The sequence below is a fragment of the Roseibium alexandrii DFL-11 genome, assembly GCF_000158095.2.
GTDB classification, from domain to species: domain Bacteria; phylum Pseudomonadota; class Alphaproteobacteria; order Rhizobiales; family Stappiaceae; genus Roseibium; species Roseibium alexandrii.
This window is the reverse complement of the sequence record NZ_CM011002.1, coordinates 3,551,616-3,608,581: the sequence shown is the minus strand read 5'-3', so window position 1 is coordinate 3,608,581 and position 56,966 is coordinate 3,551,616. Positions and strand designations below refer to the sequence as shown.

The 56,966-nt window shown below is 57.2% G+C and carries 53 protein-coding genes (2 of these 53 cut by a window edge); 29 read left to right on the top strand and 24 right to left on the bottom strand.

Features of this window, described 5'->3' with window-relative positions; translation table 11 throughout:
- The 4 genes from SADFL11_RS16565 to SADFL11_RS16550 form a co-directional block, all read left to right on the top strand.
- Positions 1–123: the 3' portion of a hypothetical protein gene (locus tag SADFL11_RS16565; RefSeq protein ID WP_008189908.1), read on the top strand. It extends 117 nt beyond the left edge of the window; only the last 123 of its 240 coding nucleotides appear in the window; its start codon lies beyond the left edge, outside the window; it ends in the stop codon at positions 121–123.
- Positions 124–144: 21 nt separating this feature from the next.
- On the top strand, positions 145–525 hold the full coding sequence (locus SADFL11_RS16560) for a DUF6481 family protein (RefSeq protein ID WP_008190247.1): 381 nt from the start codon (positions 145–147) through the stop codon (positions 523–525).
- A gap of 642 nt (positions 526–1,167) precedes the next feature.
- On the top strand, positions 1,168–1,929 hold the full coding sequence (locus SADFL11_RS16555) for a S1 family peptidase (RefSeq protein WP_008192559.1): 762 nt from the start codon (positions 1,168–1,170) through the stop codon (positions 1,927–1,929).
- Positions 1,913–2,221, top strand: coding sequence for a GNAT family N-acetyltransferase (locus SADFL11_RS16550; protein ID WP_081450535.1), 309 nt, complete (start codon positions 1,913–1,915; stop codon positions 2,219–2,221). The genes SADFL11_RS16555 and SADFL11_RS16550 overlap by 17 nt, the downstream gene beginning before the upstream one ends.
- A gap of 9 nt (positions 2,222–2,230) precedes the next feature.
- Here the strand turns inward: SADFL11_RS16550 and SADFL11_RS16545 are convergent, their stop codons facing one another.
- From SADFL11_RS16545 to SADFL11_RS16530, 4 genes are read right to left on the bottom strand one after another with little or no spacing between them, the layout of a single operon-like run.
- Entirely contained in the window at positions 2,231–2,692 is a 462-nt protein-coding gene (locus SADFL11_RS16545) for a cupin domain-containing protein (RefSeq protein WP_008193386.1), read from the bottom strand.
- Positions 2,693–2,733: 41 nt separating this feature from the next.
- On the bottom strand, positions 2,734–4,395 hold the full coding sequence (locus SADFL11_RS16540) for a CRTAC1 family protein (protein ID WP_040451256.1): 1,662 nt from the start codon (positions 4,393–4,395) through the stop codon (positions 2,734–2,736).
- A complete protein-coding gene (locus SADFL11_RS16535; RefSeq protein WP_008196604.1) occupies positions 4,392–5,816 on the bottom strand; it encodes a di-heme oxidoredictase family protein in 1,425 nt (474 codons plus the stop codon). Before SADFL11_RS16535 ends, SADFL11_RS16540 begins: the two co-directional genes overlap by 4 nt.
- Positions 5,813–7,054 (bottom strand): ROK family protein, encoded by a 1,242-nt coding sequence (locus SADFL11_RS16530; RefSeq protein ID WP_040451258.1) that lies wholly within the window; start codon positions 7,052–7,054, stop codon positions 5,813–5,815. The genes SADFL11_RS16535 and SADFL11_RS16530 overlap by 4 nt, the downstream gene beginning before the upstream one ends.
- A gap of 268 nt (positions 7,055–7,322) precedes the next feature.
- Here SADFL11_RS16530 and xylF point away from each other — a divergent pair, with 268 nt between their 5' ends.
- The 5 genes from xylF to xylA all read left to right on the top strand — a co-directional run bounded on the left by xylF (position 7,323) and on the right by xylA (position 13,491).
- A complete protein-coding gene (gene xylF, locus SADFL11_RS16525; protein ID WP_008192572.1) occupies positions 7,323–8,354 on the top strand; it encodes a D-xylose ABC transporter substrate-binding protein in 1,032 nt (343 codons plus the stop codon).
- A gap of 129 nt (positions 8,355–8,483) precedes the next feature.
- Positions 8,484–9,773 (top strand): sugar ABC transporter permease, encoded by a 1,290-nt coding sequence (locus tag SADFL11_RS16520; protein WP_040452711.1) that lies wholly within the window; start codon positions 8,484–8,486, stop codon positions 9,771–9,773.
- A gap of 23 nt (positions 9,774–9,796) precedes the next feature.
- The gene (locus SADFL11_RS16515) at positions 9,797–10,564 is read left to right on the top strand and encodes an ATP-binding cassette domain-containing protein (RefSeq protein ID WP_008197073.1); all 768 of its coding nucleotides are present in this window, start codon (positions 9,797–9,799) and stop codon (positions 10,562–10,564) included.
- 143 nt (positions 10,565–10,707) lie between these two features.
- Positions 10,708–12,159 carry a xylulokinase gene (xylB, locus tag SADFL11_RS16510; protein ID WP_008195461.1) on the top strand — a complete coding sequence of 484 codons (1,452 nt, stop codon included), beginning with the start codon at positions 10,708–10,710 and terminating at the stop codon, positions 12,157–12,159.
- 12 nt (positions 12,160–12,171) lie between these two features.
- The gene (gene xylA, locus SADFL11_RS16505) at positions 12,172–13,491 is read left to right on the top strand and encodes a xylose isomerase (protein WP_040452712.1); all 1,320 of its coding nucleotides are present in this window, start codon (positions 12,172–12,174) and stop codon (positions 13,489–13,491) included.
- A gap of 94 nt (positions 13,492–13,585) precedes the next feature.
- On the opposite strand, the gene SADFL11_RS16500 is transcribed toward xylA, so the two are convergent.
- The 3 genes from SADFL11_RS16500 to SADFL11_RS16490 form a co-directional block, all read right to left on the bottom strand.
- The gene (locus SADFL11_RS16500) at positions 13,586–13,732 is read right to left on the bottom strand and encodes a DUF2256 domain-containing protein (protein WP_008193559.1); all 147 of its coding nucleotides are present in this window, start codon (positions 13,730–13,732) and stop codon (positions 13,586–13,588) included.
- Positions 13,729–15,288, bottom strand: a complete 1,560-nt coding sequence (locus SADFL11_RS16495) for an FAD-binding domain-containing protein (RefSeq protein ID WP_008191002.1) — start codon at positions 15,286–15,288, stop codon at positions 13,729–13,731. The genes SADFL11_RS16500 and SADFL11_RS16495 overlap by 4 nt, the downstream gene beginning before the upstream one ends.
- A gap of 66 nt (positions 15,289–15,354) precedes the next feature.
- Positions 15,355–15,864: an MmcB family DNA repair protein gene (locus SADFL11_RS16490; RefSeq protein ID WP_008195810.1), complete on the bottom strand. Its 510-nt coding sequence runs from the start codon at positions 15,862–15,864 to the stop codon at positions 15,355–15,357.
- A 141-nt stretch (positions 15,865–16,005) separates the two neighbouring features.
- On the opposite strand from SADFL11_RS16490, the gene SADFL11_RS16485 reads away from it, so the two are divergent.
- Positions 16,006–16,494, top strand: a complete 489-nt coding sequence (locus SADFL11_RS16485; RefSeq protein ID WP_040451260.1) for a hypothetical protein — start codon at positions 16,006–16,008, stop codon at positions 16,492–16,494.
- A gap of 25 nt (positions 16,495–16,519) precedes the next feature.
- On the opposite strand, the gene SADFL11_RS16480 is transcribed toward SADFL11_RS16485, so the two are convergent.
- From SADFL11_RS16480 to SADFL11_RS16460, 5 genes are all read right to left on the bottom strand, one after another.
- Positions 16,520–18,304, bottom strand: coding sequence for a SulP family inorganic anion transporter (locus SADFL11_RS16480; protein ID WP_008190753.1), 1,785 nt, complete (start codon positions 18,302–18,304; stop codon positions 16,520–16,522).
- A gap of 131 nt (positions 18,305–18,435) precedes the next feature.
- A complete protein-coding gene (locus SADFL11_RS16475; RefSeq protein WP_040451262.1) occupies positions 18,436–20,112 on the bottom strand; it encodes a bifunctional protein tyrosine phosphatase family protein/NAD(P)/FAD-dependent oxidoreductase in 1,677 nt (558 codons plus the stop codon).
- Positions 20,113–20,138: 26 nt separating this feature from the next.
- A complete protein-coding gene (locus SADFL11_RS16470; protein ID WP_050776021.1) occupies positions 20,139–21,032 on the bottom strand; it encodes an MBL fold metallo-hydrolase in 894 nt (297 codons plus the stop codon).
- A 38-nt stretch (positions 21,033–21,070) separates the two neighbouring features.
- Positions 21,071–21,511 (bottom strand): DUF6691 family protein, encoded by a 441-nt coding sequence (locus SADFL11_RS16465; protein ID WP_008195179.1) that lies wholly within the window; start codon positions 21,509–21,511, stop codon positions 21,071–21,073.
- Between the two features lie 2 nt (positions 21,512–21,513).
- On the bottom strand, positions 21,514–21,942 hold the full coding sequence (locus SADFL11_RS16460) for a YeeE/YedE family protein (protein ID WP_134853062.1): 429 nt from the start codon (positions 21,940–21,942) through the stop codon (positions 21,514–21,516).
- A 159-nt stretch (positions 21,943–22,101) separates the two neighbouring features.
- Between SADFL11_RS16460 and SADFL11_RS16455 the strand changes: the two genes are divergently transcribed.
- Positions 22,102–23,151, top strand: a complete 1,050-nt coding sequence (locus SADFL11_RS16455; RefSeq protein WP_040451264.1) for a DUF1176 domain-containing protein — start codon at positions 22,102–22,104, stop codon at positions 23,149–23,151.
- 1 nt (position 23,152) lies between these two features.
- On the opposite strand, the gene SADFL11_RS16450 is transcribed toward SADFL11_RS16455, so the two are convergent.
- Positions 23,153–25,192: a bifunctional DedA family/phosphatase PAP2 family protein gene (locus tag SADFL11_RS16450; protein ID WP_008191102.1), complete on the bottom strand. Its 2,040-nt coding sequence runs from the start codon at positions 25,190–25,192 to the stop codon at positions 23,153–23,155.
- A gap of 216 nt (positions 25,193–25,408) precedes the next feature.
- On the opposite strand from SADFL11_RS16450, the gene pap reads away from it, so the two are divergent.
- Positions 25,409–26,875, top strand: a complete 1,467-nt coding sequence (gene pap / locus SADFL11_RS16445) for a polyphosphate:AMP phosphotransferase (protein WP_040451266.1) — start codon at positions 25,409–25,411, stop codon at positions 26,873–26,875.
- Positions 26,876–26,925: 50 nt separating this feature from the next.
- On the opposite strand, the gene SADFL11_RS16440 is transcribed toward pap, so the two are convergent.
- Positions 26,926–28,104: a pyridoxal-phosphate-dependent aminotransferase family protein gene (locus SADFL11_RS16440; protein ID WP_008193403.1), complete on the bottom strand. Its 1,179-nt coding sequence runs from the start codon at positions 28,102–28,104 to the stop codon at positions 26,926–26,928.
- Positions 28,105–28,475: 371 nt separating this feature from the next.
- Here SADFL11_RS16440 and SADFL11_RS16435 point away from each other — a divergent pair, with 371 nt between their 5' ends.
- Positions 28,476–29,417: an N-formylglutamate amidohydrolase gene (locus SADFL11_RS16435; protein ID WP_008196238.1), complete on the top strand. Its 942-nt coding sequence runs from the start codon at positions 28,476–28,478 to the stop codon at positions 29,415–29,417.
- Positions 29,418–29,444: 27 nt separating this feature from the next.
- Here SADFL11_RS16435 and SADFL11_RS16430 read toward each other — a convergent pair whose 3' ends face one another.
- On the bottom strand, positions 29,445–30,626 hold the full coding sequence (locus SADFL11_RS16430; RefSeq protein ID WP_008196471.1) for an NAD(P)/FAD-dependent oxidoreductase: 1,182 nt from the start codon (positions 30,624–30,626) through the stop codon (positions 29,445–29,447).
- Between the two features lie 53 nt (positions 30,627–30,679).
- Complete coding sequence (locus tag SADFL11_RS16425; RefSeq protein ID WP_081450536.1) at positions 30,680–31,897, bottom strand: acyl-CoA dehydrogenase; 1,218 nt, start codon at positions 31,895–31,897, stop codon at positions 30,680–30,682.
- A 167-nt stretch (positions 31,898–32,064) separates the two neighbouring features.
- On the opposite strand from SADFL11_RS16425, the gene SADFL11_RS16420 reads away from it, so the two are divergent.
- From SADFL11_RS16420 to SADFL11_RS16380, 9 genes are all read left to right on the top strand, one after another.
- Positions 32,065–32,988: a LysR substrate-binding domain-containing protein gene (locus SADFL11_RS16420; protein ID WP_008191628.1), complete on the top strand. Its 924-nt coding sequence runs from the start codon at positions 32,065–32,067 to the stop codon at positions 32,986–32,988.
- Between the two features lie 28 nt (positions 32,989–33,016).
- Complete coding sequence (gene yegS, locus SADFL11_RS16415; RefSeq protein WP_008195784.1) at positions 33,017–33,925, top strand: lipid kinase YegS; 909 nt, start codon at positions 33,017–33,019, stop codon at positions 33,923–33,925.
- A gap of 307 nt (positions 33,926–34,232) precedes the next feature.
- Positions 34,233–35,858, top strand: a complete 1,626-nt coding sequence (locus SADFL11_RS16410; protein ID WP_008191391.1) for a long-chain fatty acid--CoA ligase — start codon at positions 34,233–34,235, stop codon at positions 35,856–35,858.
- Positions 35,855–36,676, top strand: a complete 822-nt coding sequence (locus tag SADFL11_RS16405; RefSeq protein ID WP_008193168.1) for an SDR family oxidoreductase — start codon at positions 35,855–35,857, stop codon at positions 36,674–36,676. Before SADFL11_RS16410 ends, SADFL11_RS16405 begins: the two co-directional genes overlap by 4 nt.
- Positions 36,673–37,161, top strand: a complete 489-nt coding sequence (locus SADFL11_RS16400) for a MaoC family dehydratase (protein WP_008196061.1) — start codon at positions 36,673–36,675, stop codon at positions 37,159–37,161. The genes SADFL11_RS16405 and SADFL11_RS16400 overlap by 4 nt, the downstream gene beginning before the upstream one ends.
- 37 nt (positions 37,162–37,198) lie before the next feature.
- A complete protein-coding gene (locus SADFL11_RS16395; protein WP_008195757.1) occupies positions 37,199–38,185 on the top strand; it encodes an NAD(P)H-dependent flavin oxidoreductase in 987 nt (328 codons plus the stop codon).
- A gap of 10 nt (positions 38,186–38,195) precedes the next feature.
- On the top strand, positions 38,196–39,428 hold the full coding sequence (locus SADFL11_RS16390) for an acyl-CoA dehydrogenase family protein (protein ID WP_008195739.1): 1,233 nt from the start codon (positions 38,196–38,198) through the stop codon (positions 39,426–39,428).
- A gap of 10 nt (positions 39,429–39,438) precedes the next feature.
- On the top strand, positions 39,439–40,464 hold the full coding sequence (locus SADFL11_RS16385) for a phosphotransferase family protein (RefSeq protein WP_008190998.1): 1,026 nt from the start codon (positions 39,439–39,441) through the stop codon (positions 40,462–40,464).
- Positions 40,457–41,245, top strand: coding sequence for an SDR family NAD(P)-dependent oxidoreductase (locus tag SADFL11_RS16380; RefSeq protein ID WP_008192829.1), 789 nt, complete (start codon positions 40,457–40,459; stop codon positions 41,243–41,245). The genes SADFL11_RS16385 and SADFL11_RS16380 overlap by 8 nt, the downstream gene beginning before the upstream one ends.
- 49 nt (positions 41,246–41,294) lie before the next feature.
- On the opposite strand, the gene SADFL11_RS16375 is transcribed toward SADFL11_RS16380, so the two are convergent.
- From SADFL11_RS16375 to SADFL11_RS16355, 5 genes are all read right to left on the bottom strand, one after another.
- A complete protein-coding gene (locus SADFL11_RS16375) occupies positions 41,295–41,699 on the bottom strand; it encodes a DUF805 domain-containing protein (protein WP_040451269.1) in 405 nt (134 codons plus the stop codon).
- Positions 41,700–42,063: 364 nt separating this feature from the next.
- Positions 42,064–44,175, bottom strand: a complete 2,112-nt coding sequence (locus SADFL11_RS16370; protein WP_040451271.1) for a 3-hydroxyacyl-CoA dehydrogenase NAD-binding domain-containing protein — start codon at positions 44,173–44,175, stop codon at positions 42,064–42,066.
- 87 nt (positions 44,176–44,262) lie between these two features.
- On the bottom strand, positions 44,263–44,721 hold the full coding sequence (gene tsaA, locus SADFL11_RS16365) for a tRNA (N6-threonylcarbamoyladenosine(37)-N6)-methyltransferase TrmO (protein WP_008196158.1): 459 nt from the start codon (positions 44,719–44,721) through the stop codon (positions 44,263–44,265).
- A gap of 28 nt (positions 44,722–44,749) precedes the next feature.
- Complete coding sequence (locus SADFL11_RS16360; protein WP_228198211.1) at positions 44,750–45,628, bottom strand: helix-turn-helix transcriptional regulator; 879 nt, start codon at positions 45,626–45,628, stop codon at positions 44,750–44,752.
- Between the two features lie 59 nt (positions 45,629–45,687).
- Entirely contained in the window at positions 45,688–45,987 is a 300-nt protein-coding gene (locus tag SADFL11_RS16355; protein WP_040451275.1) for a hypothetical protein, read from the bottom strand.
- A gap of 169 nt (positions 45,988–46,156) precedes the next feature.
- Between SADFL11_RS16355 and SADFL11_RS16350 the strand changes: the two genes are divergently transcribed.
- The 7 genes from SADFL11_RS16350 to SADFL11_RS16320 all read left to right on the top strand — a co-directional run bounded on the left by SADFL11_RS16350 (position 46,157) and on the right by SADFL11_RS16320 (position 53,915).
- A complete protein-coding gene (locus SADFL11_RS16350) occupies positions 46,157–47,251 on the top strand; it encodes an ABC transporter ATP-binding protein (protein WP_040452714.1) in 1,095 nt (364 codons plus the stop codon).
- A gap of 82 nt (positions 47,252–47,333) precedes the next feature.
- Positions 47,334–48,434, top strand: a complete 1,101-nt coding sequence (locus SADFL11_RS16345) for an extracellular solute-binding protein (protein WP_008193479.1) — start codon at positions 47,334–47,336, stop codon at positions 48,432–48,434.
- A gap of 70 nt (positions 48,435–48,504) precedes the next feature.
- Complete coding sequence (locus tag SADFL11_RS25620) at positions 48,505–49,770, top strand: ABC transporter permease (protein WP_008190554.1); 1,266 nt, start codon at positions 48,505–48,507, stop codon at positions 49,768–49,770.
- Positions 49,771–49,779: 9 nt separating this feature from the next.
- A complete protein-coding gene (locus SADFL11_RS25615; RefSeq protein WP_040451277.1) occupies positions 49,780–50,634 on the top strand; it encodes an ABC transporter permease in 855 nt (284 codons plus the stop codon).
- A gap of 256 nt (positions 50,635–50,890) precedes the next feature.
- On the top strand, positions 50,891–52,120 hold the full coding sequence (locus tag SADFL11_RS16330) for a M24 family metallopeptidase (RefSeq protein ID WP_008191567.1): 1,230 nt from the start codon (positions 50,891–50,893) through the stop codon (positions 52,118–52,120).
- Positions 52,121–52,275: 155 nt separating this feature from the next.
- Positions 52,276–52,908, top strand: a complete 633-nt coding sequence (locus SADFL11_RS16325; protein WP_040452715.1) for a glutathione S-transferase family protein — start codon at positions 52,276–52,278, stop codon at positions 52,906–52,908.
- Positions 52,909–53,072: 164 nt separating this feature from the next.
- Positions 53,073–53,915, top strand: a complete 843-nt coding sequence (locus SADFL11_RS16320) for a fumarylacetoacetate hydrolase family protein (protein ID WP_008196010.1) — start codon at positions 53,073–53,075, stop codon at positions 53,913–53,915.
- Positions 53,916–53,941: 26 nt separating this feature from the next.
- Here SADFL11_RS16320 and SADFL11_RS16315 read toward each other — a convergent pair whose 3' ends face one another.
- The 3 genes in view from SADFL11_RS16315 to SADFL11_RS16305 are tightly spaced (each overlapping or abutting the next) and all read right to left on the bottom strand, a layout consistent with a single transcriptional unit that may run on beyond the window.
- Entirely contained in the window at positions 53,942–55,066 is a 1,125-nt protein-coding gene (locus tag SADFL11_RS16315) for a hypothetical protein (RefSeq protein WP_050776022.1), read from the bottom strand.
- Positions 55,066–56,310: a glycosyltransferase gene (locus SADFL11_RS16310; RefSeq protein WP_008192807.1), complete on the bottom strand. Its 1,245-nt coding sequence runs from the start codon at positions 56,308–56,310 to the stop codon at positions 55,066–55,068. The genes SADFL11_RS16315 and SADFL11_RS16310 overlap by 1 nt, the downstream gene beginning before the upstream one ends.
- Positions 56,307–56,966, bottom strand: the 3' portion of a protein-coding gene (locus SADFL11_RS16305; protein ID WP_008194234.1) for a 4'-phosphopantetheinyl transferase family protein. It continues 12 nt past the right edge of the window; only the last 660 of its 672 coding nucleotides appear in the window; the start codon falls outside the window, past its right edge; the stop codon is at positions 56,307–56,309. Before SADFL11_RS16305 ends, SADFL11_RS16310 begins: the two co-directional genes overlap by 4 nt.

Sequence of the window (56,966 nt, the reverse complement as noted above, 5' to 3'; positions counted from 1 at the left end):
CGTAATGAGAAGACCCTGAGGTTGCGAGAGGCTCGTCTTGCCAAAGAACGCCAAGACAACATGGCCTCAGCAACAAAGCCCGGTCCAAAACGTGCAAAAAAATCTACAGGTCGCTCAGTGTAACCGGTTAAATGGAATTAAGATTTGAAAAAAACCAGAAACAACGAACACTCAGACCGCCGGCGCGCTGCGGCAGACGCCAAGGCTGCGCTTGTATCGGCCTTTCGTAGCGCCAAGGAAGCTTCCGAACCGACCCGAGAAGCCCGGCAGACGGAGCGCCGTTTAATCGCAGAAGCTCGTGACAAGCGCCGCGCCGAACGCGAGCAAATGAAGCTTGATGAAAGAAATCGCATCGCCGCGGAAGCTGCAGCACGAGACGCTGCCGTTGCTGCCGCAGCTAAAGCTGAAATCGAGGCGCGCGAGTTGGCTGACAAGACCCGTGTCGAGCGTGTTCTGCAGGACGAAGCAGCCCGCAAAGCTAAACGCGACCAGCGCTATGCAAATCGGAAAGCGCGCCAGGCCTGAAAATGTCATGACGCGGGGCGTTCACACTGTTCATGAACGTTAGACAAATTTCCCATAAAATTGTGCAATTGGCTCAGGTTATCGTATCTGCCGTAACGGAAAGCGGCGTCGCCTTGTCCACGTACGGACGATGCCCACATTTATCAGCTTGGCGATACTTGACGCGCTGGAAAGCTGGGCGCCCAGTTGCACGGACAATTTTTGCTGCGCACTCTACTGGTAAGCGGATAACACGTGGCGCATCCCATCGGTCTCGTGATGGGTTGAGGATCCGCGTTCCATCCTCGATGGTATGCTATTCTAAAGTCGAGTCGCGCTAGCATATTGATTTTACTCATCCAGACCCAAGTTCAAACATGTCGTTTCGCCATCGGCCCGCAAACCTTTAGAGCGGCTGCCCCGCTTTTATGTCCCGCCTTGTGTCTTTTGCATGGACCGTTCCGCCAGAGCCCGAATTCGTCAAACGCTTCGTCTTGGAAACATCTGAACTCGACATGCGAAATTCCGTAGCTATGGTTCTGTGTTTACAACTGCGCTCCACTGGTGGAGAAAACCGGCCTCATAACTGTTTTCACAAGCGTACCGCCGCAGCCAGGCTGAGTTGCGAGGCCGCAAATTCGGTAACGAGAGGTATGTTGATCCGTGATTGAAACGCTCCTCTTCACCGCTGCGCGCATACAAACGCTCAGTCAGGGTCAAGTTCTCACCAATGCAACAGGGTTCTTCTTCAAGCGGGATGACCGGCTTTATCTTGTCAGCAGCCGGCACGTCTTTGTTGACGAGGCCAGCCGGCATTTCCCAGATTCAGTACAAATCGAACTACATACGTCTGCCGAGAATGTTGCACAGACTGTCCGTTTCTTGATCCCGATTTATAGGGACGGCCAGTCTTTGTGGCGCCAAGCTGTCGATGGTGGGGGTCAGATAGACGTGGCATTGATCGAATTGGACCGGCAATTTCTACCTGATCCTTGTATTCTGCATGCTTTCAGCGAAGCGCACTTGATCGATCCATTGGTCAAACAGCCAGAAGTCGGCGAACCACTCCTCATTCCTGGTTATCCTCTTGGCTTCTCTGACACTTTGCATGCTTTGCCGGTTGTGCGGCATGCCATTATCGCGTCTTCTTTCGGCATGCGCTTTCAAGGTCAAGGCTATTTTCTTACCGATGCGCGAACACATCGCGGCAGCAGCGGTGCGCCAGTGCTGATGCGCTCGACCAAGGGCCATGTCGGTGATAGCGAACTGAGTTGCTATTTGTTGGGCATCCACTCGGCGCGGCTCGACGTTGGGACCCGTGATGTGACAGTGGACGAAGCTCTTGGTCTCAATTGCGCTTGGTATGCCGATATCCTGATGACCTTAACGGACGAAACGTCATCATCAATTGAAAGTCGCAGCTAGAACTCGGGGCAGGTGCAGTTTACACCGGTCCTATCCGTTCTTGCGCGATAGAGCTGCTGTTTTTCTTTGGTCCCAAAGCTTGGGGTTAGGTTACGGCGCAGAGCTGTCATTGGCGGCGCTTGATGTCGCCGACACCCAAGTTCAGCTGCCGGTATTGTCTGCGCTTGCTCACCCGGAAAATGCCGGATCCAACAGGTTGCTAGAAAAAGTAGGATTTCAGGCCGAGCATCACGTTGCGAGCATGACGCGTATCCTCTACCGGCGGAAGCGCCCTGTACTGGCCGGAAACTAAGCCGAATGTTCAGGAAATTGGCGGGCCGAGAAACTCAATGTCCCATTTCTTGCTGAACACGTTGAGTGCCGCCGTATCGGCGTGACCACCTTTCATCACATCAGCCAAACCGGAGAAGAAGCCGGTTGCATCCAGCCCCGGACAAATGATGATGAGTTGTCGGGCGGGTTTATCCGTCTCGTTTCGAAATGCATAGATGGCTCCGCTGGGAATGGTCACCAAGTCTCCCTCTTCCGCGTAGAAGCGATGACCATCCATTTCATAAAGATATCGCCCCTCCAGAACCCGGAAAATCTCGGTTTCTTTGTGACGGTGGAGCGGTGGGCCAAATCCGGGCGCGTTCTCCGTTTCAATGATCGTCATGGCGCCATTGCTCATTGATGGTTCCATACGCACCTTGAGACCGAGACCTATCTCCGGAACTTTCAGCTCGGGGTCTCCGGAAGTCGAATGAAGGAACGAATACGCCATCTCTAAACTCCTCCAAGACCGATGGGCGGCAGTGTACTGATCTACTCCGGATACCAGAAACGGGCCTTTTCTGAGCCCCGGTCTATTATGACGTGGGAGTTTGCAAAAACGCGATAGCTGTGGCTCCAATCGCCGTCCGGCCATTTGATTCGCACATTTGCCCGTTCGGCAACGCCGAGGCCAAAATGGACAAATCCGAGTTGTCCGGAGGCATGCCCCGCACCGACTTCTATGTCTTTGACGACGGTCCGGTTGCCCGTCTTAACGCTGATTTTTGCGCCAACGGCGCGGGTATTCGCCTTGCCGGGCTGGCGGACGTCAATTGAAAGCCAGTTGCCGAGCTGGCGCGGTTTTTCAGTAGATCCCGCCCCGGTATTGCGGAACAGGCTGACCGGCGCGGACCGGTTCACCACCACAAGGTCCAGAAGACCGTCGGAGTTAAAGTCCGCAAGACCTGCCCCCCGGCCACGCCGGTCGAGCGCGATACCAGAGGCCTCTCCAGTCTCCGAGAACGTGCCACTCCACTGGCCCAGCAAGAGGTTATCCGGATCAAACGCGGCAAAGTCGGGCATGGCCTCGACATTGCCTTTTGCGATGAAGAGATCCCAAAGCCCGTCATTGTTGACGTCCTGAAACTCAGAATGCCAGCCGGTGGACGGCTTCAGATCATCTCCGGTGTAGGGGCGATGCGCCGTTATGCCGAGATCGAATGCGATATCCTGGTAGACGGGCACGGTCTCATCCGCCTCGTCATCCAGTTGCTGAAGCTTGGTATCGCCCATGCTGGTCAGCGCATATTCCGGGAAACCATCAACATTGAGATCGATCGAGGCGATGCCCATCCCCCAGATTTTAAGGTGTTGCCAGCCATCCGTCTTGCGGTATGGGCGTGGCGGCCGGCCCGGCGGAACAGCCCAGAGCTGCTCCTGGCCTCCGCGATAGTAATGCCGGTCATTGGAGACGCGTAGGGACGGCTCGCCTGAGCGGTTCCAATCTGTGAAAAGGATCGAGAGGCTGCAATATCCGGGCGACAGCCGAGTCGGCTCCGGGTAGCTGACGCTGTCGTCCGCAGATACTTCGGGCCGGAACAGGAAGTTGTCGTGGCATGTCCCCCAGGGCGAGCCGGGAGCCGAGCGATCGACATAGTTCCCAAAGGCAAGGGTCGGATAGGCGTTGCCGTCCTCAAAGGTTGCGGAAAAGGCTGTTGTCCATTCCCGTCCGCCGTCGAAGCCGAGCGCGCGATTGGCAACGTCGAATGTGCAGTTGCCCTTACCTTTCAAGATTAGGTTTTCACCCAGTCTCAAGAGAACCACATCAAGGATGTCATCGTTATCGACATCAAGTGGGTAGGCGCCGAGCACCTTGGAGAGCTGGTTGTAGTTTGGGCCATAGTCCGAAACCGTTTCGAAATTGAGTTTGCCGCCCTTGAGGCTTTGGTTCCGGTAAAGCTTGGCCGGGTTTTTGCCACCCGCCAGAAACATGTCGGGACGGCGATCGCCGTTGCAGTCAAAAATCGCAACCCCGCCGCCAACGAAATACTCCCATGCCCCGTCGTAGGTGTGCGTAATGCCAGCATTCGCGGCTTCTTCGACAAAGGAGGGGATCGGGGCGAGCGAGGCCTGACCGTTTGCCAAGGCCGCGCTTGTCAGACCCGTACAAACGCCAGCTATGCAGACTAGCAGTCTGGACCGTCTAAAAATCATCGAGTGATCTCCAGACTGCGCAGGAAGGCGATGATGGATTGGCGGCCACCTTCGTCGAGACTGGCATAAGCTTTGCGGCTGTCGGAGGCGTCCCCGCCATGGGCAAGGATCACCTCGTTCAAGGTCGTCAGGTCACCGCGATGTCCATAGGGGGCCGTACTTCCGATCCCCCAGAGTTCCGCCGTGATGAAGACATCCCGTGCCACGAACCGCTGCGCCAAGAGCTCGTTGCCGAGTGTGTCATTGGCCGGGTCAGCGATCTTGTGGCGTTTCAGGTCACCAAAGAGCGGGACCAAGACGCGGCTGCTGTCATCCCGCGGCAAGGTTTTCACCCACTCCAGTGTTGCCAGATCGAGGGCGAGCGGCTGGTTCACATCGCTTTGACGCAAGGTGCCTGCTGTGTCGAATGGACCCGGATCTTGAAAGACAAGACTGTCGAGTGGCAGGGCCGGGACATGGCAGGAGGTGCAGCCGATCTCGTCAAAGATCAACTCACCGCGCGCAGCGGCTTTTTCCCAGATTTCCGGCAACTCCTGTTTTCTGCCAGGCGGTGGCAGGGTTGCCTGCCAGGCAACAAGGGCAGAGATTTGTCCATCGCTGAATTCGTGCGCGAACCCGTCCGCATCAAAATCATCGGTCCCGGTCCAGCGGGCACCGAATCGCTCATCGGCCTGAATGCCGTGATGATCATTCATCGCGTTGACGGTAAACTGGCGCAGCGATGCAAAAACGCCCTTTTGACCGAATGGCCGAAGAGTCAGATCGTCGTCAATTCCGTCCAATTCAGACACATCGAGAGTTCCGTCCGGATGTGCGGTGAGACGCCCAAACGAAATCCCCTTGGTCTCTAGATCCGTGGTTGCAGTGGAGCCGGTCGCCCTGGCGTCTTGGAGGACCGCGCGGCGCTGGGCGCGCAGATCCGTCGTCATTTCCCGGGCGAGCAACTCGATCAGGCCCGCGCCCTGCAAGGCGTTGGTGTTGCGCTCATTCGAAAACTGCGGGTCGATCGTGTCGAAGTCCGCACTTTCAAATCCTTCGGAAACGAAGACATTGACGGCAAAGGACCCTGCACCGCCCATGACCGGTTCATTATGGCAGGACGCGCAAGCATTGGCGTCCGGACCAGCCAGCCGCTGGAAAGTGAGATGAGACTGCCGCCGGACTTTCGTTGGCACGATGGCACCGGTGGCATCCGGCCGGCCGGCTCCGTCAAGGCTTGTGAATTTCGCCTCGAAAAGGGCTTCGCCTAGCCGCTGCAGCACGGAAATTGGATCTTTTCCGGACTGCGCCAGGGCGTTGAGATCGACATCCTCGATGATAGTCCGCTCACTCCACGGGGGCAGCGTTTCATCAGCGAGCCCGTGTGCGGGGAAAGCCGCCAGAGCCGCAAGGCCGATCATGAGAGAGCTGCGCCGGGTCATGAGGCTTCCCGCCTCGGCGCTTTCACCTGCGCTCCCAAGAAATCCATATCGAGCCGTTCCATCGATTGGGCCACCAGACCTGTCCTGATGAAGTCTTCGTTCCAAGGCATCACATCAAGTGTGAAGTTGTTGCGCAAGTCCTCGACAAGTGCATCTTTCAAGCCCTCCCACACGCCTTTTTCCATAAACGTGTAGGCCCGCATCGCAGCGCCGGTCAGCACGATGCGTTTCGGGTCGATCAGCGCGATCACTCTGGCGAGCCCGTATCCGAGAACGCGTCCGGCCTTATGAAATGCCTTGCGGGCGTTTTCATCACCCGCGTCCGCGGTTTCAATCAGTTTTTCAAGACCTTCGACGCCCGCTTTAATATCTGCCGGGTCTGTATCTTCAGGCAGCTGTGATGCGGACCGTACCAGCGCATAATCGGAAAGATAGGCCTCCAGGCACCCTTTCTTGCCGCACCGGCACAAAGCGCCGTCCGGAATGTGATTGGCATGTCCGAACTCCGCAGCTGTGCCGCTGGCACCGGAAAAGAGATGATTGTCGAGATAAAGACCCATACCAACGCCATAATCGAGCATGATCACCGTGAAAGTCCCGCTGTACCGCTCCGGATCCGACCAGTGCAGGGCCTCGGTGATCATGTTGGTATCGTTGGAAATATAGCAGTCTGCACCAAAGGCCTGATGCAAGGGGGCAACCACTGGGATCTTGCGGCCCGAAAACGCCGGGCTCCAGGCGACCAGGCCAACTTCGGTTTCCACAACACCTTGCGCTGCCACACCAATTTCCTGAACTTGCGCCTCCGAGATGCCAGCATCTGCAATGAATTGGCGGATGGCAGAAATCAGGACCGGAGGAAAACTGTCTGCATCGGCGGTGGCGCTGTCGTACTGTGTTCTCAAACTCGATGCGATCGTACCGGCAAAATCAACAAGCGACAGATCCATCGTGTTCACGGAGAGGCGAATGCAAACCGTGTAGGCAGCTTCTGGATTGAGCCGCAAAAGCGTTCGCGGACGTCCGCGGGCCTGATGGGATTTCGGCTCATCGCTCTCCACGCTGATGATCAATTTCTGATCAAGCAGATCGGAGGTGATTGCCGTCACGGTGGCTGGACTCAGCCGTGTGATTTTACCCAGATCAATCCGGGCGGTTGGACCATTCCGCCGAAGTGCCTGTAGAACAATGCTTCTATTCTGCCGCCGGATCTGATCCCGGTCCGCCTTGCGTGTCATGACGTTTGCGCTCGCTCCCAAATCATTTTCTTACGCCGCGTTTTCCGGGCTTTTTGGCAATTTTTTCTTCGAAGCCCTCCCTTCGAAGTCAAAGTTTCGCAAAACCATGTTGACAGGAGCCGCGCTTTAGAGCAACTTTTTTTCGGGGTCCAAAAAAAATAACAATAAGGCTGTCCCATTTTTTACCGGATCCGGTCCGGCCACAAACAAACGTGTTTCAGGTGCTGCGCTCCGACATCACGCGGCACCAATGGGAGGAATGATAACGATGCGCAAGTTCACCACATTGCTGGCGGGCGCCCTTGTGTCCGCAACTGCTCTGACCGCTGCCCACGCTGAAGACATCGTGGTCGGTGTCAGCTGGTCCAACTTCCAGGAAGAGCGCTGGAAAACCGATGAAGCCGCAATCAAGTCGGCTCTGGACGCTGCCGGCGCGAAATACATCTCCGCCGACGCCCAGAGCTCGTCTGCCAAGCAGCTGTCCGACGTTGAAGCATTGATAGCGCAGGGCGCAAACGCTTTAATCATCCTCGCCCAGGACGCGCAGGCAATCGGCCCGGCTGTTCAAGCGGCAGCGGACGAAGGCATTCCGGTTGTTGGATACGACCGTTTGATCGAGGACCCTCGGGCATTTTACCTGACCTTCGACAACGTTGAAGTCGGCCGTATGCAGGGCGCTGCTGTTCTGGCTGTGCAGCCGAAGGGCAACTACGTCATGATCAAAGGCTCCCCGACCGATCCGAACGCAGACTTCCTGCGCGGTGGTCAGCAGGAAGTTCTTCAGGCTGCTATCGACAGTGGGGACATCAAGATTGTTGGTGAAGCCTACACCGATGGCTGGTTGCCGGCGAATGCTCAGCGCAACATGGAGCAGATCCTGACCGCCAACGACAACAACGTTGATGCTGTGGTCGCTTCCAATGATGGGACTGCCGGCGGTGCAGTTGCTGCTTTGACCGCACAAGGCATGGAAGGCACCCCGGTTTCCGGTCAGGATGGCGATCATGCTGCCCTGAACCGCGTTGCGCGCGGTACGCAGACCGTGTCTGTCTGGAAAGATGCGCGGGATCTTGGCAAGGCAGCCGGTGAAATCGCAGTTGCGCTCGCCAACGGCGGTGAGATGTCGTCAGTGGACGGCGCAAGCAGCTGGACTTCACCAGGCGGCACCGAGCTGACCGCGAAGTTCCTGGCTCCGATGCCGATCACCAAGGACAACCTGACTGCAGTTGTTGATGCCGGCTGGATCTCAAAGGACGATCTCTGCCAGGGCGTCGAAAACGGCCCGGCTCCTTGTAACTAATAAAAACAACAAAAAGGTCCGGGCACTGTGCCCGGACCGCATGATCGGGGCGCCGGAATGGGTCAGTCCCTATGGGCTGGCCACCCGGCTTTTGAAAAAGCAAATGGTCTCCAAGCAGGAGTAACCGCAATGTCCGATACGGCACTGTCCGGCTCGAAGAGCCAGACGGCACGAAACTTCTTTACCGCGTTGCAGCTGGATACGCGCCTTTTGGGTATGATTGGCGCGTTCATTGTCCTGTGCCTGGTGTTCAATGTGTTCACCGAAGGCCGGTTCCTGACCCCGCGCAACATCTTCAACCTGACGATCCAGACCGTATCCGTTGCGATCATGGCAACAGGCATGGTCTTCGTCATCGTCACACGCCACATCGATTTGTCGGTCGGCTCGGTCCTCGCCACCGTGGCGGCCGTGATGGCAGTGGTCCAGACGGATATCCTGCCGCAATTCATGGGGCTCGGACACCCGGTAATCTGGGTGCTGGCCATCCTTTGCGGTGTTGTCGCCGGTGTGATTATCGGCGGTTTCCAGGGCTGGATGATCGGCTATCTTGGAATCCCGGCCTTTATCGTTACCCTTGGCGGGCTGCTGGTCTGGCGGAATGTTGCCTGGTTCATCACCTCCGGTCAGACAATCGGACCGCTCGACGACACCTTCACGATGATTGGTGGTATCGGCGGCACGATGGGGGAAACCGGGTCCTGGATCTTCGGCATATTGGCCGTCGCTGCCGCTCTTTGGCTTCAGATCGCTTCCCGCCGCCGCAAGTCCTCGCATGGGTTCCCGGTCAAACCGGTCTGGGCGGAAGTCACCATGGGCGTAATCACGACCGCTGCAATTCTCGGGTTCGTCGCGATCCTGAACGCCTACGACATCCCGAAAGCCCGCTTGCGCCGTATGTTCGAGGCATCTGGTGAGACGCTGCCGGAAGGCCTGACGATGGGCTATGGCATTCCGTATTCCGTCGTCCTTCTCATTATTGTGGCGGTGGTCATGACTGTAGTTGCGCGCCGCACGCGTCTGGGCCGCTACATCTTCGCAACCGGTGGCAATCCGGACGCGGCGGAACTCTCCGGCATCAACACACGGTTCCTCACGGTCAAGGTGTTTGCCATTATGGGCGGCCTCAGTGCTCTTGCCGCAGCCGTGGCCGCGGCCCGCCTCGGGTTCTCCACCAACGATATCGGCACGCTTGACGAACTTCGCGTCATTGCAGCCGCGGTTATCGGCGGTACGGCTCTGGCCGGTGGTGTTGGGACGATCTACGGCGCAATTCTCGGTGCCCTGATCATGCAGTCACTGCAATCGGGCATGGCGATGGTTGGTGTCGATGCCCCGCTCCAGAATATTGTTGTCGGTACGGTGCTTGTGCTCGCCGTTCTGGTCGACATCATCTACCGCAAGCGCACGGGAGAGTAACAATGACCGCCCCTCTCGTAGAAATGAAAGACATGTGCATCTCCTTTGGTGGGGTGCGCGCAGTGGACCATGTCTCCGTCGATCTTTTTCCCGGCGAAGTGGTTGGTCTTCTGGGTCACAACGGTGCCGGCAAATCGACGCTGATCAAGATCCTGTCCGGGGCCTACAAGGCCGACAGCGGTGAGATCCGCATCAATGGCAATGAAGTGCATATTCATTCGCCACGTGATGCGCGGGCCCAGAACATTGAGACCATCTACCAGACGCTTGCGCTGGCAGACAATCTCGATGCAGCGTCGAACCTGTTCCTCGGCCGGGAGTTGACCTCGCCGCTCGGGTTTGTCGACGACGATGCCATGGAGGCGGAAACCCGCAAGATCATGGGCCGGCTCAACCCGAACTTTAAAAAGTTCCACGCGCCGGTGAAAGCCTTGTCCGGTGGGCAGCGTCAGTCCGTTGCAATTGCCCGCGCCGTTTACTTCAACGCCAAGATCCTGATTATGGATGAGCCGACGGCGGCGCTTGGGGTGCATGAAACCCAGATGGTGGCCGAGCTCATTCAGGAGCTGAAGAAGCAGGGCCTCGGTATCTTCCTGATCAGCCACGACATCCACGATGTCTTCCAGCTATGTGACCGGATTGCCGTCATGAAGAACGGCCAGCTGGTCGGAACGGCAAAGACTGGCGATGTCACCGATGATGATGTCCTCGGCATGATCATCTTGGGCAAGTGCCCTCCGGGCGCGACACCTGGACCGGGCGCAATTGTTGACGACACGGTAGTCGGATAGACTTTTTGGCCCGCGCGATGGCGCGGGTCATCCCTCGAATTGACCGCAATCATTGTCTGGGTCAATTCGGACGATTTGCCAATGCCGAGCCTCAAGGTTGAGGCTTCGGCATTCTTTTGAAACCTAAATGAGGAACGCACCTCATGTTTATTGGCCTTGATATTGGTACCAGTTCGGTCAAAGCGATTTTGCTGGATGAGAACCAAGGACTTGTGGCCTCCGCAACGGCAGAGCTGACGGTTGAGCGTCCGCACCCGGGCTGGTCCGAACAGGATCCGGAGAGCTGGTGGACCGCCTGCGAAACGGTCCTCGACAGTTTGAAGCAGCAAGTGCCTTCAAAGATGGCCGCTGTGAGAGGCATCGGATTGTCAGGTCACATGCATGGGGCGACACTGCTGGACGCAGATGGCAAGCCATTGAGGCCTTGCATCTTGTGGAATGATGGCCGGTCCGCAAATCAATGCGCGGATCTTGAATCGGCAGAACCGAAGTTCCTGAGCCTTGGCGGCAATCGGGTGATGCCCGGTTTCACAGCGCCTAAGTTGCAGTGGGTGCGTGAGAACGAGCCTGAGGTCTTCGCAAAGACGGACATGGTTCTGCTGCCCAAGGACTATGTGCGTTTTAAACTCACCGGGGTCTATGCCGGGGACATGTCCGACAGCGCCGGAACGCTCTGGATGGATGTGGCAAAGCGCGACTGGAGCGATGAGCTTTTGGCGGCCACAGGTTTGACCCGCCAGAACATGCCGCACCTCGTGGAGGGGTCGGACGTCTCAGGCGAAGTGTTATCGGATTTGTGTGCCCGCTGGGGATTTGAAAAGGCTCCGGTTGTTGCCGGCGGCGGTGGCGACAACGCCGCATCCGCCTGCGGGGTCGGGGCGGTGGAGCCGGGATCCGGGTTTGTCTCGCTTGGCACGTCGGGAGTGCTCTTTGTCACCAATGATCGCTTCTCTCCGAATGTGGAAAATGCTGTCCATGCCTTTTGTCATGCCGTGCCAAACACCTGGCACCAGATGGGCGTGATCCTGTCGGCGACCGACAGTCTCAACTGGCTGGCAAGCCGGCTGAAGAAGGCGCCAGGGGAGTTGACGGCTGCGCTTGGGAGCGCGGCTGGGCCGTCAGATGTTTCTTTCCTGCCGTATCTCGGAGGCGAGCGGACGCCCCACAATGACGTAGCGATCCGGGCCGGATTCGCCGGGATTTCCCATGAGACGGGCGATACTGAGCTGACCCATGCCGTTCTGGATGGGGTGGCCTTCGCGTTGAAAGACTGCCTTGGTGCGTTGACCGCTGCCGGCACGAACGTTGACCGTTTGTTGGCTGTTGGCGGCGGGTCCAGATCTGAGGTCTGGCTGGAGATCATTGCCAGCCTTTTGGAAGTGCCAATCGACGTGCCTGTCGACGGCGATTTCGGGGCCTCTCTTGGAGCTGCCCGCCTGGGTCAGGCTGCTGCCCTGGGTTCCACGGAAGGTGTCTTCGGCAAGCCCGCCCTTCGAACAACCATTGATCCCAACCCAACCCTTATTCCCGCTTACGCCGATGCTTATCAGCGCTGGCAAAATCTGTATCCGGCTTTCAAGCAGGCTGGTTTTTAAGGAGATATGTTCATGAGCACAGGATTTTTTGGCGATCTGCAGCCGATCCAATTCGTCGGCCCGGAAAGCCGCGATCCGCTGACCTACCGCCACTACAACAAGGACGAAGTCGTCTTTGGAAAACGGATGGAAGATCACCTGCGGCTGGCCGTATGTTACTGGCACAATTTCTGCTGGCCGGGCTCTGATCCTTTTGGCGGCGAGACCTTCAACCGAACCTGGATGGCAGCAGGCGGGGATCCGATGGGACAGGCAAAGCTCAAAGCCGATGTGGCCTTTGAGATGTTCCAGATCCTCGGAATGCCGTTTTTCACCTTCCATGACCGCGATATTGCACCGGAAGGCAAAACGCTGGCGGAAAGCAATGCCAACGTGAATGCAATTGCCGACATCTTTGAAAAGAAGATGGCGGAGACCGGCGTGAAACTTCTTTGGGGAACAGCCAACATGTTCTCCAACCGCCGTTACATGTCCGGGGCTGCGACCAATCCGAACCCGGATGTCTTTGCTTATGCGGCAGCCCAGGTCAAAAACGCCATGGATGTCACCCAACGCCTGGGCGGCGCCAACTATGTTCTGTGGGGCGGGCGCGAGGGGTATGAAACCTTGCTGAATACTAACATCAAACAGGAACTGGACCAGCTCGGCCGCTTCCTCAACATGGTGGTCGAATACAAGCACAAGATCGGTTTCAAGGGCGCGATTCTGATCGAACCCAAACCGCAGGAACCGTCCAAGCATCAGTATGACTATGATGTTGCAACCGTTTACGGCTTTCTGAAAGCTTACGGCCTTGAAAACGAGGTCAAGATGAACATCGAACAGGGTCACGCAATCCTTGCTGGCCATTCGTTCGAGCACGAGCTGCATATGGCCCGCTCACTGGGGATTTTCGGGTCGGTTGACATGAACCGGAACGATTACCAGTGCGGTTGGGACACCGATCATTTCGGCATGAATGTGCCCGAGTTGGCGCTGGCCTATTATGAGATCCTGATGGCGGGCGGCTTCACGACCGGCGGTACAAATTTTGACGCCAAGTTGCGGCGCCAATCCCTCGATCCGGTGGATCTGATCCAGGCACATGTGGGCTCTGCGGACGCGATCGCGCGCGGTCTTAAGGCGGCAGCGGCCATGATCGAAGATGGCCGTATGAAAGGCTTTGTCGAGGACCGCTATGCGGGGTGGAAAAAGCTGGAGAACCAGGAAGTTCTTAAGGGCGGCAGTTCTCTTGAAGCGCTTGCCGAACGGGTACATGCACAGGATCTTGAGCCGCAACCTGTGTCCGGCAAACAGGAATATCTGGAGAGCCTTGCGAACCTTTTTGTCTGATTTTCCAGACGACGTTTGCTGTCCCGGCCTTGGGCCGGGACCAAAACCATAGCGGCCCCGACTCAAGGCCGGGGAAGCGTTCAGGGAAGGAGAGTCACACTTTCTTCCGGTCGCGTTTGCAGCGCTCGGAACAGTATTTGACCTCATCCCAGTCCCGCGCCCATTTCTTGCGCCAGGCAAACGGCCGTCCGCAGGCCGCGCAGATTTTCTGCGACAGATCGGCTTTGCGGCGCATTTTCATGTAGCGTCTCCGAAAAGATCGGCCTGATCCGGATTGGCAGCGGCTTTCCGGGTGCGGCGGCGGGGTTTTTCCTGCCCGCGCATGGGGATCCCGCTCTTGCGGCTGCCGTGCTTGGTCTGGATCCCGGAGGCTTCCGATCGAAACGCTTGTCCCTTGCGCACGGCCCAGACCTTGTCCCGTGCCTCTTTAGCTGCCGACAGGTAATCGACAACGGGAAACGGGTAGGTTTTTCCGAGAACCTTTCCGGCGTTCTCCGCTTTCCAGGGTTCATTGATAAGGGCCGGATCGATGTCTTTGAGTTCCGGGACCCAGCGTTTGACGAAAATACCGTCCGGATCCTGATCCTTGCCTTGTTTGACCGGATTGTAGATCCGAATTGTGTTGATCCCGGTGGTGCCGGATTGCATCTGGATCTGCGACCAGTGAATGCCTGGCTCATAATCGGTGAAGAGGCGGGCCAGATGCAGGCCGGGTTGGCGCCAGTCGAGCCATAGGTGATAGCTCGCAACCGCTGTCAGCATGGCCCGCATCCGGAAGTTCATCCAACCGGTCGCGGTCAGTGCGCGCATGCAGGCATCGACAAATGGTAGTCCGGTCTCACCGCGTTGCCAGGCTTGAAGCCGCTCCGCATCGGGCGTTGAAGGCCGCAAGCCGTCATAGGCGCGATGCAGGTTTTCAAATTCGAGGCGCGGCTCGTCCTCAAGCTTCTGCATGAAATGGCAGTGCCAGTGCAGGCGGCCTGAAAAGGAACGCATTGCCCCCTGCCATGTGCTGCGGCCCTTGAAATCCGACCGCTTCAACTCAGCTTGCCGCGCCCATGTGGCCTGCGCCACTTCCCGCATCGAGATTGTTCCGAAAGTGAGGTAAGGCGACATGCGTGAGCAGGCTTCAAATGCCTTCACCGGTGTGGCCATGGCTGCACGGTAGGGTTTCCCGCGGGTGAACAAGAAGCTTTCCAGAGTTTCCAGAGCTGCCACGCGACCCCCGATCTGCCGATCCGGGCAGGGATCCGCGGCAAGTCCGAGGTCAGCAGCTTTGGGCAGTGGACCTGAAGTCAAGCCGGACAAGGGTCTGAGTGCGGGCGGGTCAATCGGCTGCTCTGCCATAAATCGATCCCATTGCCCGGCCCAGCCATTGCGCGAATTCAACCGCCGGATGACACCTGTCTGGCGGCACTCCGTCCAGGGGACAGAATTGGCCCGGCACCAGGCAGCAACCGCCTTATCCCGTTGATACGTCCAGCCGTTGCCGGTTTCTTCGTGGGACCAGAGACCGGCGATGCGATAACGCTCCGAAATGTACGTCAACACATCCGTCACCGAGCCAGTCCGGAGCAGCAAGGGCTTACCAAGGCGGGAGAGTTCCTGGTCCAGGTCCTGAAGACACTCAGACAAAAACGCGTAATGGCGGGCCGACATGTCCGGTTGATCCCACAGGTCCGGTTCAATCACGTAAAGCGGCAGAACGGGGCCTTGCAGGCTGGCACGTTTCAGCGGTTCGTGATCGAAAACACGCAGATCTTTCTTAAACCAGACGATGTGGATTGGCTCTGACACGGGCACCCAGGTGATTTGTTACTGGAGATATACGTGGCAACAGAATGCTGGATTTGTAGCGCTAGCCTAAAGACTGTCGTTCAGGTGACGGACCTCCGGATCGACAAGGGCGTGCAGCCTGTGTGCCGTATGCTGGGCAAAACGCAAAGTGACGGCCTTTCGAGTTGCCGCAGCAACCTTGTGTTCGGGCGCATCGCGCAAGATCTCTGCACCGAACCCGTCCGATACGATCAGGCCGGCTTCCTCAGGAAAGATGTCCAGCGGGACATCCGGGTGCGTTGCGAAAAAGAACCGGTCACAGTGTTGACGATAGTCCGGCCATTTATGGTCGGTTCGGAAATCGGCCACCGACGATTTCACTTCGATAATCCAAAGTTCATGTTTAGGTCCAAGCGCCAACAGATCTGCACGGCGTGCTGAGGCCAGCGTGACTTCCGCTGCGCAGGCAAACTTGCGTTGCCGCATCAGCCGGGCCGCGCCGCGCCATACCTTCAGTGCTGTTTCCGATTGCCGGCCGTCCGCGAGCGGATCATCGAGCTCTATCCGGCTGCCTTCTGAACGGATATCGGTTTTCATTCCACTTTTGTTCCATTTATGTTCGAAAAATGCAAGCAGCTGAATCGCAGAAGTTGACGTGGCAAACGAAAACTGTCTCCATCACACTTGCAAAGGGAGCTGCGCGGACGGAGGAACAGCTCTTAAGGAGGGGAAGTGGTTATGAACCGTTGGGTTATCGCTGCGTGTTTTTGTGCTGCTGCAGCTGTGGCAGCCGCGCCAGCCATGGCTGGCAAGGGCGATCTCAAAAGGTCTGTTCCACGCTCTGCACCGTTGCTCAAGGGCAAGACCCTGGACCTGAGATTTGCAGATTTTGCGCAAGGCATCTGGGTGCGCGATCTGAGCAATTGTCCTGCACCCCGGATCGACCGCAATGACCCCGGCGCCGCCATTGCGATTTATCGCGGGCTTTTGGAAACGCCGAGCCGCATCTGTCAGGTTTATGGGGCTGAAAAGGACAAGCAATTCACCCAGCGGGCCGCGATCAATTGCCTTTTGAATGATGGCGGCGAAGCGATCGAGTTGGTGACCGTACAGCCGCGCGGCACCAATGGCCTCATCGTGCAGGAGGGCGAGCGGGCTCCGGTGCATTTCCGGTTCTGTGAAGCCATTCAACCCGTCCTGCAATCTGCACAGTCCAGCGACAACTGATCGTCCAGTTTCGAAGTCGAGCCACTTAGATTTCTGGTCCGGCCCAAACATTGGACCGCGCGGCTTTCTTTGGAGTGTGCGATTCTGAAATGTGCGCCGTCAGAGGGTCCAGTGTGACCAGCGCATCATACTGGCTGAGGAACACCTGGCCTGTTAGATGATTGAGCAAATCCGTCCGTTTCAGCCGGTCCATCACAGGCCCCTTGACCTCAGACAGATGAAAGGAAACGCCGGAATCGGACAGCCGGTGATTGATTTCTTCCAGACTTTCGAGAGCGCTGGCATCAATTTCATTCACCGCCGGGCACATCAGCACGACGTGCTCGATATTCGGCCGGTCCGCGACAAGAGCGTAGATCTTGTCTTCCAGGAACCGGCTGTTGGCAAAGAACAGGCTTTCATCGACCCGCAATGTCAGGACCCGTTCTCCGGTCACGACCTTGTGCCGATCGATATTACGAAAGTGCTCCGTGCCGGGCACCACGCCAACGATAGCCATATGCGGCCGGCTGTTGCGGTAAAGATAGAGCGCGATGGAAAGACCGACCCCGGCGACAACGCCCTGTTCCACGCCGAAAAACAGCGTGATGAGGATGGTTGCCGCCATCGCGGTGAAATCGCTTTTCGAATAGGCGAATGTCCGCTTTACGGCACCGAAATCGACCAAGGAAAGCACGGCAACAATGATCGTTGCAGCCAGAGTCGCCTGAGGCAGGTGGGTTAAAAGCGGGGTCAGGAAGAGCGTGGCGAGTGCGATGCCGACCGCGGTATAGGCACCGGCGGCCGGTGTGGCTGCGCCCGCATCGAAATTGACCACAGACCGCGCAAATCCGCCGGTGACCGGATAGCCGCCGGAGAGCGCTGAGGCGATGTTCGATGTCCCAAGACCAATGAGTTCCTGATCTGGTTCGATCCTCTGGCGTTTTTTGGCCGCGAGGGTTTGTGCGACGGACACGGATTCCACAAAGCCGATCACGGATATCAAAAGCGCGGGCCCCGCAAGAGCCAGCCATAGTTCGCTTTCGAAACTTGGCAATTGCGGCATGGGCAGGCCGGATGGGATATCGCCGACGATCCGAACACCCTTGTCGCCAAGTGAGAACACTGCCGAGGCAAGTGTTGTCACAGCGACCGCCGCGACGGGGCCGGCCTTGGTCAGGATATCGGCGAGAAACGGTTTGAAACCGACGCCGAGCAGCAGTCTTTTCAATCCCTTGCGCACCCAGAACAGGAACGCTGTCGCGCCAGCGCCAATGGAAAGTGTGATCCAGTTGACCTCATCCAGATGCCCGGCGATCGAAAGCAGGATCTCGTAGAGGGTGTGACCGTGGGCGGGAACGCCCAGGATATGTTTCAACTGGCTGGAGGCAATCAAAAGCCCTGATGCAGTGATGAAACCAGAGATCACCGGGTGGCTCAAGAGGTTTGCCAGAAACCCGAGCCGGAACAGCCCCATAACAACCAGCATCAAGCCGGAGATGAACGCAAGGGCAATCGCAGCGCCGAGATATTCGGGGGTCCCTTGAGCCGCGAATTGTCCAACGGCCGACGCTGTCATCAGGGAAACAACTGCAACGGGGCCAACGGCGAGTGCCCGGCTGGTGCCGAATACGGCATAGGCCACCAGCGGCGCGATCGATGCATAAAGTCCGACTTCCGGCGGCAGTCCTGCCAGCAAGGCGTAGGCAAGCGATTGTGGAATGAGCATGATGGTGACAATGACCGCAGCGACCAGATCGCTGGTTGCTGTCGTCTTGTCGTAGGTTTTGCCCCATTCAAGGATGGGGAAGTAACGCTTCAATCCGCTCATGTTCTGCCTGATGGTATCAAGAACTCTGGCGTGGTCATGCCACATCGCCGGGAAGACTGCATAAAGAAATCGAGCCGGTTTCCCGGCTCGAAAGAGAGTTAGGTGCAAGCCTCTGTGGAAGGCTCTTTTGGTTAGGCTGCCGTGACTTTTTCCGGTCTGGCCATCCACTCCTTGCCGCGCAGCATGGCGCGCCAATAAATCGGAGGGAGAATCCGTTCCTTCAAAAGCCACGCGGTCCGCGTTGGCTTGGTCCCGTCCACCAGCCAACGCGGGAAGCTCGGCAACAGCGTTCCGCCATAGCCGAATTCTGCAAGAACAATCTTTCCGCGCTCAACGGTGAGCGGACAGGAGCCATAGCCGTCGTATTGCGCCGTTGCGCTGTGACCTTTGATGTCCGAGATAATGTTTTCCGCTACCACCGGTGCCTGCTTGCGCGCTGCTGCTGCGGTCTTCGCATTGGGCGCGTTCATCACATCGCCAAGCGACCAGATGTTGTCATAGGTCTTGTGGCGCAAGGTCGCCTGATCCACGTCGACCCAGCCGGCAGCATCGGCCAGCGGCGAGACGCGAACAAAGTCCGGTGCCGTCTGCGGTGGCGTTACATGGATCATGTCGAATTCAACATCGACCTGCAGCGGATCCGTCCCAGGTTCTTTGATCTCAAACCGGGCTTTCCTGGCGGGGCCATCGATCGAGATCAGATTGTGGAAGAAATTTAGGGTCGCATCGTAGCGCTCTACATAGTCCATGAGGGCGGGGACATAGTCTTTCACGCCAAAGAGGACTCCGCCGGCATTCATGAACTGGATGTCGATGTTGTCGATGCGCCTTGATTTGGTCCAGTGGTCCCCCGAAAGGTACATCGCCTTTTGAGGGGCGCCCGCACACTTGATCGGCATTGGCGGCTGGGTGAACACGGCCCGGCCTGACGTCATCTCCTGCACCAGTTTCCAGGTGTAGGGCGCAAGGTCATACCGGTAGTTGGATGTCACGCCGTTTTTGCCGAGCGTGTCGACGAGACCTTCAATGCCGTGCCAATCCAGTTTCAACCCCGGGCAGACCACAAGCCGGTCGTATTTCACCACGCGGCAACCATCCAGAATGACCGCATTGTCCTTCGGCTCAAATGCGGCCACGGCAGATTTCAGCCAGTGAACGCCTGCGGGGATCAGCGAAGCCATGGTTTTAGCCGTGTCGGAGGCATCAAAAATGCCGCCACCGACCATGGTCCAGCCCGGCTGGTAGTAATGCACATCGGCCGGGTCGATCACGGCGATATCGAGATCATCGTCCCGGGACAGCAGGCTGGACGCAACCGATATCCCTGCAGCTCCTCCGCCGACGATGACGACATCAAAACGGGCATCTTCCGCAGTTTCCGTCGGTGTCCGCCCGCCATTTGCGATCCGGCGGACAACACCTGCCATGTCGTAACCAGCGGCTTTGGTTTTTGTCAGAATACCGGCGACCGGCAAGGTATTTGCCTGAGACAGAGACCAAAGCGTTGCCGAGCGGGTCCCGGTCCGGCAGTAGGCAAGAACCGGTTTCGGCAGCAAGGCCAGATGCTCGCCAAAGGCATCGGCATCTTCATCCTGCACCTTGCCGGCCGTAATCGGCTGGTACCGGACTTCAAGGCCGAATTTCTTGGCCGCAGCCTCGATTTCCTCAAATGTCGGCTGGTCGGCGGCTTCTCCATCCGGCCGGTTACAGATGATTGACCGGAACCCTTGCTGTGCAATGTCCGGCACGTCCTCCGGCATGATCTGCGGGCAAACCGAAATCTGCTTGTCGATGGATGCCACCTGCATGGCTGCCGCCTCCCGTTTCTTGTCAATCAGAGCCCGTTAACCGGCACTTTCAGGAATGTTTTTCCGCTCTCATCAGCGGGCGGCAATTTTCCGGCGCGCATGTTCACTTGAAGGGACGGAATGATGAGCTTTGGCATATCCAGCTGGGCATCACGCTCGGTCCGGAAACGGACGAACTCTTCCCGTGTCTTGCCGCCGCCGACGTGAATGTTGTGCGCTTTTTCATCGCCTACCGTGGTTTCCCAGGCGATGTCTCGGCCGTTCGGGCCGTAATCGTGGCACATGAACAGGCGCATATCGTCCGGAAGGGCGAGAACCTTCTGGATGGAATCATAGAGTGTACCGGCGTCCCCGCCCGGAAAGTCTGCGCGCGCAGATCCGCCATCCGGCATGAACAAGGTGTCGCCCGCAAACGCCGCATCGCCCATGACATGCACCATGCAGGCCGGTGTGTGGCCGGGTGTATACATGGCAAAGGCGGTCATTTCGCCGATCTGATACGTGTCGCCATCCTTGAACAGGCGATCGAACTGGCTGCCGTCGCGTTGGAACTCGGTGCCTTCATTGAACACCTTGCCAAAGGTCTCCTGAATAACGGTGATCTGTTCACCGATGCCAAGCTTTCCGCCGAGTTTTTCCTGAATGTACGGCGCGCCGGACAGGTGATCGGCATGAACATGCGTTTCAATCAGCCACTCAAGATCCAGGTCATTGTCCTGAATGTAGGTGATGATTTCATCGGCATGATCGTACGTGATACGGCCGGCCGCGTAGTCGATGTCCATCACACTGTCGACGACCGCGCAGGCATTTGAAGCCGGATCCTTGACCACGTAGCTGATCGTGTTTGTGGCTGGGTCAAAAAAGGCTTTGACCTCCGGAATGATGGCCATATCGACCGGATAGTTCGAGGAACTCATTGTGTGTCTCCCGTTGTCTGGCTTTGCCAGTTCTATTCTCAGGCTTGGGCCGGACTGGGGCGTGACCCCAGTGTTGTGATCCAGCGTGCCACCAAAATCCCTGCGACAATCGCCGCACCAGTCAGCAAGGGGCCGCTCAATCCGAGGCCGAGGACCGGAACCAGTCCACCGGGGCAGAAGCCGCTCATGCCCCAACCTATGCCGAAGATAGCCGATCCGCCGATCAGTTTCATATCCAGATCTGTTTTTGTCGGCAGAGAAAACTCAGCGGCGAGGACCGGAGACTTCATGCGGAAAGCAAGGCGATATCCAATTGCGGCAACCGTCAGGGCACCGCCCATGACGAAGGCAAGACTTGGGTCCCAGGTCCCTGCGACATCGAAGAAGTTCAGAACCTTGGCCGGATTGCCCATCCCGGAAATCAAAATGCCTGTCCCGAAAACAAGGCCAATCGCGAATGCTGAAAGAAGCCGGATCATGATTAGCCTCCAAACACGTGACGGATGAGGAAAACTGTGACACCGCCGGTTGCCATGAACGTCATGGTCGCAACGATAGAGCGGGCGGACAGGCGGGACATCCCGCAAACGCCATGTCCGCTGGTGCAGCCCGAGCCGAGCGTGGTCCCGACACCGGTTAAGAACCCTCCGGCAAGCAAAAGCGCAGGCGAAGATGGGATGCTGATTTCTGGCAGTTGCCCGGTAGCGCCAAGCAGGACCAGTGGGCTGGCGACCATGCCGGCGATAAAGGCTGCGCGCCACGCCCAGTCTGAATTGATGTTCAGGCTCAGCAGCCCGCCGACAATGCCATTGATCCCGGCAATGCGGCCATGAACAGCCATAAGGGCGACGGCGGCAAGTCCGATCAGCAGGCCGCCTGAGAAGCTGAGTATGGGTGTGAATTCGGTCATGGGAATCCTCATTACGTTATTTTCGAATATATGAATATAAGACAAAAGATGCAAGCGGGGAATTAAGTGACTGCCCAGAGTTTCCTTAGGGAAAGCGCGTGCTGGCCAAAGGGCGGAAAATCCGGCATGGTCAGATGAATTCTGAGCGTCGGAGGGGCTATGAAAACGCAAAACTTGTTGGCTGTATTGGTGTTTTCCACGTTCGCGTGTCTACAATCGTTGCAAGCCTATGCAGATGAGGATGCCTACAAACTGCCGTTGAAACTTTTCGGAAAAGACGAAATTGTCGGTGGAATTTCTCCGTGTCATTTGTCGTTCTGGCAGCAGAACCGTGACCCTGAGACAGACGATTACGCGTATCTGTTCCATGCCAATCAGGAGAGCGATGGTTTTACGGGACCGGGTTTGGTGGAGATCGGGGACAAGTTCTACAGCGTAAACGAGCTCGTCTATGGCGGCGAACCCATCGAAGGCCATGGCACTCAATATCTGTTCGCAAGCGATGACCGGGATATAAAAGTCCAGATCGAACTTCTCGAAGTCACGTTCCGAAATGACGCCTTTTATTTCGACAAAGCCAAGGTCACTGTCATCCAGAAGGGCAAACTGCCATTCACGGCGAACGCCAAAGGGGTCAGCGGTTGCCCGAAAACCGCATTGCAACCACAGACGGCCTTAGCCAGCCCGGACTTGCCTGCAGGTATTCCGATTGGTTACGAGCGATACTTGGCAGATATGTCCGAAATCCCGGCTGTTTTGCGCCAGCAAATGCGCGATTACGCGAGCGATGCCTGCGACATCGATGGCCAGTTTGCCTGGTCGGGCGCGCGTTATGTGATCAACGATTATTATCTGATGTGGCAAATCCCTTGCTTTCAAGGTGCCTATCAGGGTTCCGGTGTCTTTGCAGTAACTCAGAACCCGCCGCAAGACTGGGGTGAGTTATTGACCTTGCCCAATCCTCCGGGGTTGGAGGGCAACCAGAACTTTTCAGCCATGAATGCCAAGGTGTTGGGATCGTCCGGACACATTGAAACCACAGCATTCGGCCGCGGCGCGGGCGATTGCGGCGTCTATCAGGTATTTCGCCTGATCGATGGTCCAGGCGAAGTCCTTGAGCTGGAACTTCTCGAGTATCGCGAGAAGATCGATTGTGACGGGAATGCGCCTGAACCCAACACCTGGCCTTTGGCCTACCGGGCGCAATAACTCAGTCTGCAGCCGGAGTTGAAAGGCCGGGAGGTTCAGGCAGGCGCGCCAGCACAACATGGGTGAGGTTCGCGCGCTGCCGGGTCTCGGCACCTGGTATGAGACGGGCCGGATTGACTTCAACACCGGGAAGTTCTCGGTCCATTTTGGGACCGGAGAACTCACCCATGGGTCTCAGAATATCCTCGTGGACGACGCTGCCAAGATAAAGTGGTTCCAGCGTCCCGCCTTCGAGGACTTCATACCGGCTTGGCCATAAACGCATGACCCAGCGTCCGCCCTCTGCGCCATCGCCATCGGCATCGTTGCGGATCAGGATCAGGTCCGGTTGGCGCCCATTCTGGCTGCGCGGCAGGATCGGGAGAGAATCCGGTGGGGTTTCCCCTTCCACAAAGCCGCCTGCGGTCGACAGTGACCACTTTGGCGGATGCACCCAGCCGTCTTTCGCAGCAATGTCAGCAAAAGCTTCAAGTGGACCGGCGTATTGAATGACAAGCGGTTCCTCGGTTTCCCCGTCAATTCCGATGCGATTTGCAGGGAGGCTCTGCCATGTCCCGTCTCTCCAGTCACTCGCCTGCAGGATCTCTTTGTGGACCTGCGGCGCGTAAGTGACCAGCCCAGCATCGAAGGACCTGGCGACATGCCAGCCACCAAACCCGGCAAGCATGCCGCACACGATCGCCGTGAGGGTCAAGCGGCCGATTTTCTCGTTGTGGATCGGGCCGAACACGAAGGCGAAGGCGGACACGATGGCCGTGCCGAACAACAACCCGGCCAACACATCCGACATCCAGTGTGCACCAAGATAGATCCGTGAGAACCCGATGGTGATGACATAGGCGACAGTGACTGTGAAAATACCTGCCTTCACCCAGCGGCTGCGGTCATGGGCAATCAGGACTGCGCAGATACCGAACAGGACGGTGTTAAGCGTGGCATGGCCGCTCGGGAAGCTGAAGGAATCGGCCCCGGTATAAAGCTCCATGGGCCGGGAGCGGTGCAGCATCAATTTCAGCACAGGCACAAAAATGGCCGTGCCGGCAATCGCGATGACAAAGCCGATGCCGCGGCGCCAAGCCTTTCGGAATAACAGATAGGATGCCACAGCGATTGCAATCGCGGTCACCACGATGCCATCTCCAAGCGTGGTCATGAAGACCATGATCTTGTCACCGACCGGCGTTCTGAGGCTGTCAAATAGGTTCAGGATGGCAAGGTCCGCGCGAACCATCGGTTCGTTTGGAGCGACCTCACCAACCAGCCAGAAGAAAGCCGGCATCGTGATGAGGATAAGCACTGTCGAGGCCAGCATTCCTGCTGAGCGGGGGTGAGCCGGATCGAAGTTGTGTCCAATCCATTGAGAGATGCGGTCAGGCCGCCGGGCGAACCAGTGTGCGATGGCCGAGTGCGCGTTAGGAAAAAGGGGCAGAATAATGAGGATCAACCATCGGCCCAGCATGACCGCCAGGAAGATCACGAGCAGCAGAGCGCCCAGAACCAGTGCAAGGCGGCCGCTGATCTGACCGATCGCATGAAGTGCTGACCCGGCAATGACGCCCGGCGCAATGTGCGCCACGCTCCACGCGATTGCGGAGGTGAAGTTGACCACCGAGAACCGGGTGAAATTCATACCGGCCATGCCGGCAATGCCCGGAACCACGGATTTCACACCTGGAACGAAGCGGCCGATAAAGACGCTTTTGCCGCCGTGTTGTTTGAAGAATTCCTCGCCGCTTTCGACCACACTGCGGTACTTGTTCAGCGGCCACATGCTTTTGATCTTGTCTTTGAAGGCCCAGCCGATCCAATAGGAGATCGCATCTCCTGCGGTTGCGCCAAGCGTCGTCCAGACGAGCAGCGGCATCAAATCGAGTTTTCCCAGGCCGACCAGGGTGCCCGCGCCCACCAAAACAACAGTGGTTGGAACAAACAATCCAATCAGGAACAAGGCTTCGCCCATGGCTGCCAAAAAGCAGATCAACCCGGCAAGCGACGGGTTCTCGGCGATGAAATGCAGGATGGGATCAAGGAAGTCTGTCACGGAAATCCGGCGGTCTCTAAGAAGGAACTGGCACTGTTATAACCTAGCACCGTGAAATTCGGTTGCGGGCAGGGTTTCATATATGTGCTGATCGTATCCTCCAACAGGGAAAATTCAGTTTCCCTTCGCGTATTATGTCCGGTTCCATCGATGGAGTGGTTTTTTCAGGTTTGCTGTTTCACAATGTGGTTTCATGGTTCGTGACCGGAGGACGCAATGTTCGAATCTGCCCGCATGCCGCAAAAAATGACCAAAAAGTCCTTCAAGAAACTTGAACCGGAACTTCGGGAGGCCCTGTTGGCGGCGCAGCTTCCGGTGATTGAGAAGCAGCAGTTCTCCACACTCATCCTGGTTGATGGCCTTGATGGTGCCGGCAAGGGCGAGGCGGTTGCGCGGCTTTATGGCTGGATGGATGCACGGCATCTCGTCTGCAACGCTTATGGTGAACCCATGGATGAGGCCCGGTTGCGTCCGCCCTTGTGGCGCTATTGGCGGGACCTTCCAGCCAAGGGAGAAACCGCGATTGTTTTCGGCAGCTGGTATCAGTCCCTGTTGCGCGACCGCATTTACAAAAAGATCGACGAGGATGCTTTCGAGAAGGGCCTGGTACGAATCAGGCGTTTTGAGGAGATGCTGGCGAACGAGGACGTTCTCATCCTCAAGTTCTGGTTTGTCCTTCCCAAGGATGTTCAAAAGGAACGTCTGAAAAAGGTCGAAAAGAAGAGTGCCGGCCGGCATGTCTTGGCAGATTGGGCTGCCTTGAAGCACCACAAGAAAGCCAGTGAAACCGGCGAGAAAATCATCCTGGAAACCAGTATGGGGTTTGCCCCCTGGTTTGTGATCCCCTCGCAAGATCCGGAGTACCGCGACGTAGCTCTTGGGCAGACCGTCGCAAGATCCATGCAGCTCAAGCTTGAAGATGGCGAGCCCACCTCAGTCGCAGCGCCGCCTGTGGTGGGTGGGCTGAAACGGGAAACCGCGGTCGACGCAATCGATTTGACCGAGACACTGGAGAAGACCGAATACGAAGAGCTCAGAAAAAAGTATCAGGACCAGCTCTCCGAACTCTCAGACCGCAAGTCGATGTCAAAGACGGGTGTTGTCCTCGTTTTTCAAGGCAATGATGCGGCTGGCAAAGGCGGCGCCATCCGTCGTTTGATCCGGCCGCTAGACCCACGGATCTACAAGGTGCATTCGATCTCGGCGCCGACCGATGAAGAAAAGGCACGCCCTTATCTTTGGCGGTTTTGGCGCCGCGTACCGCGAAAAGGACACTTCGCGATTTTTGACCGGTCTTGGTACGAGCGGGTTCTTGTTGAACGTGTGGAGGGTTTTGCGGGACACGATGACTGGCTGCGCGCCTACAACGAGATCAACGAGTTCGAGCAGGAGCTCACGGACTTCGGATATACTGTATGCAAATTCTGGCTGGCCATTTCAGAAGAAGAACAGCTCCGGCGGTTTAAGGCCCGCGAGGAAACCGTGTACAAGCAGCACAAGATCACTGACGAGGATTGGCGCAACCGTCTTAAATGGGACCAGTACGCCATTGCCGCCGGCGATATGGTCGACCGAACTTCAACCCATTATGCCCCGTGGACGCTGGTTTCTGCGGAAAACAAAAAACACGCGCGGGTCAAGGTTTTGAAGACCATCTGCGACCGGTTGGATGAAGTCCTGTAAACTTGGCCGGGCTCATTTGTGAGCCCGACCCTGGATTGTCACGGGGCGCTCTAAAGAGCCCCGGCCAGAGTGTCGATCGCGGCCTGAACGCCGCCCTTTTCATGAGGAATGTCAAGCTTCGCAAGGCCGAGCTCGATCGCGGACAGCGTACCGAGCGTCATGACAGCGTTCACGTGACCCATATGGGCAATCCGGATGCCCTCATTGGAAAGCTCTCCGATTGTTCCTCCGATGGTGACGCCGCAAACTTCCTTGGTGAAGTCGCGCAGTGGCTCGGGATCTGTATCCTTGAGCCGAACCACCGTGACACTGTCGGAGCGATGGCGCGGATCTTCGATGTTGAATTCCAAAACACCGCCTTTGGCCCACTGGCATACGGCCGCCCTGGTCGCATCAGCCAGGAGCGTATGGCGGTTCCAAACCTGCTCAAGACCCTCGTCGAACACAAGATCGAGCGCTTTCCGGAACCCGAACAGCAGATGCTCCGGCGGTGTGCCGCAATATTTCTGGTAATGAACAGAACCCTGCCGGAACGTCCAGTCAAAATAGTTGGTTCGAAGATTGGCGGTTTCGTGTGCCTTGTCGGCCTTTGGTCCGGCGGCAACAAAGGAAAGGCCTGGTGGCGACATCAATCCCTTCTGGGAACCGGTCAAGGCGACGTCTATCCCCCATTCATCCATTTCGAACGGAATGCATCCGAGCGATGCGATGGTGTCGACCATGAAAAGAGCAGGGTGCTGGGCCGCATCAATAGCTTTGCGCAGAGCCTGAATGTCATTCCAGACTCCGGAGGCTGTATCAACCTGAACAACAAGGATTGCCTTGATCTCGTGACCGCTATCCTCCTTTAGGCGCGCCTCGAGTTTGTCCGGATCGACCGCTGCGCGCCAAGTCCCGGGCAAAACCTCCACACTCAAATCCAGGAGCTTTGAGGCCTCTCCCCAACCGGCTGCAAACAAACCGGAGTGAAGCGCGAGGATCTTGTCGCCCCGGTTGAGTGTGTTGGTGAGGGCGGCATCCCAGGCACCATGACCGTTGGCAGCGTAGATGTACGTCTTGCCCTCGGTCCGGAAAAGTTGTTTCAGGCCGGAAAGGCAAGCATCAGTGGTTTCCAGCAAGGGGCCTTCATAGATGTCAATCGCTGGCCGGTGCATGGCCCTCAAGACTTCTTCAGGGACATTGGTCGGTCCCGGAATCATCAAAAATTCCTTGCCATATCGCAGCGGCATGGCGGCATCCTCTTTTAAAACAGGGGCAGAGCCCCGAATGAGCTGAAATGAGTGCGGCCGGACGGGCCGGGCGGGTCAGTCTTCACAATTGCGCGCCAGAGGCTTTGGGTCAAGGGTGCATGTTTTTTGCTCCAATGGAAGCATAGATGCAAGCCTAGAGCAAAAAAATGCCTAATGGTGAATTCAGGTGATGAAAATCAGGCTTTTGGTGGCTATTTCGGTCGCGCAGATGCCAATGCTCGTTCGCCGGAAAGGCTGTGATTGTTTCGTAGGACAAATTCAGGGTCTGTTTCTTCGGAATCTGTCTTGTTTCCGTAAAGGAAATTATACAAGCTGATCGCTGGATAAGATCGTCAACTGGGCGGTGCAGTATGATTATGGTCGAAGAGGGGGCCAGCCCTCTTGTTTTGTGTTTGCCGCACACCGGTACAGATGTGCCGGCAGTGATCGGAAAGCGGCTGAATGCGACCGGCCGGTTGCAGACGGACTTGTCCTGGCGTCTTGAGGACGTCCTGCGGTTATCCTCCGACCTTGATGCAACGATTATCCGCTCAACGATTTCCCGTTATGTCATTGACCTTGATCGGGATTCTGAAACTCCTTTGAGCGCCGCCGAAGACCCGAAGACTGCGCTGTGCCCGGTGACCACCCTTGATGGCAAGCGCATCTATTTGGACGGGGAAGAACCGGGCGCAACAGAAGTCGAGCAACGGGTCCTGTTGTTTGCACGGCCCTTCGAAAAGGCTGTTCAGCAGCAGGTGTCTCGTGTGTCGAGGATGCACCGCAAGGTGATCGTGGTCGATTGCCAGTCCATGCGATCTCATATCAAAGGTGTGACGGACAAAGGCCTGCCGGTCATCAGTGTTGGCAGTGCAGAAGGGACGGCCTGCGATCCCGATTTGCTGAACCTGGTCGTCGGCTCCTTCAAGAGCCAGCAGGGATACACGGTCGGTGTCGATGAACTTGTGAAAGGCGGTCATTTGACGCGGACCTATGGGAGACCGGAGCGCGGCCTTCACGCCTTGTCGCTTTTGATTGCTCAGCGAGCCTATTTGCGCCACGAATCTCCGCCCTTTGAGCCTGACAAGAGCCGGGTACAACGCTTGGGAAATTTGCTTGAGGACACTTTTTCGCGGGCTATCGACTGGGCGCGCATGGAGAACAGTCGGTCTTATTCAAGCCAGCCATCGGCTGCACAGGAGCAGGAAACAGCTGTGAGCCCACTGACGGAAGACGAAGCCGCCAATGACACCCATGGGCCTGCAGGCGAACGGCCTGGCCAACCGCCGACAATGCTTCAGGTTGCCGAATAGGAGCTGATTGTTTGCAGGGAGAAGACCCTAGACCACGTTTTTCTCGACAATCGGACGATCAGCTGCCAAGCGGTCGAACGCCAGCGGCGTGAGATCCAGCGTCTGATAGCTGCCCGCAGCAATCAACTCTGATAGTCCGCGGCCGACGGCGGGCGATTGCTGCAGTCCATGACCGGAAAATCCAAGCGCCATGTAAAACCCGTCAACGCCCGCTACTCCGCCCAAAAACGCATTGTGGTCAAAGAGGTTCATATCGTAGGTGCCAGCCCAGGCAGCGCCCGGCTTGATTGCCTCGAAGGCGGGCACGCGATTGGCGAGAACGGGCCAGATGTGTTCTTCAAAGAGCCCATAATCGACATCGAAATCAGTCGCGTCCGGGTCTTGATCTGCTGGCGGTGCGGACCCGCAGATGTAACCTGTGCCCTCCGGGCGGACATAAGTCCCGGTCGGGTCGATGAGAAGCGGGAAGTTCGCAAGGTCATCCCGGCATTCGAACGTGAACACGCAACGTTTTTTCGGAACGATCGGCACCTCAATCCCGGCCTGGCGGCACAGGTCCGTGCCGCCGGAGGCTCCAGCGCAATTCACTACACACGGCGTTGAGACAGTGGCACCATCGGGGAGGCGCACAGACCAGTTTCCACCGGTTTCCTGATCGATCGCAGCTTTTCCGGACAGATAGTCCACGCCGAGAGACCGGGCCTTCTTGCGGAAGGCCTGCATCAAGCCGTAGCCGTCGAACCAACCTTCACCCGTGAGGCCATGACACCCTGCAGCCAGATCACTCGTATTGAGCCATGGAAATTTCGCAACAAGGCCATCAACATCATAATATCCGATGTCTGCGCCCAGTTGTTGCTGCAGTCGGTGGTTTTCCTGGAGGATGTGTTGCTTGTCCGGCGTTGCCAGAAAGAGATACCCGCCTTCATGAAGGTCAATCACAGGGCGGTCGCTATCAACCGCGAGCTGGGCGCCGATCCCCTGGAGGTACTTTATGCCGTAGAGCGAGATCTCGATGTTGATCGCGCTGGAGAATTGCTGGCGGATGGATGCTGCCGAGCGCGCAGAGGCGCAGATCTCATATGAGGGATCTGCCTCAACAACGATTATGCGCCCTGAAAAGTCATCGCGCTGGGCAAGATGACAGGCAACGGAAGAGCCCATGACGGCTCCGCCAAGGATCACGACATCCGCGGTTTGGTTCGCCATATAGCCCCCAGAAGAAGGAAGCGGGCCAGACGGCCCGCCTCAAAATTCAGTTCTTAGAAAAATGCCTGCAAGCCAGTCTGTGCACGGCCAAGGATCAGCGCATGAACATCATGCGTGCCCTCATAGGTGTTGACCGTTTCCAGGTTCTGGGCGTGGCGCATGACATGGTATTCCTCGGAAATCCCGTTGCCGCCATGCATGTCGCGGGCCTGGCGGGCGATGTCCAACGCCTTGCCGCAGTTGTTGCGCTTGACGATGGAAATCATTTCCGGAGCCATTTGACCGGCGTCGAAGAGCTGTCCGACACGGAGTGCCGCCTGGAGGCCAAGTGCAATCTCGGTCTGCATGTCGGCCAGCTTCTTCTGGAAGAGCTGGGTTTGTGCCAGCGGGCGGCCAAACTGTTCGCGGTCGAGACCATATTGGCGTGCGCGGGTCCAGCAATCTTCGGCAGCGCCCATCGCGCCCCAGGAAATTCCGTAGCGGGCCCGGTTAAGACAGCCAAACGGGCCCTTAAGACCTGATACATTCGGCAGCAGGGCACCTTCACCAACTTCCACGTTGTCCATCACGATCTCGCCGGTGATGGAAGCGCGCAGCGAGAGCTTGCCGCCAACTTTCGGGGCACTCAGGCCCTTCATGCCTTTTTCCAGGACGAAGCCGCGAATTGCGCCGTCATGAGCTTCGGACTTTGCCCAAACAACAAAGACGTCCGCGATCGGCGAGTTGGAGATCCACATTTTGGAGCCGGTCAGCTTGTAGCCGCCGTCGATCTTTTCAGCGCGGGTGCGCATACCGGCCGGGTCGGATCCGGCATCCGGCTCCGTCAGACCGAAACAGCCGACATATTCGCCGCTGGAGAGTTTCGGCAGATACTTGTTCCGCTGCTCTTCAGATCCGTAAGCGTAGATCGGGTACATCACCAGGGAAGACTGAACGCTCATCATGGAGCGGTAGCCGCTGTCAACGCGCTCAACTTCCCGGGCCACCAGACCGTAAGCAACATAGGAGGCACCCGAGCCGCCATATTCTTCTGGCAGGGTAACGCCCAGCAGGCCGAGTTCACCCATTTCGTTGAAGATTTCGCGATCGGTCTTTTCTTCGCGGTAGGCCTCGATGACCCGCGGAAGCAGCTTTTCTTGTGCATAGGACCGCGCCGTGTCCATGATCAGCTGCTCGTCTTCTTTCAGCTGGTCGCGCATATGGAATGGGTCTTGCCAGTCGAAAACGCCGCCGCCAGCTGGGGCTGATTTCACATTTGCCGGTGCATTCATAACAGATCTCCCGGGCCAATCAGGTGCTGGCCGCAATCGTTTCAAGGCGCCTTGTTCAAGGCAGATCATTCTATTTTAGCTAGAGTTGCGTGATTTATGTTTGCAGAAAAGCGAATTCTCCTCCATCATTCATTACCAAATGGAATGAACTGGGAAATTCTCAAGGTATGAAACGGGCATTTGTGCCGCCCGCAGACACCCTCATCGCGTTTGAGTGTGCGGCCCGCCATCTCAGCTTTACCCGTGCAGCAGAAGAGCTGCACCTGACCCAGGGTGCTGTCTCCAAGCAGGTTCGCCAGCTCGAAGACCGGTTGGGTGTGGAGTTGTTCCGCCGCGTACGTCAGCGGATCGTGCTGACTGATGCCGGGCGGCTATACCTTCATGACATCCGGGGCGCTCTGGAACAAATGACCCTCGCCACGCGGCAGGTGATGTCGTTTGCAGGCAGTGCGGATGTGCTCAATCTCGCGGTCTTGCCGACATTCGGCACCCGTTGGCTGGCACCACGGATCTCCGACTTCATCCGCCGGTATCCGGATGCCGGTCTGAACCTGAGCGTTCGGCTGCAGCCTTTCGATTTCGACGAAGAACCGTTCGATGGAGCCATCCACCATGGGGATCCCGTTTGGGCGGGTGCGATTGCTGAACATCTATTTGACGAAGAAGTCATCCCGGTCGCTTCTCGTGTTTTTCGGGACCGGCACAATATCCGTGTGCCGGAGGATTTGACGCGGGTGCCGCGCTTGCAATTGGCGACCCGTCCGCTGGCTTGGCGGCACTGGTTTGAAAGTGCCGGCGTGGAAACGGATGCGGCTTTCCAAGGTGCCCGGTTCGAGCAGTTTGTTATGATTACGGAAGCTGCGATCCACCACGCTGGTGCCGCGCTCATACCCCGCTTCTTTATCGAGCAGGAGCTCGCTTCCGGCCGCTTGGTGCGATTGTTTGATGTTCCGCCGGAGCATGAAACAGCTTACTTCTTTGTCTATCCGGAAGGCCGGACCATGCGCCCGGTCGTTGCGGCCTTCCGCAAGTGGCTGGCAGAAGAAGCCCGATCGGCGAGAACCGATCGGGAGACCATGTTGCCTGGTTAGAGCAGGTTTATTGTTTTTGGAGAGTCCTGTGAGCAAACGTCATTTACGTCTGATTCTAAACGGCAAATCTGCAGGCCGGGCCGATGTACGCTCCGCAGTCGATGCGGTCCGGAACATGGGTCACGAGGTGTCGGTACGCGTGACCTACGAAGCCGGAGACACCGAGCGGTTTGCTCTCGAGGCTCTCAAAGAGGATCAGGAGAACAAGATCGACGTTCTGGTCAGCGGTGGCGGCGACGGAACAATTCATGCTGTGGTCGATGGGGTGCTTGGCGGATTGGAGGCCGAGGACAAGCCCCCGTTTGCCTTCGCTGTTTTGCCGCTTGGAACTGCCAACGACTTCGCCCATCACATTCGGCTGGACCCGTCGGACATCGTTTCATCCTTCCGCTTTGCCGCAAGAGGGAAACCCAAGCCAACGGACATTGGAACGGTGAACGGCCGTGTCTTCGTGAATATGGCGACCGGCGGCTTTGGGACCAGGGTGACCGCGGAAACGGATCCAAACCTGAAGAAGCTGTTGGGTGGGGCTGCCTATCTCTTCACCGGGATCAACCGGTTTTCGGAACTTGCTGCCTGCGAAGGCCGGATCGAAACCGATGGATTTTCTTGGGAGGGAGCGTTCATGGCGCTTGCCATCGGCAATGGCCGCCGCGCCGGGGGCGGTATCAGATTATGCCCAACAGCAGAACTGGATGACGGATTTCTGGACCTAACCATTTTGCCGATGCCGGATCGAAGCCGGGTGACAGAGTTTCTGTCCATCGTGCTAGAAGGGGATCCAGAGCGCATTCCGGAAATCGCCATTATGCGCAAAGTGAAGTCGCTGAAGATCGAGGCAGATAACCAAGTCCAGGTGAACCTCGATGGTGAGCCGCTGCACGCTTCCAGACTGGAAATCGAGACCCATCCGGCACGAATTGAAATGATACGCTAGCGAATCGTTAGCGGGCTTTCTGTGAAAATCAATAAGGTCCTTAGTAGAAGTGCGGGGCAGGGTGATCGGCCTTAATGATGGATGTGAGCGCGATCACGCACTAATGCAATTGACAGCCGTTCGGGCAGATATTCGCAGCTCTTGAGGCCGAAAGTTCCAAAGGGCGAGCTCCAGACACGAGTACATAGGGCAAAGAGCTAAGCTGCAGTTACGTCAAGGTGTTTTTCTCAATGAGAAGTTTGTCTTGGCCTGAAAAACCTGCCTATGATCGCATGAAATCAACTGTGGTGTTTTTGGGAGGAAACACATGAAGGGACAGATGATGCATCGTCCGCTGAAAATTGCGGACCTCATCACTTTTGCTGCTGATACCTTTCCGGACAGCGAAATCGTTTCAGTACGAACCGAAGGTGATATTCACCGAACCACTTACGGCGAAACGGCCAAGCGGATCGCGCAACTGGCGCATGGCATTCAGGGTCTCGGGATCGAAGTTGGGGACCGCATCGCGACCCTTGCCTGGAACGGTTACCGCCATTTCGAGCTGTACTACGGGATCTCCGGGATTGGGGCGGTCTGCCATACTATCAACCCGCGTCTCTCCGCAGAGCAGATGATCTACATCATCAATCACGCCAAGGACCGTTTGCTCTTTGTTGATCTCACCTTTGTCCCGATCATAGAGAAGTTGCGCGAACATCTGCCTGAAGATCTGCGTGTCGTCATCATGACCGACCGGGCACATATGCCAGAGACTTCTCTGGCGGGTGTACTGTGCTATGAAGAGGTCCTGGACGGTCAGCCGGATCACATGGATTGGCCGGACTTCCCGGAAGAGACTGCCGCAGGCCTCTGCTACACTTCCGGCACAACGGGCAATCCCAAAGGAACTTTATATTCCCACCGGTCCACGGTGTTGCACGCCTACAGTTTGTGCGTCACCCTCCCGAAGGTCCTGCAGGAGGGCAGCCGTATTCTGCCGGTTGTCCCGCTGTTTCATGTCAACGCCTGGGGCTTGCCCTATTCAGCGCCGCTGTCCGGTGCGAGCATGATCTTCCCTGGCGGCGCGTTGGATGGCAAGTCCCTCTACGATCTGATGGAGCGAGAGAAGGTGTTTTCCGCATGGGGCGTTCCGACGGTCTGGCTCGGTCTCATGAATGAAATCAACCAGCGCGGCCGGTTGCCTGACGGTCTTGGGGATATCGTTGTTGGTGGATCTGCCGCGCCGCGCTCCCTGATCGAGGGATTTGAAAAGCAGGGTGTCAATGTCTGCCATGCCTGGGGCATGACCGAAATGAGCCCGCTCGGGACGCAAGGCAATCTGCCACCGCGCATGGACGACTGGGGCATGAAGGAGCGGATTGACCGAAAACAATCCCAAGGCCGCCGGGTCTTTGGTGTCGATCTCAAAATCGTCGACGATGAGGGCAACCGCCTGCCGCATGATGGCAAAACGCCGGGTCATCTCTATGTGCGCGGAAACTCGATTACGTCGGGCTATTTCGAGAACCCGGAAGCCTCAAAACTGGTTTTCGACGAAGAAGGCTGGTTCTGCACCGGGGATATCGCCGCGATTACATCTGATGGTTTTTTGGTCATCACGGACCGGTCCAAGGACCTCATCAAATCCGGCGGCGAATGGATCAGCTCGCTTGATCTGGAAAACATCGTCATGTCCCATTCCGGCGTTGCCAATTGCGCCGTGATTGCCGTGCCGCATCCGAAGTGGGATGAGCGCCCGCTGTTGATCATTCAGTCGAAAGACGACGATGCGCCACCGCCCAAGGACGAACTTCTTGAGATGCTGGGCGAGCATTTCGCCAAGTGGCAGTTGCCGGATGACGTGGTTTATGTCGATGCCTTGCCGATGACGGCGACCGGCAAAGTATCCAAACTCACTCTCCGCAAAAACTTCGCAGAAGGCGCAGCATGACCCCGGATAAACTGTTCAGTCTCGCCGGCAAAACAGCCCTTGTCACAGGTGGGGCAACCGGCATCGGCCGCATGGCCGCTGAGGGCCTCTGCGCAGCTGGCGCACGCGTCCTGATTGCCAGCCGAAAGGAGGAGGCTTGCCTGCGGGCAGCCGACGACCTCAACACGCTGGGCTATTCCGGCATAGTGGAAGGGTTCAGCGGCGATGTCGCGACCGAAGACGGAATAGGCGCTCTTACATCGGAAATCGCAAAGCGCACCGACAGGCTCGACATTCTGATGAACAATGCCGGGACCAGTTGGGGCATGCCGCTCGGCCAATTCCCCTATGAAGCCTGGGACCGGGTAATGCGCCTGAACGTGACCGGCCTTTTTCAACTGACCCAAAGCCTGCTGCCGATGCTGGAAGCGTCGGCCTCAGATGATGATCCCGCGCGGGTGGTCAATGTCGGCTCGGTGATGGGCGAAACCCCGCATGGCGACCGAGCGTACAGCTATGCGGCATCTAAGGCAGCTGTCCACCACCTGACAAAAATTCTGGCAAAGGAACTCGCGGACAAGCGGATCACCGTCAATGCGCTCGCTCCCGGACCGTTTGTCAGCAAGATGACGGCCTTTGCAACTGCGGACAAAGACACCCGCAGCCGGGTGGGAGCTCAAGTGCCGCTTGGCCGTGTTGGCAAGCCTGAAGACATCGCGGCAATCCTGCAGTTCCTCTGCGGGGCAGGCGGCGGCTATATCACCGGTGCAATCATTCCGGTCAGCGGCGGCATCAACGTGGAAACCGGTCCGGACCTGTTCCAGGAGGCCTATAATTGATACCGGATCTGGATCGAACTGACTTGCCTGTCGAGGCCCTGAGCGGTCTCGTTGGCAAAGAGGTCGGCGTGTCATCTTGGCATCGCATCGATCAGGTCATGATTGATGCCTTTGCGGATGTCACCAAGGATCATCAGCATATCCATGTTGACCCCGCAGCAGCGGCCAGCACACCGTTTGGTGGAACGATCGCGCACGGCTTTCTGACCCTGTCACTTTTGTCGGTGATGGGTCTTGAGGCGCAGCCCAAGATTAGGGGCATGACCATGGGGATCAATTATGGGTTCAATCGGGTCCGGTTCTTGAACCCGGTGAAATCTGGAGCCCGCATTCGTGGGCAGTTTGTCCTGAAAGAAGTCAAGGCACTAAAGCCCAGCGAGCTGGATATCACCTGGGCCTCAACCGTTGAAATCGAGGACGAGAGCCGTCCGGCACTGTCTGCGGATTGGCTGAACCGGTTCTATCTGGAGATCGAAGCCGCGTAAGCCGTGCAGGTTACGGAGGCATTTGTTGGGAGGCGAAATGCTTAAAAAACGCGAGTTGCCACAGGCTCTGCAGAATTTGCGGCTGCCGGTCGTCGCGGCGCCGCTCTTTATCGTGTCCTGCCCCAAGCTGGTGATTGCCCAGTGCAAGGCGGGTGTGATCGGAAGTTTCCCGGCGCTCAACGCCCGCGATGAAGACGGCGGTCCGGTCATGCTGGAAGCCTGGCTAAAGGAAATCGCTGAAGAACTCGATCGTCACAATCAGGCCAATCCGGACAATCCTGCAGCGCCTTTCGCGGTCAATCAGATCGTCCGCAAGACCAATGAGCGCCTGGAGCGGGACATGGAGATTTGTGTCCGCTGGAAAGTGCCGATCTGGATCACCTCGATGGGCGCGCGGGTGGATGTCAATGAGGCCGCGCATTCCTGTGGCGGCATTGCGCTCCATGACGTGATCAACAACACCTACGCCAAAAAGGCCATCGAGAAGGGCGCTGACGGTCTCATTGCCGTGTGCGCTGGCGCTGGTGGCCATGGCGGACCGCAATCGCCATTTGCCTTGATCCGCGAAGTCCGGGAGTGGTTCGACGGCCCGATCCTTGCCGGTGGTGCGGTTTCGACTGGAGAGGCGCTGCTGGCAGCGCGGATTCTTGGTGCTGATTTTGGTTATGTCGGCTCCCCCTTCGTGGCGACGCATGAAGCGGACGCGGCCGATATCTACAAGGACATGATGGTGGCTGGCAGTGCGGAAGATGTCATTACGACCGCAGTCTTTACGGGTCATCCGGCGACCTACTTAAGGTCATCGATCTCAAAGGTTGGTCTCGACCCTGACAATCTGCCGTCGGACTGGAAACCGTCGATCCTTCCGGACGGCGATGATCTGCCCAAGGCCTGGCGCGACATTTGGGGCGCCGGTCAGGGGATCAATGCGGTGAAATACGTCGGTCCGGCTGCCGAGGTCGTCAACCGTTTGGAACAGGAATACAAGGCGGCCATCTCCCGGATGCGCGCCGAGATTTGTTGAGGGATAGGTTATGGATCTTGGAGTAACGGACCGGGTGCGCCCGCTGATCGAGCAGGTGCGCCGCATGGTGGAAACCGAAATCGCGCCGCTGGATGCCGAATACCACGAGGAAGTCGGCAAGCATCCCTCCGGCGACCGGTTTTTGCACACCGACCGGCAGATCGAAATCCTGGAAGCGCTGAAGTCCAAGGCCAAGGAACGGGGTCTCTGGAATTTCTGGCTGACTGACAGCGAGCGTGGTTTTGGCCTAACCACGGTGGAATACGCCTATCTTGCCGAGGAAATGGGCAAGGTCGGCATCGCGGCGGAAGTCTTCAACTGCAATGCTCCGGACACCGGCAACATGGAGGTTCTGGAGCGCTATGGCACGCAAGCACACAAAAATCTTTGGCTGAAACCGCTTCTGACCGGAGATATCCGCTCCGCTTATTTGATGACAGAGCCGGACGAAGCCTCGTCCGACGCCACCAACATCGCTTTGTCCGCGGTCAAAGACGGCGATGAATGGGTGCTCAACGGCGAAAAGTGGTGGGCAAGCGGCGCGGGTGACAGCCGTTGCAAGCTTTACATCGTGATGGCGCGCACCGATCCGGACGCGCACAAGCACAGCCGCCATTCCATGTTCCTGATCCCGGCCGATGCGGATGGACTGGAAGTCCTGCGGCCGATGCATGTCTTTAATACAGATGATGCGCCGCATGGCCATATGCACATCCGCTTCACCAATGTGCGCGTTCCCGAAGCTGATCTCGTTCTGGGTCGCGGGCGCGGCTTTGAAGTCGCGCAGGGTCGTCTTGGCCCAGGCCGGATCCACCACTGTATGCGGGCGATCGGTCAGGCGGAGCGGGCGCTCGAACTCCTGTGTAAGCGGGCGCTGAGCCGGGAAGCTTTTGGCAAAAAACTCGCGGATCTCGGGGCCAACCACGACATCATCGCCAATGCGCGCATGGAAATCGAGATGGCGCGTCTGCTCTGCCTCAAGGCGGCCTGGATGATGGACACGCAAGGCACCCGCGCAGCGCAACCCTGGATCAGCAAGATCAAGGTCATCGCACCGTTGATGGCGCTGAAAGTGGTCGACGAAGCGATGCAGGTCCATGGGGCCGCCGGGATCAGTCAGGATTTCCCGCTGGCCAGCATGTGGGCGCATTTGAGGACCCTGCGCTTTGCCGACGGGCCGGACGCGGTTCACAGGCGTCAGGTCGCCCGGGTCGAGCTGCGCAAATACACCAACGCCGGGTGAGGTGTGCGCCATGACCACTGCGGCACTGGATCTTGAGGGACTGGCGTCTTGGCTGGAGCAAAACCTGCCGGGGTTCAAAGGGCCGTTGACTGCAGAAAAGTTCAACCGCGGTCAATCGAACCCGACGTTCCGGCTCTCCGCGCCCTCCGGCGCTTATGTGTTGCGGCGAAAGCCGCCAGGTGTGCTTTTGAAATCCGCCCACGCCGTTGACCGGGAGTTCCGGGTTCAAAAGGCCCTCGCAGCGACGGATGTTCCGGTCGCCCGGATGCATGTGCTTTGTGAAGACGATGATGTGATTGGCTCGGCCTTTTACATCATGGACCTGGTCGACGGGCGGAACTTCGATGATCCCCGGATCCAGGACGTCGATACGGCCACCCGGTTGGCAATCTACGACGAGATGAACCGGGTGCTCGCCGCCATCCATTCCGTGGATCTGGAGGCGGCTGGCCTGGCCGATTATGGCCCGGCCGGGAACTACTACCGCCGCCAGATCGACCGCTGGACCAAACAGTATCGGGCGAGCGAAACCGGAACGATCGCGGAGATGGACGCGCTGATTGAATGGCTCGATCAGAACATTCCGGACGATGACGGCCGCCGCACGCTGGTGCATGGCGATTACCGGATCGACAACATGCTGTTTGCAAAAGACAGTCCCGAGTGTGTGGCCGTACTCGACTGGGAGCTGTCGACACTCGGTCATCCTTTTGCAGATCTCGCAGCCCTTGTCATGCAATGGTGCTGCCCGCCGGGAACCGAAGGCCGGGGACTTGCTGGTGTTGATCGCAAAACGCTCGGTATTCCTGACGACCAGGCTTTTGTGGAAGCCTATTGTATGCGTATGGGGATCTCCGGCATTCCGGATTTCGGCTTTTATCTGGCGTTCTGCTTCTTTCGCATGGGCGCGATCCTGCAAGGTGTAAAAAAACGTGCGCTTGACGGCAACGCCTCCAATCCTGAGCAGGGGCTGAGGCTCGGCAAGGCGGTACCGGGTTTTGCCAAGGGCGGCCTGGAGGCTATCCAACATGGCTGATCAGCGTTTTTCAGGCCAAACGGTCATGATCACTGGGGCCGCCGGCGGCTTTGGTGCCGAAGCTGCCCGCAAATTTGCAGCGCTCGGTGCGCGGTTGGCCTTGTCGGACCGGGATGAGAGCGGGCTGGAGCAGATCCGTACCGAGCTGCAGGATATCGGCGCGGATGTCTGGGTTGAGGCCTATGACGTCGGCAACGAAAACGAGACCAAAGCGCATGTCGACCAAATTCTGGAGCGCTTCGGCTCCCTTGATATTGCGCTCAACAACGCGGGCATTTGTCACGATCTCAAACCTCTGACGCAGCTCGCAGTTGATGATCTGGATCGAATGTTTGCGGTGAATGTGCGTGGTGTCTTTTTAGGAATGAAATATCAGATCCCGGTGATGGCCAAGGCTGGGCGCGGTGCCATCATCAACATGGCTTCGGCAGCAGGGCTTGTTGGGGCCGGGATGTTGTCGGCTTATGCGGCCTCAAAACATGCGGTTGTCGGCCTGACCCGCTCGGCTGCCGACGAGACAGGCCGCATCGGTGTGCGCATCAACGCGGTCTGCCCATCCTTTGCGCAAACCGCGATGTACCAGAACTTTTCCGAAGCCTTGGCGGAAAGCCAGAATAGGCCGGCCAGCGAGATCGACGCAGCCTTCACAAAACGCAGCCCAATGGGCCGTGTCATCCGCTCTGACGAAGTCATCTCGGCGGTGCTCTGGTTGGCTGACCCGCACAACACGGCCGTCCACGGTCAGGCCATTCCGGTAGACGGTGGCCTGACCGCTGTGTGATGTGCCTAGTTTTTGCCTTGGAAAGAATTCTGGCACCTAAGTCATGTGTCTAGGCGGGAGCGGCACCGTATTTGTTTGGTCCCTTGTGCCCGGGAAGCAGACCGATAACTACTAAGAGAAAAAAACCGACTAGAACCAGCGTACCAATAGCGTCCGACCACAAATCAGCAAAACTTAAGCTCCATACTGGAAGAACAATCCATCCCGTAACTCCAAAATCATGAGTTCTGCGGACAGAAAGTGCTATATTCGGGATTGTCGTTAGAATGCCTAATACCCAACCGACTAGCGCAAACACCGGGCCTTCTAAAGAAAAACCCAAAATCAGTAGAATGGTTATCTGGAAAAACGAAAGAAAAAGAACAAAAAGAAAGTAAAACCAATAATCACTTCGTTTTGACCGTCCGTTGTAATTCAGCGTTTCGGCAAACGTCTGTTTAATGCTTCTAATCACTTGCAGACCTCACACGTCAGAAAACTCTGATTGTGTAGACGTCTCCAGACTAACGATGGTTCAAGAAAGATGGTTAAAATTTACAATAACTTAGGTTTATGAAACCCGTTCCCCAAGCATTTCGTGGAAAACCATCCCGGTCGACGGTAGCCCAACCGCTGTGTGATGTTCACGACCGGCCTTGCCTCAAGTGTCATCCCGGACGTGATCCGGGATGACACTTTCATTTCAGTTTGCCGCAGGTGTCGAGCAGTTTTCCGGCGGCGTTGCGAACGATTGGGTCCCGGGTCTCAGCTTGCGCTTCGCCCAGGATGACACATGATTGTGATGGCAGGCCAGTTCTAGAAGATTCAAACAAATAGCGTCAGCCTTTGTTTTTCTCGGCGAATGTGCCGCCGGTCTCGGCCATTTGGCGCAGGAGAGCTGGGACCTGCCAATAATAACTATCTTCTTCTGCGAAGGCTTCGATGCGCTTGACGAGTTCCGCTGCGCCTATCTGGTCCGCTGTGTGCATCGGCCCGCCGCGGAACCGCGGGAAGCCGTAGCCGAAGAGATACACCGCATCAATGTCGATTGGCCGGAGCGCGATGCCGTCCTCAAGAACGCGGATTGCCTCGGAAATCATCGCTGTCATAAACCGGCTGACGATCTCTTCTGCCGTGAACTTGCGCGGTGTGATCCCGGCCTTGGCCCGTTCTTCATCAATGATTTTTAGGGCATCCGGGTTCGGGCGGGCACCAGTCTCGTCGTAGATGTAAAAGCCTCGGCCGGTCTTGCGGCCGAACCAGCCCTCTTCGCAGATCCGGTCGAGGATCGGACTATAGCGCTCTTCCGCTGGCCGGGTGGCCGCGCGGCGCTTGTTGGTGGCCCAGCTGATATCGAGACCGGCGAGGTCGTAAACCTGATAAGGGCCCATGGCGAACCCGAAATTGGTCATGGCCGTATCGACCTCTTCCGGAGAAGCACCGTCCATCATCATGTAATCCGCTGCCTTCTTGTAAAAGGAGAGGATGCGATTGCCGATGAAGCCGTCGCAGACCCCGGCCCGGACAGCGACTTTCTTCAGCTTTTTTGCAAGGGCAAAGCCGGTCGCCACCGCGTCCGGTGCTGTCTTGTCGGCAACGACCACTTCCAGAAGCCGCATGACATGGGCTGGCGAGAAGAAATGCAGGCCAATGACGTCCTGCGGACGGCTGGTGACAGCGGCGATCTCGTTGATGTCGAGATAAGAGGTGTTGGAGGCGAGCACGGCGCCCTGCTTGGCCACCTTGTCGAGCTCGGTGAAGATGCTGCGCTTCACATCCATCTCTTCGAATACGGCCTCAATGATGAGATCGGCTTCTGACAAGGCACCCAATTCGACCGCGGAGGACAGATTGTTGGAGAGGATCTGATCGCGCTTGTCGGCGGCAAGCTTGCCGCGTTTGACGGCCCCGTCCAGGTTCTTGGCAATCGTCGCCAGGCCCCGGTCGAGCCCGCCCTGGTCGCGTTCGGTCAAGGTGACGTCAAACCCGGCCAAGAGGCACGCGGTCGCAATGCCGGAGCCCATCGTGCCGCCACCGATCACACCGATCTTGGCAATCTGGCGGGGTGTTTCCTTGGCTTCCGGGATTTTTGACACGGCCCGCTCGGCAAAGAAGGCGTGGATCAGTCCGGCGCGCTGCGGACTTTCCATGCAGTCCTGGAACAGGCTGCGCTCTTTTTTTAGGCCGTCGGCCAGCGGCAGTGTGCTGGCTTCAACCGCGTCCACGCACCTGTGCGGCGAGAACAACAACGGTTGTGTTTTTTGCAGTTTCTTCCGATAGGCCTCAATGGCTTGCTGGTCGGCGTCTGTATCAAGTTCGCCCGTCTTGCGATGGCTCAAGGTGCCGTCTGCAAGCGCCTGCGCTGCTTTGAGCGCAAGGTCACGTGGCGCGCCCTCTTCGACCGCATCGACCAGCCCGGACTCCAGCGCCTTTTGCGCCGAAACCGGCTTGCCGCTGGTAATCATGTCTAAAGAAGCAGCAACGCCGGCAAGCCGCGGTGCGCGCTGGGTGCCGCCTGCACCGGGCAGAATGCCAAGTGTCACTTCCGGCAGCCCGACCTTGGCGCTTGGGACGGCAATGCGCGCATGGCAGCTCAGGGCGACTTCCAGGCCGCCACCGAGAGCCGTGCCATGAATAATGCACACGATTGGTGTTTCCGAGTTTTCAAGGAAATTGCATAGGTCCGGCAACCACGGGTCCTGTGGTGGCTTGCCGAATTCGCGGATATCCGCGCCTGCAATGAAGGTGCGGCCTTCGCCATAAAGACCGATGGCCTTGATGCCGGGATCTTTCTGAAGGTCTGAAACAGCCTGGTGGATACCCTGACGCAGCGCCTGAGAGGCCGCATTGACCGGCGGGTTGTTGAGTGCGACAAGTGCCATACTCCCCTGTCTTTCGACAGAAACCACATCGTTCACCTTGCTGGCTGCAGACTGCACTGGCGTATCCATTGAAGCTCTCCCATTCGTTAGTTTTCCGAGGATTGGCAATTTGACGGAGTGTCTGTCAACCCGTCCAGAGGCGTAAGCCTGTTCGCGCTATTCGCCGGACCGTGGCTTGTCCGTGAAAGCGCACCGGTCAGGTTTCAGATCGATCAGAGGGGTGCCATTGAGGCAGTCGAGCCCGCGCACGGTCAGCAGCGGACCGTTGACGGAGATCAGCTTGACCAAAGAGGTGCCAATGGGGTTGGGCCGGTTGGGCGAGCGCAGCGCAAATGTCCCGCGGACATCCCCGGTATGCGCCGGGTTCTGGATGACCAGATCCCGCCGCGCACGGTCGAGCCAGTACAGCACCTCGATGCTGTCGAAGGTCTCGATGTTTTTAAGGGCCGGGACCCAGGGTTCGAACACCTCGATCCGGCAATCCGGCCCGTTTTCAGGATCGCCGCGCCGTGGGCACTCCTTGCGGTCGAGCCAGGGTGTATGGATGCGTCCGATGTAGCGCAGCTGGGCATCTTCGGGCGGTGTGGTCGGGACGAAAACTTCGTGTGGGCGCATGTCGGTCATGAAGATCTGTCAATTTGGTTCAAGGAGAGAGCCAGCGGACGCGGCCCAGCGGGGTCAGGTCATAGCCGCCCATACTGGCAGCCTTGTCCTGAAACTGCTGCGTCCGGGTGAAGTTCAAAAGCAGCTGGACCGGATCGGTGAAATAGGCCTTCCGGTCAATCAGGAGATCAAAGTGTTCATCGGTCAGCGGGACAAACCCGAGTTTATACTGTTTGGCCATGGCTTGAACGCCGAGCGCTGCGTCCGCCTCGCCGCTGGCAACGGCCCCGGCAGCCTCACTTTCTGTATGGGCAAATCCGCTTGAAGACTGAAGATCCTCTTCATTCAGCCCCGCCTCTCCCAAAAGCCTTGAGAAGAGGGCGGCTGCGCCAGCACCCGGTTGACGGCGCACAACGCGCTTGCCTTTGAGACCGGTAACCGAATGAATGTCATTGGCTGCATCGCTTGAGACCAAAAGACCGCGTTTTCGGCTGGCCCAGCCGATGAGCACCGCATCCGTAACCCCGAGTTCGGAAACAGAAGCAACATTCCAGCCGGTTTGTTCGGGGATATGCAGCCCTGACAAAGCGGCCCGGTGGCGGGCAAAACAGTCAAGACCTTCCCGGCTGCCGTTGAACAGCGTGGCAAGGCCGCAAGCTGAGTCCCTGATTGCCCAGTCCAGCAGGGGGTCATGCGAGCCGGTGATCACGGCAGGCCGGTCTTCCGATACAAGAGATCCGGAGCCCTCGATCCATGCGCGGATTTCAGAAGCCGGGAACAGGAGTTTGCCGGTGATGCGCCGGTGCGGGATCTCATTGGTTGCTGCGAGGTCATAGACCTTGCGCTCTTTGACCCGCAACAGGTCGGCGACCTCGCGGGTCGTCAGATAGTCAGGTTGCTGTCTGGCGCTTTGTGGCACTTCAATCCCCATGAATGGACGCTGAACTTAGCGGAGTTTCAAAGACTTGCACAGGGGTGTCAGCGGCCGAAAGACATGCGGCAGAGATCAGCTGAGTTTACCATGCCAAACACCAGATCACCTAAGTTGACAACAATCGGAAAGGCGAAACAGCGGCGGGCAGTGTTGTTGTGCATCGCGGCAAATCTAAATCCATCTAGTTTGTTTTGAACACGCTCATAAACGTTTGGTCTTTTTGCCGCTAATGGATCCTTAGAGCGTTCTAGTTCGCCGGAAATGCAGTTGGACAATAGGCGTTTTTTGATCATTGCTTGGCTCAGCAATTCTGCCGAAGTTGTTTCGCGCTGCAAAATATTCAATCAGCATGTGATTAAAAAATATTAGTTTTTTTTGATGCCCCCCCTTTCAAAGGGCTTTGATTTTTGTTTTTCTACCGCCCACAGCTGAAATGAAGACAGACGGCACGGAGGGGTGCAGTCAGAAATCGCGAAGGCTGATAAAAACAAACAAACCAGACTTGGGGACAAAATGGCGAATAATCGGGGCGCTGCTGTTAAGTATGACAGCGTTCAAAAAAGCTATGACGGCGAAAGCCTTGTCGTAAAAAATCTCAATCTGGATATCCCGCCGGGCGAATTTCTGACCATGCTTGGTCCGTCCGGGTCTGGCAAAACCACCTGCCTGATGATGCTGGCAGGGTTCGAACCGGCAACGCACGGCGAAATCTACCTCAACGATCGGCCGATCAACAATGTCCCGCCACACAAACGCGGGATTGGTATGGTCTTTCAGAACTACGCCTTGTTCCCGCATATGACAGTGTCAGAAAACCTCGCTTTTCCGCTTCAGGTCCGCAACGTCAGTAAAGCGGAGCAGGAAGAAAAGGTTCATCGCGCGCTCGATATGGTGGAGCTTGGGAGTTTCGGAAACCGGCGCCCGGCCCAGCTCTCCGGTGGTCAGCAGCAACGTGTGGCCGTTGCACGTGCTCTGGTGTTCGACCCCGAACTCGTTTTGATGGATGAGCCGCTCGGTGCGCTCGACAAGCAGCTGCGTGAGCAGATGCAGTACGAGATCAAGCACATCCACGAAAATCTCGGCGTAACCGTAGTTTACGTGACGCACGACCAGACCGAAGCGTTGACCATGTCGGACCGCGTCGCCGTGTTCAATGATGGCGTGATCCAGCAACTGTCCACGCCGGATGATCTGTACGAAGATCCGCAAAATTCGTTTGTGGCGCAGTTCATCGGCGAGAACAACAAGCTCAATGGAAAGGTTGTTGAGATCCAGGGCGAGGAGTGCCGTGTGGAGCTTGGTGACGGAACGCAACTCAAAGCCGACCGTGTGAACGTCAGCTCTGTTGGCGACAAGACCACGTTGTCGCTCCGTCCCGAGCGCGTCGAATTCGATACCCACGACAGCATGGACAATATTGTCGATGGTCGGATCGAAGAACTCATTTATCTGGGTGACCACATCCGCGTTCGCATGAACGTGGCTGGCAATGATGAGTTCATTGTAAAAGTTCGCAACCGCGGAGAGAAGCGCAAGCTTCATGTCGGCGAAACAGTCCCTGTGGGCTGGTCGTTGAATGACTGTAAAGCGCTCGACGCTGTTGTCTAAAGTCGCAAGGCGGCCGCGGTTTGGCCGCCAGCGAGATCGACGGAAGAAAACCGTTCAATCCTAAAAGAGGGAGCTACCAAACATGAAGCTCAAGACTTTGATCCTTGCCGGTACCGCCATGGCTTTTGCGGGCAGTGCTGCGCTCGCACAAGACATGACGATTGTGTCTTGGGGTGGTGCATATTCTGCTTCGCAGAACAACGCCTACCACAAGCCGTACATGGAAAAGAACCCGGGCGTAAACATCATCAATGATGAGTCGTCTGCTGAAGCTGTTGCCAAGCTGCGCGCAATGAACGAGGCGGGCAACATCACCTGGGATCTCGTGGACGTGGTTGCCTCCGATGCGATCCGTCTGTGTGACGAAGGTCTCGCGATGGAAATCGATGCGGACTCGGATTTGGCTGCTGCTCCGGATGGAACGCCGGCTTCTGAAGATTTCGGCGACCTGCTCGTTTCGGAGTGCTTCATCCCGCAGATCGTTTATTCCACCACCTTCGGTTACCGCTCTGACGTTGAAGAATGGGGTGGTAAAGAGCCGACAGACATCTGCGCGGTATTCGATACTGAAACGTTCCCGGGCAAGCGGTCGCTTGAAAAGCGTCCGATCAACAACGTCGAATGGGCGCTACTTTGTGATGGCGTTGCCAAGGAAGACGTCTATGACGTTCTGGAGACCGAAGAAGGGCTGGACCGGGCACTCGCAAAGCTCGGCACGATCAAGGACGACGTGATCTGGTGGTCTGCTGGTGCGGAAACTCCGCAGCTGCTGGCTGACAAAGAAGTTGTCATTGGTTCGACCTACAACGGTCGTCTCTTTGCTCTGATTGAAGAGCAGAAGCAGCCGGTCAAGATGTTGTGGGACGCCCAGGTGTTCGACCTTGATGGCTGGATCATCCCGACTGGTCTTTCCGATGAGCGTTTGGCGCGCGTCAAGGACTACATCATGTTCGCAACGGACACTCAGCGTCTTGCAGACCAGGCCAAATATATCTCCTACGGTCCGGCTCGTAAGTCGTCCGCTCCGCTTGTTGGTCAGCACGCATCACTGGGTATCGACATGGCTCCGCACATGCCGACAGATCCGGAGAACGCCAAGAACACCTTCCTCTATAATTATGAATGGTGGGCGGATTATCGCGACGACATCGACGCGAAATTCCAGGCTTGGCTGGCTCAGTAAGCCGTAACGCCTTGTTCCGGGTGGGCATTGCTCACCCGGGATATTCATTTGACATGCGGAAGATTATTTCATGAGCGATACCACTGCCGGTGAAGTTCTAACGACACAGGACGGCAAACCGCTGAAGGCCGCGCTCGCAAAAGCGTTGCGCCGGGAAAAGCTAAGGTCTCTGGCGCTGATCGCGCCGCTGCTGGTTTTCATTTTGATCACCTTTGTAGCGCCGATCGTCGACATGCTGTTCCGGTCTGTCGAAAACGGCATCGTCGCCGATACGCTGCCGCGCACTGTGATCGCTTTGCAGGAGTGGGACCCGAATTCTGGTCAGATCCCGGACGAAACGGTATTTGCCGCGCTCTACGGCGACTTGCTCGTCGCAGTCGATAAGAAAACACACACACGGCTCGGGTCCCGCCTGAATTATGAAGAAAGCGGGATTTCCAGCCTCTTCAGAAAGACCGGCCGGCGCATCAAGCGCATGGATGAAGACAGCGCCTTTCAAGCTCAATTCATCGATGCCGACAAAAAGTGGGGTCAGGTCGAAACCTGGCAGGTTCTTCAGCAGTTCTCTCCGCGCTACACCGACGGATATTTCCTGAACTCGGTGGACGCCCACCGCACCGTTGATGGTATTGAGCTGAAACCAGCGGACGAGCGGATCTATATGTTCCTGTTCGCGCGGACCCTGTTTCTGTCCATCGTCATTACACTGTCCTGCTTGTTGCTTGGCTATCCAATAGCCTTTTTGCTGGCCTCGCTGCCGCTTCGAACGTCCAATTTGTTGATGATTCTTGTGCTCTTGCCGTTTTGGACCAGTCTGCTGGTGCGCACATCGGCCTGGAAAGTGCTTCTTCAGCAACAAGGGGTGATCAATGACTTCCTTGTCTGGATTGGAATAATCGGGGATGCCAACCGGCTGGTGATGATTAACAACCAGACCGGCACGATCATCGCCATGACACATATCCTGCTGCCCTTTATGATCCTGCCGCTCTTCTCGGTGATGAAGACAATATCACCGACCTACGTGCGGGCGGCCAAAAGCCTCGGCGCCAACGATTGGACGGCGTTCTGGAGGGTCTACTTCCCGCAATCCGTGCCCGGAATTGGTGCGGGCGCGGTTCTCGTCTTCATTCTGTCGATCGGCTACTACATCACGCCAGAACTTGTGGGCGGCACTTCGGGTATCTTTATCTCCAACCGGATTGCCTATCACATCTCCTCATCCCTCAACTGGGGTTTGGCTGCTGCTCTTGGAACGTTGCTGCTGGTCGCCGTTATGGTGCTGTTCGTGGTTTACGACCGGATAGTAGGCATTGATAACGTGAAACTTGGATAGGAGACGGATATGAGCGCTTTACCCCCTTATGCGTCCCCATTGCAGCGGACGTGGTTTTATACTTTCCGTATCTTTTGTGGCTTGATCTTCTTTTTTCTGATCTTTCCGATACTGGTGATCCTGCCACTGAGCTTCAATGCGCAGGATTTCTTCACCTTTACGAAGGAGATGCTCGCCCTCAGTCCGGAAGGTTACTCCTTCAAACATTACAACGACTTCTTCACCAATCCCGATTGGCAACAGGCATTGACCAACTCGGTCCTGATTGCCCCCGTGGCGACCATTCTGGCAACGGGTTTCGGCACACTGGCTGCCATCGGGTTGTCTCAAAGCCATGTGCCCTACAAGTCTGCGATCATGGCGATCCTGATCTCTCCAATGATCGTGCCGCTGATCATTTCCGCGGCCGGCATGTACTTCTTCTATTCCCGGATCGGCCTGCAGGGAACATATTGGGGCGTCGTGATGGCGCACGCAGCGCTTGGCACACCGTTTGTCATCATCACGGTGACAGCAACATTGGTCGGTTTTGATCGCAGTTTGGTTCGCGCGGCAGCAAGCATGGGCGCCAATCCGGTTACCACCTTCTTCAAGGTGCAGATGCCGTTGATCGTTCCAGGTGTTGTTTCCGGCGCATTGTTCGCTTTCATCACGTCCTTTGACGAAGTGGTTGTTGTTCTGTTCTTGGGATCAGCTGGCCAGAAGACACTGCCATGGCAAATGTTCACCGGTCTACGCGAACAGATCTCACCGACGATTTTGGCGGTCGCCTCGCTCATGGTGGCGATTTCGATTGCGCTTCTAACAGTGCTGGAACTGTTGCGGCGCCGGTCGGAACGCCTGAGAGGCCTAACACCGGGATAAGAGACCTTGCGCCATCTGTCCGGATTTGCGCAGGACGTGACGGTTTTGAACATGCCATGCGCACGCTTGCGCAGTAGGAAATAACCGAGCTGTTTCCAAAAGACCGGTGGCGGAACGCCAGTCACCGGGTGGACGGACACCCGTCCCGGCAGCAAGACAATTTGGGTTTGGGCCTGGCGGGCCGGCTTCTTTTCAGAAGCCGGCCCGTTTTCTTTTTTGAAGGGCTCTTTTTGGTGGTGACGCACAGGAGGACGCTATGAACGACGACATGATCCGGATTTATGAAATGAACAATGGCGAAAAGGCATTCTCGCCATTTTCGCCGCAGGAGATGGACCGCCGGCAGGCTCAGCTCAGGACCTTGATGGAAGACCGGGAAATCGACGCCTGTCTGTTCACCTCGTATCACAACATCTGCTATTATTCGGGCTTCCTGTATTGCTACTTCGGCCGGAAATACGGGCTCCTGGTCACTCAGGACAAGGCAACCACGATTGCCGCCGGGATCGACGGAGGCCAGCCGTGGCGCCGGACCCATGGTGACACCGTGATTTACACAGACTGGCGCCGGGACAATTATTTCCACGCCATCCAGTCGTTGCTCGGCTTGCCCAATGCCTCTGTGCGGCGTGTCGGCATCGAGTTCGATCACGTCTCTCTCGATCTATTGAAGCAGCTTGAGGCAGCACTACCTGGGGTCGAGCTGGTCGACATTGCAGCGGATGCCATGAGCCAGCGGACCATTAAAAGCGCGGAAGAGCATGTCTTGATCCGTGAGGGCGCCCGCATCTGCGACGTCGGCGGGGCGGCGCTCGTTGATGCCGTTCAAGCGGGCGTTACCGAGCACGAAGTCGCGATCGCATCCACCAATGCCATGATCCGCGAAATCGCAAAATCCTTCCCGTTTGTCGAGCTGATGGATACGTGGACCTGGTTCCAGTCCGGTATCAACACGGACGGCGCACATAACCCGGTGACCAACAAGGTGGTGGAAGCCGGCGACATCTTGAGCCTGAACTGTTTCCCTATGATTTTTGGCTACTACGCGGCGTTGGAGCGTACTCTGTTCTGCGAGCATGCTTCCGATGACCATTTGAAGCTTTGGGAAGTGAACTGTCACGTCCACCGTGAAGGCCTGAGGCTCATCAAGCCGGGTGCGCGCTGCCGTGACATCGCGGCGGAGCTGAACGACATCTACCGAAGCCACGATCTTCTGAAATATCGCAGTTTTGGATATGGCCACTCATTCGGGGTGTTGAGCCACTACTATGGCCGTGAGGCTTCGGTTGAGTTGCGGGAAGATGTCGATACCGTCCTGGAACCGGGCATGGTTGTTTCCATGGAGCCGATGATCATGATCCCGGAAGGAGAGCCGGGTGCGGGCGGATATCGCGAACATGACATCCTGATCGTAACGGAAGATGGTGCGGAGAACATCACTGGCTTCCCGTTTGGTCCGGAGCACAACATCATCCCGAAACGATAGTTGCGGTAGCCGCTGGGACATTGTGGGGTCCGGCGGCGGCCATGCAGGACGAATTGTGCTGCAATTCGAATTTTGAAGCCATTGGCTCAACGCGCATGACCGGGCATTATCCAGCCGCAACAAAAAGCGACATCCAGTTTGGGAGACAGTTGAAAATGATCAAGATCCATGGCCGCAAGACCTCGGCCAATGTGCAGCCCGTGATCTGGTGCCTGGACGAGCTGGGTGTCGACTACGAACGCCTTGATGTCGGGGGCCCGTTTGGCGGCACGGACACCCCAGAGTTCTTGGGCATGAACCCGTTGGGTCTTGTGCCGGTTCTGGAAGAAGATGGTCAGGCGATTTCGGAAGCCGTCACCATCCTGCGTTATCTGATGAGACGCTTTGGCGGACATCCGAGTGACCCGATGGCGGCCGCGCAGATCGAAAAATGGGCCGACATGTCCCGTCAGCACATCTATGTGCCGTTGATCCCAACGATCTTTATCCAGATGGTCCGGGTGACTGCGGAAGACCGCAACGGAGCAGCGGTCGCCCAGGCAGAAGCTGCTCTGAAGCAGGCGATGGCTATCTTCGAGGCAAACATCAAAGGTCCGTTTTTCGGCGGTGACGCACTTAATCTCGTCGACTACCAGGTTGGCGGCCTTTTGTACCGGTACTACGAGCTGGATTTCGATCGTGCGGATCTCCCGCAACTGAAAGCCTACTATGATCGGCTGTGTGAGCGGAAAGCCTATCAGGAGAACATCATGATCGACTTTTCCGCGATGAAGGTTCCTGGCGCTTGAGTTCCTAATGCGCTTAAACTCAACGAGGCTTCAGGGGAACCTGGAGCCTTTTTTGTGTGCCGGATGCAGGTCCTTTTTGGCACAACTACACTTTTCGGCTGCGTTTGAACATGCAATCACTTGGGTAAAACCAAATAGGCTGTTGGGTGACGGGAGATACAGGAATGAAGTTGTTGCGGCATGGGGCCCCAGGCGCCGAAAAACCGGGCCTTCTGGACAAGGACGGCAAGATCCGCGATCTCACGGGCATTGTTCCGGATATCGCGGGTGCGGTTTTGTCAGATGCCGGTCTTTCGGCCCTTCGCGGCATTGACGTTGAAAAGCTTCCGGAAGTCACGCCTGGAACGCGACTTGGCCCCTGTGTTGCCGGAACAGGCAAGTTCATCTGTATCGGTCTGAATTACGCAGACCACGCGGAAGAGGCCGGCATGGATGTGCCGCCGGAACCGATCATTTTCATGAAGGCAACCAGTGCGATCTGTGGTCCGAACGATCCCACTTTATTGCCGCGCGGCAGCGAAAAGACGGACTGGGAAGCTGAACTGGCTGTCGTGATCGGCAAGACCGCGAAATACGTCAATGATGCGGACGCCATGGACCATGTGGCCGGATATGCGGTGGCCAATGATATCTCGGAACGCAGCTATCAGATTGAGCGGTCAGGCCAGTGGACCAAAGGCAAGTCCTGCGACAGTTTTGGTCCGGTCGGGCCATGGCTGGTCACCCGTGACGAGGTCGCTGACCCGCAAGATTTGAACATGTGGCTGACAGTAAATGGCGAAAAGCTTCAGGACGGCTCCACCCGCACAATGGTCTATTCTGTGGCGTATCTCGTCTCCTATCTCAGCCGGTTCATGTCGCTGCATCCGGGCGACATCATTTCCACAGGGACCCCTCCGGGTGTCGGCATGGGCATGAAGCCGCCGCGCTATCTAATGGCAGGAGACGTTGTGGAGCTCGGCATCGAGGGCCTCGGCTCCCAGCGGCAAGCAGTCATTGCGGACTGACACTTCCTTACTTGCATAGGCTCGGTCTAGAGCTTCCTCAAATAACTCAGTGTTTCCTTCAGGCGCTGGAGCCGAGCGCTCAAAAAACCAGTGCCGTGATTGCGGGACAGTTGTTCCGTGTAGGCAGGGTAAGCGATCTTAAAGGAGGGGGCGACCTTTGCAGCGCACCCGTCGCCAAACGTTGACATCTCGCGCCGGTAAGTTTCCATGAATTCATTTGCGATGTTTTGAAGCGTCGCAACCTGCGCGCCTGAAAAGTTTGCAAATACAGTCGCGGGAAAAGGGTTTCCCGTCAGCGTGGCATAAACTATGGCGGCCATGTAGGAATTGCCCAGCGGTGTCAGGTGGACACTGTCGCTGAACAATGCAGCAAGGATTTCCGCAGCTGTCATGTCCTTGAAACCCGGTAGTCCACCGGGTGTTGAGACCAGATGCTCAACCAAGTCGGCCAATGCCAGCGAAGCCGGGACAAGCATGATCCGGTCCTCCCGGCCGTCCTCTGCGAGGCCAGCGTTCACACCCGCCACAGCACATTGCCAGACCGGCCAGGCATCGCGTTCATAAGCGATCCATGAAGATGGATCCTCAAGGTTCGCAACATCCAGCCAGGGCGCGTAGAAATAACTCTGTCCGTCGGGATTGTGCGCGTGAAACACATCCTGATACGCACGGAGAAACCGAGGAGTGTCTTGCCACAAGAGTGAATCCAGTAGACGATGCTGCTCGGTTATCAGCAACACATCATACAGCCGGGTATCCTCCGAAGCGCTGGCAGCAAGCTCGTCTTGAACATCGATCGGAGCTCCCTCCCTATCCGTACCGCCACCGTATCCGGACCAAGGTGATTGGTCGCCTGCACCGTAGCTCCGCTGTTTGATTGAAGAACCGCCAATATGCTGCATGTTCCAAAAGATTGGTTGCCCTGTATCTTCGGCGATCGCCGCCAGCATTTCCGGCATTGGACGATCGGTCAGGCTGTGACCGGAAATGAAGATCTTTTGCACGGCAGGTGTCTCACCGTCTTGAGGCAGGGATGGAAAGCCGGTTGTCGTCAACGCCGGTCCACTGGACAGAAAGACGACCGAAACGGCAAGGGCGATGGTTAGAAACAGGCCGCAGCCCAAAATCGCGAGTAGTCGACCCCATGTCATCACGCATACTCTCGAATAAGGCCCGCTCTGTGGGCATAAAGGGTTTGTTCGTCGAACCGGGGTCCATCTGCAGCAGCAGCCCTGATCAGCTGTACCAGCTTGCCCCGGTTTTCATGTAGATCTTGGATTGTCGCACTTAATGTAACCGGATCATTGAGCGGCGTGCCTGCTCCGCCGCCGTTGTGGCTCACAAGGTCATCGGAATAAGACGATTGGTAACCGACGATCGGAGCCCCTGAGACGAGCGCTTCAATCAGACAGCGGGGCGACTCCTGAGTCTTATGGCAATAGACGAAAAGATCGGCATCGCGCATTTCCGCGAGGATGGCCTCACGGTCAGACGAAAACCCCGGCAATTCGATTTGATCTTCCAGCTCTAGCGCTGAAATCTTCTGCTTCATATCTGCCAGTAGAGGGCCGTCGCCGATCCATTTTGCTTGAAGCGGGACGCCCGATTGCATCGGCTTTGCGATGGCCTCGACCCAATCGAGCGGGCCCTTCATCTCCGAGGCGCGCCCCACATAAAGGATTTTGAGCGGCGCACCGGACTGCACGCGTTCGGTTTTTTCTTCCAACGCTGCCGCATTGATCAAATCGCTGGACTGCGTATGAACGTCATAAACACAATGGGGGTTGTCTGAATAGTCCGCATAGGCCTTCAGCGTATCTTGCCCCTGAAACAAACCCAGTTTGCTGTGCCGGATTAGATGATGATGATACCGGACCATCATGGGCAGCGTCACGACCTCCTTGATCCGCCGCTTGAGCGGTATGGCGGGAAGCGTTCTGCGAATGACATCGTGCTCGACCCGGTCAAACCAAACGGCGTAGTCCCGGTTTTGCCTGATCGCTTCAAGAGCGGCCACGGCGGCCCAGTCACCAAACAAATATCCGAGCGTAAAACACAAGTGATCTGCCTTGGCGATCTTTTCGGCAATTATCTGCCGGGTTGATTTGTAGTCCTTGAAAAATCGTCCGATTTTATAGGCGAACGGGAGCGCAACCACCGTGAGCTGGTCACGGCAGTCAAGGTCGGCAATATCGACCCATGTGACCGTGGTATCGTCTTCCAGTCCGGCGGGCTGCTCGATGCCCATATAGGTGACATGGCCAAAGCTCTCGGCCCAACGGGAGAGCCCGGCGCAGGTCTGGTCATCCAGCTGCAATCCCCTGGGTCCTTTTCGCAACCGGACAGCCGTGACGAAAAGCACATGTCCTCCGCGCTGGTCTGCGCTTCCGCTCATGACCCAGCGCCTTTCTTGAATTGTTCAGAGTTGACACAGACCGCTGACACGACATGCCCGTTGTAAATCACCTGACGGCCCCGCAGTTTTGTCCCCCTCGAAAAGCCCGGGACACTGCGCTGGAGCATCGCGAAGAAGTCATGGCCGTCAAATGAGATCTCCAGATCTTCAAACTCGAAAAACTCCTGTGTGAGCGGGTACTGCGCCTTGTAAGCACTTTCCTTGGCCGTGAATATTCGGAGTGCCTGCCGAGCACTTTGGCCACTAGGCAGCCCGTCAAGCCATGTACGTTCGTTCGATGTACAGATGGTATCCCACATGCCTTCGGGGAGAGGTGAATCGGGCTCAATATCGAGCCCGATTGAGAGGGCATCGTCTTTCTGCCGGGCAACTGCCGCAAGACACAGTGTGCTGCTGTGGCTGATGGTGCCAATCAAACCGTTGGGCCAGATCGGGCTGCGATCGGGGTGCACGCCAATGACGGTCGGCTGAAAGCCGAGGTCTGCGATGGCCTTGCGAGCGCATTCTCGTCCAGCGAAAAACTCCGATCGGCGTGAGGGAACCGCGCTGGACACATGGGCTTCCTCATCCGGATAGCCGGTCGGTTCTCCGGCCCGCGGATCTCCCACGGCGATCTGAACCCCGTCTGGAAAAAG

Excerpts from the sequence above, each read along its gene's own strand:
- SADFL11_RS16345 (WP_008193479.1), top strand. The coding sequence starts at position 47,334 with ATGAAGCTCAAGACTTTGATCCTTGCCGGTACCGCCATGGCTTTTGCG.
- xylB (WP_008195461.1), top strand. The coding sequence starts at position 10,708 with ATGTTTATTGGCCTTGATATTGGTACCAGTTCGGTCAAAGCGATTTTG.
- SADFL11_RS16470 (WP_050776021.1), bottom strand. The coding sequence starts at position 21,032 with ATGAGTTCCTCGAACTATCCGGTCGATATGGCCATCATTCCGGAGGTC.
- SADFL11_RS16465 (WP_008195179.1), bottom strand. The coding sequence starts at position 21,511 with ATGATCCGGCTTCTTTCAGCATTCGCGATTGGCCTTGTTTTCGGGACA.
- SADFL11_RS16315 (WP_050776022.1), bottom strand. The coding sequence starts at position 55,066 with ATGACATGGGGTCGACTACTCGCGATTTTGGGCTGCGGCCTGTTTCTA.
- SADFL11_RS16440 (WP_008193403.1), bottom strand. The coding sequence starts at position 28,104 with ATGCCGCTGCGATATGGCAAGGAATTTTTGATGATTCCGGGACCGACC.
- SADFL11_RS16425 (WP_081450536.1), bottom strand. The coding sequence starts at position 31,897 with ATGAATGCACCGGCAAATGTGAAATCAGCCCCAGCTGGCGGCGGCGTT.
- SADFL11_RS16535 (WP_008196604.1), bottom strand. The coding sequence starts at position 5,816 with ATGACCCGGCGCAGCTCTCTCATGATCGGCCTTGCGGCTCTGGCGGCT.
- SADFL11_RS16330 (WP_008191567.1), top strand. The coding sequence starts at position 50,891 with ATGAACGACGACATGATCCGGATTTATGAAATGAACAATGGCGAAAAG.
- SADFL11_RS16310 (WP_008192807.1), bottom strand. The coding sequence starts at position 56,310 with ATGAGCGGAAGCGCAGACCAGCGCGGAGGACATGTGCTTTTCGTCACG.
- SADFL11_RS16405 (WP_008193168.1), top strand. The coding sequence starts at position 35,855 with ATGACCCCGGATAAACTGTTCAGTCTCGCCGGCAAAACAGCCCTTGTC.
- SADFL11_RS16530 (WP_040451258.1), bottom strand. The coding sequence starts at position 7,054 with ATGACACGCAAGGCGGACCGGGATCAGATCCGGCGGCAGAATAGAAGC.
- SADFL11_RS25620 (WP_008190554.1), top strand. The coding sequence starts at position 48,505 with ATGAGCGATACCACTGCCGGTGAAGTTCTAACGACACAGGACGGCAAA.
- SADFL11_RS16455 (WP_040451264.1), top strand. The coding sequence starts at position 22,102 with ATGAAAACGCAAAACTTGTTGGCTGTATTGGTGTTTTCCACGTTCGCG.
- SADFL11_RS16390 (WP_008195739.1), top strand. The coding sequence starts at position 38,196 with ATGGATCTTGGAGTAACGGACCGGGTGCGCCCGCTGATCGAGCAGGTG.
- SADFL11_RS16380 (WP_008192829.1), top strand. The coding sequence starts at position 40,457 with ATGGCTGATCAGCGTTTTTCAGGCCAAACGGTCATGATCACTGGGGCC.
- SADFL11_RS16490 (WP_008195810.1), bottom strand. The coding sequence starts at position 15,864 with ATGAAAACCGATATCCGTTCAGAAGGCAGCCGGATAGAGCTCGATGAT.
- SADFL11_RS16545 (WP_008193386.1), bottom strand. The coding sequence starts at position 2,692 with ATGGCGTATTCGTTCCTTCATTCGACTTCCGGAGACCCCGAGCTGAAA.
- SADFL11_RS16350 (WP_040452714.1), top strand. The coding sequence starts at position 46,157 with ATGGCGAATAATCGGGGCGCTGCTGTTAAGTATGACAGCGTTCAAAAA.
- SADFL11_RS16475 (WP_040451262.1), bottom strand. The coding sequence starts at position 20,112 with ATGCAGGTGGCATCCATCGACAAGCAGATTTCGGTTTGCCCGCAGATC.
- SADFL11_RS16370 (WP_040451271.1), bottom strand. The coding sequence starts at position 44,175 with ATGGATACGCCAGTGCAGTCTGCAGCCAGCAAGGTGAACGATGTGGTT.
- xylA (WP_040452712.1), top strand. The coding sequence starts at position 12,172 with ATGAGCACAGGATTTTTTGGCGATCTGCAGCCGATCCAATTCGTCGGC.
- SADFL11_RS16395 (WP_008195757.1), top strand. The coding sequence starts at position 37,199 with ATGCTTAAAAAACGCGAGTTGCCACAGGCTCTGCAGAATTTGCGGCTG.
- SADFL11_RS16500 (WP_008193559.1), bottom strand. The coding sequence starts at position 13,732 with ATGAAAATGCGCCGCAAAGCCGATCTGTCGCAGAAAATCTGCGCGGCC.
- SADFL11_RS16460 (WP_134853062.1), bottom strand. The coding sequence starts at position 21,942 with ATGACCGAATTCACACCCATACTCAGCTTCTCAGGCGGCCTGCTGATC.
- SADFL11_RS25615 (WP_040451277.1), top strand. The coding sequence starts at position 49,780 with ATGAGCGCTTTACCCCCTTATGCGTCCCCATTGCAGCGGACGTGGTTT.
- SADFL11_RS16515 (WP_008197073.1), top strand. The coding sequence starts at position 9,797 with ATGAAAGACATGTGCATCTCCTTTGGTGGGGTGCGCGCAGTGGACCAT.
- SADFL11_RS16320 (WP_008196010.1), top strand. The coding sequence starts at position 53,073 with ATGAAGTTGTTGCGGCATGGGGCCCCAGGCGCCGAAAAACCGGGCCTT.
- SADFL11_RS16385 (WP_008190998.1), top strand. The coding sequence starts at position 39,439 with ATGACCACTGCGGCACTGGATCTTGAGGGACTGGCGTCTTGGCTGGAG.
- SADFL11_RS16410 (WP_008191391.1), top strand. The coding sequence starts at position 34,233 with ATGAAGGGACAGATGATGCATCGTCCGCTGAAAATTGCGGACCTCATC.
- SADFL11_RS16430 (WP_008196471.1), bottom strand. The coding sequence starts at position 30,626 with ATGGCGAACCAAACCGCGGATGTCGTGATCCTTGGCGGAGCCGTCATG.
- xylF (WP_008192572.1), top strand. The coding sequence starts at position 7,323 with ATGCGCAAGTTCACCACATTGCTGGCGGGCGCCCTTGTGTCCGCAACT.
- SADFL11_RS16435 (WP_008196238.1), top strand. The coding sequence starts at position 28,476 with ATGATTATGGTCGAAGAGGGGGCCAGCCCTCTTGTTTTGTGTTTGCCG.
- SADFL11_RS16325 (WP_040452715.1), top strand. The coding sequence starts at position 52,276 with ATGATCAAGATCCATGGCCGCAAGACCTCGGCCAATGTGCAGCCCGTG.
- SADFL11_RS16520 (WP_040452711.1), top strand. The coding sequence starts at position 8,484 with ATGTCCGATACGGCACTGTCCGGCTCGAAGAGCCAGACGGCACGAAAC.
- SADFL11_RS16420 (WP_008191628.1), top strand. The coding sequence starts at position 32,065 with ATGAAACGGGCATTTGTGCCGCCCGCAGACACCCTCATCGCGTTTGAG.
- SADFL11_RS16540 (WP_040451256.1), bottom strand. The coding sequence starts at position 4,395 with ATGATTTTTAGACGGTCCAGACTGCTAGTCTGCATAGCTGGCGTTTGT.
- tsaA (WP_008196158.1), bottom strand. The coding sequence starts at position 44,721 with ATGCGCCCACACGAAGTTTTCGTCCCGACCACACCGCCCGAAGATGCC.
- pap (WP_040451266.1), top strand. The coding sequence starts at position 25,409 with ATGTTCGAATCTGCCCGCATGCCGCAAAAAATGACCAAAAAGTCCTTC.
- SADFL11_RS16480 (WP_008190753.1), bottom strand. The coding sequence starts at position 18,304 with ATGAGCGGATTGAAGCGTTACTTCCCCATCCTTGAATGGGGCAAAACC.
- SADFL11_RS16485 (WP_040451260.1), top strand. The coding sequence starts at position 16,006 with ATGAACCGTTGGGTTATCGCTGCGTGTTTTTGTGCTGCTGCAGCTGTG.